Genomic DNA, 55,552 nt, shown 5'->3' with positions numbered 1-55,552 from the left:
CCCGCGGGCGGTGCCGCTGTGGCGCGACGCCGGCCGTCCGGCGGACGCCGCCGCCCTGGCCCTGCGGCTGGCCCGCCGCGATGCCGCCCGCGGCGCCCTGCGCACCGCCGACGCCCTGCTCGAGGACGCGCTGCTGCGGAGCCCGGACGTGCCCGACGTCCTGCGCGAGCGCGTGCGCATCCTCACCCTGGTCGGCCGGGCGCAGGAGGCACTCGACCTCGGCGCGGCGGCGCTCGACGGTCTCGCCGGCGACGCCCACGCCGACCTCTGCCTCGAGCTCGCCCGCACGGCGGTGGCCGCCGCGCGCTGGGGCGACGCGACGAGGTTCGTGGAGCGGGCCGGCCGCCCCGCGGACCCGCGCTCGGCCGTGCTGCTCGCCGACGCCGCCTTCGGCGAGGGCCGGGTCGACGACGCGGCTGCGCTCGCCGCCCGCGCGGTCGTCGCGGCCGAACGGGCCGGCGAACCGGCGGCGCTCTGCGAGGCGCTCGGGGTGGTGGCCCGGACGTCGTGGCGCGTCGACCTCGCCGCCACGGAGGCCGCGTTCCGCCGGGCCGCGCAGGTCGCGGCCGAGCACGGGCTCACGCCGTGGCGGGTCACCGCACTGGCGGGCGCGGGCATGATGGAGGCGCTCGACCCCGGCGACGCCCCCACCCTCGAGCTCGCCCGCACCCTGGCCCGCGACACGGGGATGCTGGGGCAGCTCGCGGCGTCGGACCTGATCGTGGCGGACGTCGTGCTGCTCCGGGACGGCCCCGAGGCCGCGACGCCGCACGCCCTGCGGGCGCTGGAGAGTGCCCGGACGCTGCGGCTGCCGGGCGTCGCCGACGCGGCGGCGGGGCAGGCCGCGACGTGCCGCGCCGGCGCCGCCGACCGCGCCGGGTGCGAGCGGCTGATCGCCGAGATGCGCGACCCGAACCTCGGCCTGCGGGCCCTGGGTGCCTTCGCGCTCGGGCTGTCGTCGCTGGTGGAACACGATCTGCGGAGCGCGGCGGCGTGCTTCGACCCGGTCGTCGACCTCGTGCTCGAGCACCGGGCGACGCCGCTCCTCGCCCCGGTCGGCGCCTGGCTGCTGGTGCGGACGGCCCTGGACGGGCAGGACGGTGCGCGGGCCCGGCTCACCGAGCACCCGAAGGGCATGACCACCCCGAACCGCGCCGCGGTCCGCTACGCCGACGCCGTCACCGCCGGCCGGGCCGGGCGGGGCGCCGAGGCCGTCGCCGCGCTCGCCGAGGCCGACGCGCTGCTCGCCGCCCGGCCCTGGTGGCGTCGCCTGCTGCGGCTCACGGTCCTCGACAGCGCGGTCCGCGACGGCTGGGGCGATCCGGTGCCCGAGCTCCGCGCCGATCTCGCCGCGCACGAGGCCGCCGGTGCCGTCCACCAGGCCCGGACCTGCCGGGACCTGCTGCGCGCCGCCGGTGCCCCCGCGCGCCGCGCCACCGGAGCACCGGTCGCGCCCCACCTGCGGGCGCTCGGCGTCACGGGCCGGGAGGCGGAGGTCCTGGCGCTCGTCGCCCGGGGCATGACGAACGCGCAGATCGCCGAACGGCTGGTGCTCTCGCGCCGCACGGTGGAGACGCACGTGGCGAACCTGCTGGCCAAGAGCGGTGCACCCGGCCGCCGCGAGCTCGGTGCGCTCGCCGCCGAACCTCCGTAGCGGATACGGATCCGCCCGGCCGCCCGCACCGGCACCGTGGCCGTCATGACACAGAACATGCGCGAGAACATGCGCGAGAACATCGTCGAGACCGACGTGCTCGTCGCCGGCGCCGGGCCCGCGGGCCTGGCCACGGCGGTCGCCGCCGCGGCGCACGGGGCCCGGGTGCTGGTGGTCGAACGCCGGCCCGGCACCTCCACCATCCCGCGCGCCACCGGCATCAGCACCCACACGATGGAGATCTTCCGCGAGTGGGGCGTGGCCGCCGCGGTCGCCGCCGGGGCCGTCGACTGCGAGCCCACGGTCGCGGTGGCCCGCTCCCTGGTCGACCCGCACCCGCAGGTCGTCCCTTCGGGTTTCCCGGGGCGCCGGGAGGCGCTGCGCGCCAGTCCGATGACCCCGCTGCTGTGCGGGCAGGACCACATCGAGCCCGTGCTGGTCGACGCCGTGCGGCGGCGCGGCGGCCGGGTCCGGTTCGACACCGCGCTCACCGGCCTGACCGTCCGTGCCGGCGGGGTGGTGGCCGAGCTGGGCGGGGGCGAGCGGGTCCGCGCCCGGTTCGTCGTGGCCGCCGACGGCCCGCGCAGCACGGTGCGCGAGGCGCTCGGTGTGGGCGTCGAGCAGCTCGGCAGGCTCGGGGACTGGGCCCAGGTGCTGTTCCGGCCCGATCTCGCCGAGCTGCTCGGCCGCCGCCCGCACGTGCTGTGGACGATCACCCATCCCGACGCCGAGGGCGTGCTCCTGCCGGTCGGCGGCGGCCGCTGGAGCTACGCGCGCCGCTGGGACTGTCGCACCGAGCGTCCGGCCGACTTCACGTTCGAGCGCTGGACCACGCTGCTGCGCGCCGCGACCGGCCTGCCCCGGTTGGAGCCCGAGATCCTCGGGATGCAGCTGTTCACCATGGCCGCGGCCGTGTCGGACACGATGCGCAGCGGGCCGGGGTTCGTCGTCGGGGACGCCGCGCACCGGATGACGCCGGTCGGCGGGGCCGGGATGAACACGGCGATCCACGACGGCCACGAGCTCGGCTGGCGCCTCGGCTGGGTGCTGCGCGGGTGGGCCGGCGACGCCCTGCTCGACTCGTTCGCCGACGAGCGGGAGCCGGTCGGCAGGGCGCGTGCGCTGCGTTCGTTGCGGATGGGCGAGCCCAGCCCGCTCGACGGCCTGGCCGGCGACCTCGGCCGCACCTACCGCTCGACCGCGGTGCTCGACGACGGGGACGCGCCCGCCGAGGGCCACCACCGCACCGCCCGCCCCGGCGAGCGCGCCCCGCACGCCGGCGTGCGCACCCGGTCGGGGAGCTGCGTCGCCGATGCCCTCGGACCCGGGTTCACCCTGGTCACCGGCCCGGAGCCCGGAGCATGGACGGCCGCGGCCGCCGCCTGCGCGTCCCCGCCGGTGCGGGTGGTGAGCCTGCGGGCCTCGCAGGCCGTCGCCCGCTACCGCCTGGGTCCGGCCTCCGCGGTGCTCCTGCGCCCCGACGGTGTGGTGGCCTGGCGCAGCGACGCCCCGGTCCCCGCGACCGCCGCCCTCCGGACCGCGGTCGACCGCCTCACCGCCCGGTCCCGTTCCGCCCGGGCGGCCTGACCCGGCCCCGTCTGGCAGTCTCGGCCCGGTGGCGGGGCACGGCAGCACGGGGAACAGCAGCGCAGGGAACAGCAGCACAGCGCACGGCAGCACGGGGAACACAGACCGGCGGGCGCGGATCGCGGTGGCCGCGGTGTTCCTCACCAACGGCGCCGTGTTCTCCAACCTGCTCCCCCGCTATCCCGAGATCAAGGCCGCGCTCGACCTGGGCAACGCCCAGTTCGGCGCGGCCGTGGCGGCCTTCCCGCTCGGTGCGCTGCTGGCAGGGCTGACCGCGTCGGCCCTGGTCAGGCGCTTCCGCAGCTCCCGGGTGGCGACGTTCGGCATGCTCGTCGTCGCCGCCGGGATCCTGCTGGCGGGCCTCGCCCCGACCTGGCTCGCGCTGGCGGGTGCGCTGTTCGTGGCGGGCGCCGCGGACGCGGTGGTCGACGTCGGGCAGAACGCCCACGGCCTGCGCGTCCAGCGCCGCTACGGCCGCTCGATCCTCAACTCGTTCCACGCCACCTGGAGTGCGGGCTCGGTGCTGGGCGGTCTGATGGGCTCGGCCGCGGCCGGGCTCGGGATCCCGCTCGGCGTGCACCTGGGCTTCTCGGCGGTGCTGTTCGGCGTGGTCGCGCTCATCGCGTTCCGGTTCCTGCTGCCGGGCCCCGAGGACGCCGAGCGCGGGCCCGTGTCCCCGGTCCGGCTGCGCTCCCGCGCCGCCGGCCGCGCCGTGCTGGTCCTGCTGGTCCTGGGCGTGATCGCCTCCGCGGGCGCCCTGGTCGAGGACTCCGGGGCCTCCTGGGCGGCGGTGTACCTGTCCGGCAGCCTGCAGGCCGCCGCGGCCGTCGCCGGGCTCGGCTTCGTGGCCCTGCAGGCGCTGGAGTTCCTCGGCCGGGTCGGCGGCGACCGGCTGGTCGACCGCTTCGGGTCGCGGGCCGTGGCCCGCGGCGGCGCCGCGATCGTGACCGTGGGCATGGGGTTCGCCCTCGCCTTCCCGAGCATCCCGCTGACGATCGTCGGCTTCGGCCTCGCCGGCCTGGGGGTGGCGACCCTGATCCCCGGCGCGATGCACGCCGCCGACGAGCTCCCCGGCCTCCCCAGCGGCATGGGCCTGACCGTCCTGAGCTGGCTCCTGCGCGTCGGCTTCCTGGTCGGTCCCCCGGTCGTCGGCCTCATCGCGGACGCGACGTCGTTGCGCGTCGGGCTCCTGGTCGTCCCCGTGGCCGGGCTGGTCATCCTGCTGGGGTCCCGGGTCCTCCCGGGGAGCGCCGCGCCCCCCGGCGGGGCCGCGCCGACTCAGGCCCCCGGCTGACCTGCGGTGATCTCCCACAGGGCGGCGACGACGGGCCGGCGGAGGTCGGCCCGCCGCACGCACAGCCCGATCGGGAACGGCGCCAACCCCTCCCCGACGACGGTGAGCCGGCCGGCCACCCCGCTCGCGTCGAGCACCAGCCGCGGGACGATCCCGGTGCCGTACCCCGCCGCGACGAGGGCGAGCAGCCCCTCGTGCCCGTCCGGCTCGGCCGCGATCACCGGCGTGGTCCCGCGCGACCGGAACCACCGCTGCGCCGCCTCCCGCACGAGCCCTCGACGCGGTACCACGAACGGGCCGCCCGCCGCGTCCTCGCGGCCGCGCGCGGTCACCAGCACCAGATCGGTCGTGGTGAGCGTGCGGCCGACGATCTCGTGCGGCACCCGGTGCGGCAGCCCGGCCACGGTCGCGTCGACCTCCCCCTCCTCGAGCCGGGCGAGCGCGGCCGCCGCGTCTCCGGTGCGCAGATCCACCCGGACCTGCGGGTGCGCCGTGCGAAGGGGGGCGAGCAGCGCGGGCAGCAACGCCTGGCAGGCCGTGACCGTGGCGAAGATCCGCAGGTCACCGGCCAGCTCGGCGTCCGGCGACGCCCCGTCCCGGAACTCCGACCACAGCCCGAGGGCCTGCTCGGCGTAGTGGGCGAACCGGCGCCCCTCCGCGGTCAGCGCGACCCCGCGCGGGCCCCGGTCGAGCAGCCGCGCCCCGGCCCGCGCTTCCAGCCGCTGGACGGTCCGGGTCAGCGTCGCCGGGCTGACGTGCTGGTCGGTGCTCGTCCGGCCGAAGTTCAGGGTGCGCGTGAGGTGCAGGAAGAGCTCGAGCTCACGGTGTTCCATGTTCGGCAACGCTCCGGTGCATTTCTTGCGCTTGTCGCAAGGATGCTGGTCAGCCTACAAACAGCCTCATGCGTTCGTCAGTCTTCGAGATCGAGACCCTGACCGTCCCCGGCGGCACCGAGAGCATCCTGCGCGGCGGCCGGCACCTCTTCGGGAAGCTCCCCGAGGCGTTCCACGGCGTGCGCCGGATCGGTGTGCTCGGCTGGGGACCGCAGGGCCGCGCCCAGGCCAAGAACCTGCGGGACTCGCTGCAGGGCACCGGGATCACGGTCGCGGTCGGCCTGCGTCCCGGGTCCTCGTCGGCCGACGACGCCCGCGCCCACGGCTTCACCGAGGCGGACGGGACCCTGGGCGACTGGCTGGCCGTGGCCGCGGAGTCCGACCTGGTCGTCCTGCTGATCGCGGACGCCGCGCTGGCCGCGCACCACGAGGAGATCTTCGCCGTCCTCAGGCCGGGCGCGACGATCGGTCTCTCGCACGGCTTCCTCCTCGGCCACCTGCGCGCGACCGGCGGCGACTTCCCCGCCGGTCACCCGGTGATCGCGGTGTGCCCCAAGGGCATGGGCGACTCCGTCCGCCGTCTCTACGAGCAGGGCGCCACCGTCAACGGCGCCGGCATCAACGCGTCCGTCGCCGTGCACGCCGACCCGGACGGCCACGCGGGCGACCGCGCCCTGGCCTGGTCGGTCGCCCTCGGCTCGCCCTACACCTTCGAGACGACGCTTCAGAGCGAGTACCGCAGCGACATCGTCGGCGAGCGCGGCATCCTGCTCGGCGCGGTCCACGGCCTGGTCGAGACGCTGTACCGGCAGTTCCTGCTCGACGGCGCGGATCCCGTCACCGCCTACGAGCGCTCCACCGAGGTCGTCACCGGCCCGCTCGCGCGCACCATCTCCCGCGAGGGGCTGCCCGCCGTCCGGAACGCGGTGGCCGACACGGACCTCTTCGACCGCGCCTACACCGCCGCCTACGGGCCGGCCCGGGAGATCGTCGCGGAGATCTACGACGAGGTCGCCGACGGCACCGAGCTGCGCAGCGTCATCCTCGCCGGCGCCCGCCTGGCCACCCGCCCGATGACGCCGATCGGCGGCTCGCCGATGTGGGCCCAGGGCGACGCGGTCCGGGCGCGGCGCCGTTCACCCGCCCACCCCGACCTGCCGATCGACCCGCTCACCGCCGGCCTGTTCGTGGCGACGATGGTGGCCCAGGTCGACGAGTTCGCCGACCGCGGGCACGCCTGGTCCGAGATCGTCAACGAGTCGATCATCGAGGCCGTGGACTTGCTGCTGCCGTACATGCACGCCCGCGACGTGGCCTACATGGTCGACAACTGCTCGGTCACCGCACGCCTCGGCACCCGGCGCTGGGGCCCGCGCTTCCAGGCGGCCTACGAGCAGATCGCGCTCCCGGCCGTCGCGGCGCCCGCGGACCCGAAGCTGATCGACGCCTTCGAGCAGAACCCCGTCCACGCGGCCCTCGCCGCGGCCGCGGAACTCCGCCCGAGCGTGGACATCTCCGTCTGACCCCTGTGAGTGGCAATCGTCGCTCTGGCGACGATTGCCACTCACGGGGAGGGTGGGGGCATGAGCACGACGCACCGCATCGCCCTCATCCCCGGAGACGGCATCGGGCAGGAGGTGATCCCGCCCGCCACGGCCGTGCTCGACGCCGTCGGCGCCCGGCACGGGATCACCTTCGCCTACGACTCCTTCGACTGGTCGTGTGAGCGCTACGCCGAGCAGGGCGCGATGATGCCCGCCGACGGCCTGGACCGGATCCGCGCGCACGACGCGATCCTCCTCGGCGCGGTCGGCTGGCCCGGCGTGCCCGACCACGTGTCGCTGTGGGGCCTGCTCATCCCCATCCGCCGCGAGTTCTCCCAGTACGTGAACCTGCGGCCGATCGCCGTGATGGAGGGTGTGGCCTCTCCCCTGGCGAACGCCGAGGACGTCGACTTCGTCGTGGTCCGGGAGAACTCGGAAGGCGAGTACTCCGAGGTCGGAGGTCGGGTCGGGCGCGACATCGCGATCCAGGAGGCGATCTTCACCCGCACCGGCGTGTCCCGCATCGCCGACTACGCCTTCACCCTCGCCGAGTCCCGCCGGGGTCACGTGACGAGCGCGACCAAGTCCAACGGGATCGTCCACACCATGCCGTTCTGGGACGAGATCGTGGCCGAGCGGGCGGCCCTGCACCCGGACGTCGAGTGGCGCTCCGAGCACATCGACGCCCTCGCCGCGAAGCTCGTGCTGCAGCCCGGGCGCTTCGACGTGATCGTGGCCTCGAACCTGTTCGGCGACATCCTCTCCGACCTCGCCGCGGCCGTCGCGGGCTCCATCGGCATCGCCCCGAGCGGCAACCTCAACCCGGAGCGGGAGTTCCCGTCGATGTTCGAGCCCGTCCACGGCTCCGCCCCGGACATCGCCGGCCAGGACCTCGCGAACCCCCTGGGCGCGATCTGGTCCGCCGCGATGATGCTCGACCACCTCGGCCACCCCGAGGCAGCGGAGGAGATCACGCAGGCAATGCGCACCCAACTGGCGGAAGGCAACCGCACGAGAGACCTGGGCGGCCAGGCCGGCACCCACCAGTTCACGAGCGAACTACTCCACCGCCTCTAGGGCGTTATGGAACCATAACGCGATTTTCGGGGCCCTTTTTCGACGTTATGGTTCCATAATGCGCCGGGCGTTGACCTCGACCCGAGTTGAGGTTGCAGGCTGACGGGGTGACTGTGAGCGTGCCTCCCGTGCGGGACGAGCTGTTCGGCCGGTCCCACCGGTCCGTGACGATCGGCATCCTGCTCCTCATCAGCCTCGTCGCGTTCGAGCAGCTCGGGGTCGGGGCGGCGATGCCGGCCGTCGTCGCCGACCTGGCGCGGGTCGAGGACTACGCCTGGCCCTTCGTCGCCTTCGTGGCGACGACCGTGGTCGGCACCGTCCTCGGCGGCCGCTGGTGCGATGCCCGGGGCCCCCGCCTCGTGCTGCTCCTCGCCCCGGCGGTCTTCGGCCTGGGCCTGCTGGTCGCGGGCACGGCCGCGACGTTCCCGCAGCTCCTGGCCGGCCGGCTGCTGCAGGGGCTCGGGGCCGGCGCCCAGGGCGTCTCGGTGTACGTGCTGATCGCGCAGGTCTACAGCGAGCGCGCCCGGCCCGCGGTGTTCGGGCTGGTGTCCTCGGCGTACGTGCTGCCGTCGCTGGTCGGGCCGCCGGTCGCCGGGATCGTGACGCAGTACCTGTCGTGGCACTGGGTGTTCCTCGGCCTGCTGCCGCTGGTCGCGCTGGCGGTCCTGCTCGTCCTGCCGGCCGTCCGCGACCTGAGCAGACCGCAGGAGCCGGCGCTCCCCCGCCGCGGCCTGGTCCCGGCGGCGCTGGCCGCCTCGGCGGGGATCGCGGCGCTGAGCTGGTCCGGCCAGCATCCGACGGTCGTCGGCGGGATCCTCGCCGCGGCCGCGCTGGCGCTCCTCGTCCCGGCGCTGCGGAGGCTCGCGCCGACGGGCACCTTCCGCGCCCGGCCGGGGATCCCGGCCGTCGTCGCCGGGCGCGGCCTGATCTCGGGCGCGTTCTTCGCCGTCACGGCCTACCTCCCCCTGATGCTGACGGCGACGCACGGCTGGTCGCTCACGGCCGCCGGCCTGCCGCTCATCGCCGGTTCCCTGGGCTGGTCGGCCGCCGCCGCGTGGCAGGGCCGCCGTCCCGACCTGTCCCGGCCGATGCTGCTCCGGATCGGGATGGTCGCCGTCGCCGTCGGCACCGCCGGGATGCTGGCGGTGGCACCGGGCTGGGGTGTCGCCTGGCTCGCCGTGCCGCTGTGGCTGCTCGCCGGGATCGGGATGGGCCTGGGCTACTCGGCGCTCGCCGCCCTGCTGCTCGCGGGCTCGACCAGCGAGGACACGGGCTACCACTCGTCCGCGGCGCTGCTGGCCGACCAGCTGACCCAGGCGACGTTCGTCGGCCTCGGCGGGGCCCTCCTGGCGCTCCTCACGAGCCCCGCCGTCGCCCTCCCGGTGCTGGTGGCGGTCCTCGCCGCCCTCGCGGTGATCGGCGCCCTCGTCGCGCCGCGCACCGCCGCCCGGTGAGGGGGAGCCGGGACTCCCCCTCCGCCGGTCAGCCGGCCTGGGACAGCCCCAGGACGTTGCCGTCGGCGTCACGGACCTTCGCCACCCGGCGGCCCCCGACGTCCGTCGGTTCCTGGACGATCTCCGCACCCGCCGCGGTGAGCGCCGCGAGCCGCTCGTCCAGGTCCTCGACGTGCCAGAACGCGGTCGCGACGGTCAGCCCGTTCGCCGCCCCGTTCGGGACGAGCCCGATGTGCTGGCCCGCCACCTCGTACCCGACGTAGTACTCGGCGTCCCACGCCGGCCCGGTGCCCAGCAGCGCCGTGAACACCGCCTTCGCCTTCTCCAGGTCGGTCACGGGGTGCAGGATGGTCAATGCTCCAGAGGTCATGACCACCTGTCGGATCCCGCCCGCGAGATGTGACAGCTCCCGCTACTCCGCCTCGAGGTCCCCCTCGGTCTCGAGGTACGCCTGCCGCAGCGCGGCGAGGGTGGCCGGCTCCGGGGCCTCCCAGAGCTTGCGCTCCACCGCCTCCAGCAGCCGCTCCGCCATCCCGTGCAGGGCCCACGGGTTCGACTCGGACAGGAACTTCCGGTTGTCCGGGTCGAGCACGTAGGTCTCGGTGAGCTTCTCGTACTGCCAGTCCGCGACGACGCCGGTGGTGGCGTCCCAGCCGAACAGGTAGTCCACGGTGGCCGCCATCTCGAAGGCGCCCTTGTACCCGTGCCGGCGCATGGCCTCGATCCAGCGCGGGTTCACCACGCGGGCCCGGAACACGCGGGCGGTCTCCTCGTGCAGGGTCCGGGTGCGGACGGACTCGGGCCGGGTCGAGTCGCCGATGTAGGCCTCGGGCGCGGTGCCGGTCAGCGCGCGGACGGTCGCGACCATGCCGCCGTGGTACTGGTAGTAGTCGTCGGAGTCGGCGATGTCGTGCTCGCGGGTGTCGGTGTTCTTGGCCGCCACCGTGATCCGCCGGTAGGCGGTCTCCATGTCGTCCCGGGCCGGGGCGCCGTCGAGGCCGCGGCCGTAGGCGTAGCCGCCCCAGGTCGTGTAGACCTCGGCGAGGTCGGCGTCGTCGCGCCAGTTCCGGGAGTCGACGAGCTGGAGCAGGCCCGCGCCGTAGGTCCCCGGCTTGGAGCCGAAGATCCGCGTGGTGGCCCGCCGCCGGTCCCCGGTGCGCTGCTCGTCCTGTGTCACATGGGCTCTGACGTAGTTCTGCTCGGCCGTCTCGTCGAGGTCGCTGACGAGCTGCACGGCGTCGTCGAGCAGGGCCAGGACGTGCGGGAAGGCGTCCCGGAAGAAGCCGGAGATCCGGACCGTGACGTCGATCCGGGGCCGCCCCAGCTCCTCGAGGTCGATCACCTCGAGCGTCGTGACGCGCCGGGACATCTCGTCCCACACGGGCCGGACGCCGAGCAGCGCGAAGACCTCCGCGACGTCGTCGCCGCTGGTGCGCATGGCGGACGTGCCCCACACCGAGAGCCCGACGGACCGGGGGTACTCGCCCGCATGATCGCGCCGGTAGCGCTCCACGAGGGACTCGGCCATCGCCTGCCCGGTCTCCCAGGCCAGCCTGCTCGGGACGGCCTTGGGGTCGACCGAGTAGAAGTTCCGCCCGGTGGGCAGGACGTTGATCAGCCCGCGCAACGGGCTCCCCGACGGCCCGGCCGGGATGAACCCGCCGTCGAGCGCGTGGAGGACCCGGTCGATCTCGTGCGCCGTCTCCGCCAGCCGGGGCACCACCTCGGTGGCCGCGAACCGCAGGATCCGCTCGACGTCGGCGTGTGTGTCGGCCTCCGAGATGTGCCGACTCGCGGAAGGGTCCCCGGCTTCCCCGCGAGTCGGCACTTCTGGTAGGCCGAGTCGCACGTTCACGACGCCGGGGGCGGCGTCGGGGTCCCAGCCCGCCGCCTCCATGTCCGCGACGAGCGAGTGGGCCAGGGCCTCGACGCGGTCGACCTCGCCGCGGGCCTCGCTGCCGTCCTCGACCAGGCCGAGGGCCTCGCGCAGGCCGGGGACGTTCTGCTCGCCGCCCCACATCTGCCGCGCCCGCAGCATGGCGAGCACCAGGTCGACCCGGGTGTCGCCCTCGGGCGCGGCGGCGAGGACGTGCAGCCCGTCGCGGATCTGGACGTCCTTGATCTCGCACAGCCAGCCGTCGACGTGCAGGAGGAAGTCGTCGAACTCGGCCTCGTGGGGGCGCTCCTCCAGGCCGAGGTCGTGGTCGAGCCGGGCCGCCTGCATGAGCGTCCAGATCTGCTGGCGGATGGCGGGGAGCTTGCCGGGATCGAGCGCGGAGATGTTCGCGTGCTCGTCGAGCAGCTGCTCCAGCCGCGAGATGTCGCCGTAGGTCTCGGCGCGGGCCATCGGCGGGATCAGGTGGTCGACGAGCGTGGCGTGCGCCCGGCGCTTGGCCTGCGTCCCCTCCCCCGGGTCGTTGACGAGGAAGGGGTAGATCAGCGGGAGGTCACCCAGGGCCGCATCGGTCCCGCAGCTCGCGGACATGCCGAGGGTCTTGCCCGGCAACCACTCCAGGTTCCCGTGCTTTCCGATGTGGACGATCGCGTGGGCGCCGAAGCCGCCGTCCGCCGGGTCCGCGGCGAGCCACCGGTAGGCCGCGAGGTAGTGGTGCGACGGCGGCAGGTCCGGGTCGTGGTAGATCGCGACCGGGTTCTCGCCGAACCCCCGCGGGGGCTGCACGATCAGCGTGACGTTGCCGCTGCGCAGCGCCGCGACGACGATGTCGCCGTTCTGGACGTAGTGCTCGCCCGGCGCGGCGCCCCAGTGCTCCTCGACGCCCTCCCGGAAGTCCGCCGGCAGCGTGTCGAACCAGCGTCGGTAGGTCTCGGCGGAGATGCGGATCGGGTTGCCCGCCAGCTTCTCCTCGGTGAGCCAGTCCGGGTCCTGCCCGCCGGCCTCGATGAGCGCGTGGATCAGCGCGTCGCCGTCCTCGGCATCGACACCCGGGAAGGCCCCGATGTCGTATCCCTTGTCCCGCATGGCCCGCAGCAGCGCCACCGTGGACGCCGGCGTGTCCAGGCCGACCGCGTTGCCGATCCGCGCGTGCTTGGTCGGGTACGCGCTCAGCATGAGCACGATCCTCTTGTCCGCGTCCGGGATCCGCCGCAGCTCGGCGTGCCGCACGGCGATCCCGGCCACCCGGGCCGCGCGCTCGTGGTCCGGGACGTAGACCGACAGGCCGTCGGCGTCGATCTCCTTGAAGGAGAAGGGAACCGTGATCAGCCGGCCGTCGAACTCGGGCACGGCGACCTGCGTGGCGACGTCGAGCGGGGTGAGCCCGTCGTCGTTGGAGTCCCAGGTGGCGCGGCTGGAGGTGAGGCAGAGGCCCTGCAGGATCGGGACGTCGAGCGCGGCGAGCTCCGTGACGTCCCATTCCTCGTCCTCGCCGCCGGCCTGGGCCTGGGCGGGCTTGGTGCCGCCGGCCGCGAGCACGGTGACGACCAGGGCGTCCGCCTGCTTCAGGGTCTCGAGCAGCGCGGCGGGCGCCTGGCGCAGGGAGGCGCAGAAGATCGGCAGCGCGGTGGCGCCGCGGGCCTCGACGGCCCGGCAGAGCGCCTCGACGTACGCGGTGTTCCCGGCGATCTGCTGGGCCCGGTAGTAGAGGACGGCGACGGTCGGCCCCTGCTGCGGGGTCGCCGCGCGCTCCAGGACTCCCCACTCGGGCAGCGCGGTCGGGGGCGCGAAGCCCTCCCCGGTCAGCAGGACCGTGTCGGAGAGGAAGGCGTGCAGCTGCGCGAGATTGTCGGCCCCGCCTTGCGCCAGGTACGTGTGGGCCTCGGCCGCGACGCCCGCGGGGACCGTGGAGAGCTCCATCATCTCGGCGTCCGGCGCCATCTCGCCGCCGAGGGCGACGAGCGGGGTGCCGGCGGCACGCAGGAGATCGAGGCCCTCCTCCCAGTACCGGTAGCCGCCGAGGACCCGGACCACCACGACGTCGGCCTCGGCGACCATGCCGGGCAGCTCGTCGAGCAGCACGCGGTTGGGGTTCGCCGGCCGGAAGTCCGCCCCCGAGGCCCGTGCGGAGAGCAGGTCCGTGTCGGAGGTCGAGAGCAGCAGGATGCGGCTCGAGCCCTGCGGCGCGGGCGGGGCAGGACTCATCACGGGGTCCCTTCCTCGGGATCCTCGTCCCGGGTCAGTGAGTGGGTCGGCGCGCGGGGCAGTGTCCTGGCTCCCGGATCGGCGCTCGCCCCGGCCTTCCGGGCTCGCGCCCGTGGCCTGATGCGGGGTCCGCTCCCCGGTGACAGTGGCGGGACCGCGCCGGACTCGCACCGGCTTCCTGGTTCCCGCACGCCTCTGCAGTTGTGGGGACCACTCTCCGCACCCGCCCGTCCCCGCGTCAAGCAGCCCTCCCGCCCCGGCCGAGATGAACCTCACCCCCGGTCGACCACGGCGCCGGCGTGGGTGGGTTCATCTCGACGGGCCGTGGTGGCGCATGCCTACAGTGTCGCCGTGTCCACCCCCCGCACCCGAGCCGACGCCTGCCCCGGCGTCCTCGCGACGCACGACGCCGCGGACGGCGCGCTGGCCCGCGTCCGGCTGCCGGGCGGAGTGGTGAGCGCGGCACAGCTGCGGGCGCTGGCGGGCTGCGCGCAGGAGCTGGGAGACGGTGCGGCGCACCTCACGTCGCGGGGGAACCTGCAGCTCAGGGGGCTGGACCGGGAGGACCCGCGGCTCGTGTCGCGGCTCGCGGCGGCCGGGCTGATCCCCGCTGCGGAGCACGAGCGGGTGCGCAACATCCTGGCGTCGCCGTTGTCGGGCCTGACCGGTGGGCTGGCGGACGTCCGGGGGCTCGCCCGGGCACTCGACGAGGCGCTCTGCGCGGTCCCCGGCCTCGCCGCGCTCCCCGGCCGGTTCCTGTTCGCCCTGGACGACGGGCGCGGGGACGTCGCCGCCGAGCGCCCCGACCTCTGCTGGCTCGCCGACACCCCGGACCACGGGTTCCTGCAGGTCGCAGGGGTGGCGACGGCGATCGGGTGCGCCCCGGCGGACGCCCCGGCCCTGCTGGTGTCCGCCGCTGAGGTGTTTCTCACGATTCGCGGGGACGGCGAGGGCGGTGAAGGCGGCCGGGGCGCGTGGCGCGCCGCGGAGGTGCCCGGCGCGGCGGCCCGGATCGAGGCGGCCCTGCCGCCCGGTGCCCCCGCCTCCGGCAGCGACCGGCCGCTCCCCTTCCCGGACGACGACCACGCCCCGGTCGGGCCGATCCACCGGACGGACGGCGGCACGGCGCTCGGCGTCGCCCCCGTCCTGGGCGAGCTGTCGGCCGCCCAGCTCCGGGCCCTCGCGACCGCGGCGCCGGAGGTGATCGTCACGCCCTGGCGCACCCTGGTCCTCCCCGATCCCGCGGACGACGCGTGGGAGCGCCTGCGCGCCAACGGGTTCGTCCTCACCGCCGACGATCCCGCGCTCGCGGTCTCCGCCTGCGCGGGCCGGCCGGGCTGCGCGAAGTCCCACGCCGACGTCCGCGCCGACGTCCGCGCGGTCCTGCCGCTGCTCACCGCGGCCCGCCGGGCCCACGTCGTCGGTTGCGAGCGGCGCTGCGGGGCGCCGCACGAGGAGCACCTCGACCTGATCGCCCTGCCCGACGGGACCTACCGCTACCGCGACGAGCTCACCGACGTGGTCGTGCCCGACCTGGCGTCCGCGTTGCGCGGCAGGGACTCCCGCCCCTCCGCCGTCGGCACCACCGCCACCGCCGCCGGCCCGGCCGGCCCCGACCCGTCCGGATCCGCCGACCCCGGCCCGTCCGGCCCCAGCCTGTTCGACGACACCCGCCCCAGCCCGACCGGAGCACCATGACCAGCGACTACATCCGCGACGGCGCGGAGATCTACCGGCGCAGCTTCGCCACGATCCGCGCGGAGGCGGACCTGTCCGGCTTCCCGCCGGACGTCGCGTACGTGGCGGTGCGCATGATCCACGCCTGCGGCCAGGTCGATCTCACCGGCGACATCGCGTACTCCCCCGGGGTCGTCACCGCCGCGCGGAAGGCGCTGCGCGACGGCGCCCCGATCCTGTGCGACGCGACCATGGTCGCCTCGGGCGTGACCCGGGCCCGGCTGCCGAAGGACAACGAGGTCGTCTGCACCCTGCGCGAGCCCGAGGTGGCCGGGATCGCCTCGACGATCGGCAACACCCGCTCGGCCGCCGCGATGGAGCTGTGGCGCGAGAGGCTCGACGGTGCGGTCGTCGCGATCGGCAACGCCCCCACGGCGCTGTTCCACCTCCTCGACATGATCGACGCGGGCGCCCCCCGGCCGGCCGCGATCCTCGGCATCCCGGTGGGGTTCATCGGGGCCGCCGAGTCCAAGGCCGCCCTCGCCGCGCGGACCGATCTCGAGTACCTCGTCGTCCACGGACGCCGGGGCGGCTCGGCGATCACCGCCGCCGCGCTCAACGCGCTGGCGTCCGAGCAGGAGATCGCGTGATCGAGCACGCGAGCGAGCCATCGGGCCCGCGCGGGACCCTCTACGGCGTCGGGCTGGGCCCGGGCGATCCCGAGCTCGTCACGATCAAGGCGGCCCGGCTGGTCGGCGCCGCGGACGTGATCGCCTACCACTCCGCCCGGCACGGCCGCTCCATCGCGCGCCGCATCGCCGAGCCGTACCTGCGCGGCGACCAGATCGAGGAGCAGCTGGTCTACCCCGTCACCACGGAGACGGTCGCGGACTACCAGCGCGCGATCGACGACTTCTACACCGACGCCGCCGCCCGCCTCGCCGCCCACCTGGAGGCGGGCCGGGACGTCGTGCTGCTCGCCGAGGGCGATCCGCTCTTCTACGGCTCCTACATGCACATGCACAAGCGACTGGCGGGCCGGTTCCGCGCCGAGGTCGTGCCCGGGGTGACCTCGGTGTCCGCGTCGGCCGCGGCGCTCGGCCAGCCGCTCGTCGAGCGGGACGAGATCCTCACCGTCCTGCCCGGCACGCTGCCCCGCGAGGTCCTGGCGGAACGGTTGCGCGCCACGGACTCCGCCGCCGTCATGAAGCTGGGGAGGACCTTCGGGAACGTCCGGGGGGCCTTCGAGGACGCGGGCAAGCTCGACCGGGCCCGGTTCGTGGAACGGGCCACGATGGACGGTCAGCGCACCGGCGCCCTCGCCGACGTCGACCCCGGCTCCGTCCCGTACTTCTCGATCGCCGTCCTCCCCGGCGAGGTCGCCGCGAGCATCCCCGGCGACCCCGTCGCACCCGACCCCGAGCCCCCCGCGAAGGCCACCGACCCCCTGAGTGGGGGCCGGGGGACGGCAGCCGGCGAAGCCTGCGGGGTGGGTGGGCACAGTCGTCATGGCGACCATCGCCACTCACGAGGGGGGCGGGTCACCGTGGTCGGGACGGGGCCGGCGGGCCGGGACTGGCTCACCCCCCAGACCGCGGCCGCGCTGGCGGCCGCGGACGATCTCGTCGGCTACGGGCCGTACCTGGACCGGGTGCCGCCGAACCCGCGGCAGACCCGGCACGCCAGCGACAACCGCGTCGAGGCCGAGCGGGCGGCGCACGCCCTGGAACTGGCCGGCTCGGGGCGCCAGGTCGTGGTGGTCAGTGCCGGCGACCCCGGCGTCTTCGCCATGGCGACGGCGGTGCTCGAGGTCGCCTCCCAGCCGAAGTACGCCGACGTGCCGGTGCAGGTGCTGCCCGGACTCACGGCGGCACAGGCGGTCGCGGCCGCGGTCGGTGCGCCGTTGGGCCACGACTACGCGATGATCTCGCTCTCGGACCGGCTCAAGCCGTGGGAGACGGTCGTCGACCGGCTCGTCCATGCGGCACAGGCGGATCTGGCGATCGCGATCTACAACCCGCGCTCCAAGGCCCGCCCGTGGCAGGTCGGCGCGGCCCGCGAGGCGCTCCTGGAGCACCGCGCCCCGGAGACGCCCGTGGTCCTCGGCCGCGATGTGGGCGGCAGCGGTGAGCGGATCACCGTCACCACCCTCGGCGACCTCGATCCGGAGCTCGTCGACATGCGCACCCTGGTGATCGTCGGCTCGTCCACCACCCGCGTGGTGGAGCGCGGGGGGCGCACGGTCGTCTTCACGCCCCGCACCTACACCCCCTGACACGATCGCCGGGCGGGTGCGTTGACGCAGGTCCGGGATTCGTCGGCGCACGGAGTCGTCGATCAGTGCGGCTCGGTGAGCGCGTAGCGGTGTTCCAACACCGCCACGCACTCACCGGGGGTCTCGACCACGAGGGCGCCGGGCGGGAGCGGAGGGCGGTCGACCACGATCACCGGCAGGCCCCGCTGCCGGGCCGCGGTCAGCTTCGCGGCCGTGAGGGAACCACCCGAGTCCTTGGTGACGACGACGTCGACCGCGTGCTCCCGCATCACGGCCAGCTCGCCCTCTACGGTGAACGGTCCACGATCGAGGATCGACACGAGGCGCTGCGGCACCGGGGGTTCGGGCGGGTCGACCGAGCGGAGCAGGAACCACAGGTCGAGGTCGGCGAAGGTCGCGACGTCCTGGCGCCCCGTCGTCAGGAACACCCGCCGGCCCACGGACGGGAGCAGCCCCGCGGCGGCCCGCAGCGACGGGACGCGCCGCCAGTCGTCGCCCGGCCCCTCCGTCCATCCCGGACGGCGGAGCACGACGAGCGGCACACCCGTCTCGGTCGCCGCGGCGCAGGCGTGGGCGGACATGCCCGCGGCGAAGGGATGGGTCGCGTCGACCAGCACGTCGACCCCGGACCGGAGGTAGGCGACGAGCCCGGGTACGCCGCCGAAGCCGCCGATCCGCACCTCCCCCGGGGGCAGCACGGGAGCCTTCACCCGCCCGGCCAGGGACGAGACCACGGACGCCCGGCCGTCGAGCAGCCCGGCCAACGCCCGGGCGTCCGACGTCCCACCCAGAACGAGTATCCGCAGGTCGGACCCTGTTACGGGGTGGTGCGGCATCGGCTGTCGGAGTACAGGTGCGAGTCCGGGAAGGCCTCGGCGGCCAGGGCGGGGCCGACGATGACCACCGCGGTCCGCCGGATGCCCGCGGAGTGGACCAGGTCGGCGATGTCGTCGAGGCGCCCGCGCAGGACGATCTCGTGCTCGCGGGACGCGTGGGCCACCACCGCGGCGGGGCAGTCGGCGCCGTAGGAGCCGATGAGCTCCTTGACCACCTCGTCGATCCGGTGGACCGCCAGGTGCAGCACCAGGGTGCCCCCGGCCGTCCCCAGGGCCTCCAGGGACTCCCCCTCGGGCATCGGGGTGGCCCGGGCGGCGATCCTCGTGAGGGTCACGGTCTGGGCGACCGTGGGGACGGTCAGCTCGCGCTTCAGCGCGGCCGCCGCGGCGGCGTACGCGGGGACGCCGGGGGTGACGTCGTAGGGCACGCCGGCGGCGTCGAGGCGGCGCATCTGCTCCGCCATCGCCGAGAAGACGGACGGGTCGCCGCTGGCCAGCCGGGCGACGTCGAGGCCGTGGGTGTGGGCCCGGACCATCTCGTCGACGATCTCGGCGAGGGTCATCAGGGCGGTGTCGACCGTGCGCGCGCCGGGCGGGCAGATCTCGAGCATCTCCGGCGGCACCAGCGAGCCCGCGTACAGGCACACCGGCGAGGCGGCGATCAGGTCCCTGCCCCGGATCGTCAGCAGGTCGACGGCGCCGGGTCCGGCGCCGATGAAGTGGACGGTCATCGGGTCGCGCTCCAGATCGTGACGGGCATGGCGGGCTTCCAGCCGAGGAACCCGCCGACGGGCTCGGCGCGGGAGACCTGCAGGCGCACCAGGGTTCCCCCGAACCGCTCGCGCGCCGCGGCCAGGGCGGACTCGGTCTCGACCGTGACCCCGTTCGCGACGATGCGGCCGCCCTCGGGCAGGGCCGCCCAGCACGCGTCGAGCACCCCGGGGCGGGTCAGGCCGCCGCCGACGAACACGACGTCCGGGGTGGGCAGGTCGGTGAGCGCGGCGGGCGCGCGACCGGTGACGATCTGCAGCGCCGGCACGCCGAGGCGGCCGGCGTTCACCGAGATCCGGTGCGCACGAACGGGATCCGACTCGATCGCGACCGCCCGGCAGCTGCGGTGCGCCCGCATCCACTCGATCGCGATGCTGCCGGCACCGGCGCCGACGTCCCACAGCAGCTCGCCGGGGCGCGGCGCCAGATGCGCGAGGGTGACGGCGCGGACCTCGCGCTTGGTGAGCTGGCCGTCGCTCTCGTAGGCGTCGTCGGGAAGCCCGGGGGTCTCGCCGAGGACCGCGGTACCGGGCGCGGCGACGCACTCGACGGCGACGATGTTGAGCGCGTCGCCCTCGGGCTCGGCCCAGCCCCCCGCGATGCCGGTGACCACGCGCTCCCCCGGCCCGCCGAGCTGTTCGAGCACGGTCAGCCGGCTCGGGCCGTAGCCGTCGGCGGTCAGCTGGGCGGCGATCAGGGCCGGGCTCGCCGCGCCGGCGCTGAGCACCAGGACACGACGCCCGGGGGCCACCGACCGCCGTAGCCGCTCGATCGGGCGGCCGACCACGCTGACCACGTCGACCGCCTCGGCCGGCCAGCCCAGGCGGGCGCAGGCGAAGGTGGTCGACGACGGGTGCGGGATCACCGTCAACGCCTGCGGGCCGACCGCGCGGGCGATCGTGGCGCCGAGGCCGAAGAACATCGGATCGCCCGAGGCCAGGGCGCACAGCCGCCGCCCGCCGAAGCGCTCCAGCAGCCCGGGCAGGGCCGGGACCAGCGGCGACGGCCAGGCCACCAGCTCCGCCGACACCTTCCCGGCGACCAGGTCGAGCTGGCGCGGACCGCCGAGGACCACGTCGGCGGCGGCCAGCGTCTCCTGGGCGGTGCCGGCCAGTCCCGCCCAGCCGTCCGCACCGATCCCGACCACGGTCACGTGCACGTCAGGCACCCTACGTGCTGTGATGCGGCCCGTGAGGTCAGCGGGGCGACCGTCACGCTGCGACGATCTCCGGTGTGACCCGCACGCTCGTCTTCGACGTCAACGAGACCCTCTCCGACCTGCGGCCGCTCGCGGTGCGGTTCGAAGCCCTCGGTGCCCCCGGGGAGCTCGCCCGCCTGTGGTTCGCCTCGACCCTGCGCGAGGGCATCGCGCTCGCCGCGGCGGGCGACGCGCGCTCGTTCGCCCTCGTCGGCGGGGAGACCGCGCACGTGCTGCTGGCCCCCTACGTGGACGATCCGGCGGTGGCGGCGGACGCCGTGCTCGACTCCTTCCTCGAGCTGCCGCTGCATCCGGACGTCGTCCCGGGCGTCCGGGCGCTCGCCGAGGCGGGGGTCCGGCTCGTCACCCTCTCCAACGGGGCCGCCGCGGTCGCCGAGCGGCTGCTCGGGGACGCCGGGATCCGGGACGCGTTCACCCATGTCCTGTCGGTGGAGGACGCCGGGATCTGGAAGCCCGCGCAGGGCGCGTACGCCTACGCCGCCTCGGTGTGCGGGGCCCTGCCCGCCGAGCTGACGATGGTCGCGGTGCACCCGTGGGACCTGCACGGCGCCGCCAAGGCCGGGCTGCGCACGATCTGGATCGACCGGGAGCGGCGGCGCTGGCCGGCGCACTGCACGCCGCCGGGTCAGCGGGTGGAGTCCGTGGGCGAGCTCGTGAGGTACGCGTAGTTCTTGGGCCGCAACCGCATCGCGTGGATGACCGAGCGCCCCTCGACCACGATCTCGAGCAGGTTCCGGTCCTCGCCCAGCCCGATGTAGAGCACCCGCTCCCCCTGCGGCACCTGCCGCAGTGGCTCCGCCAGCACCCCGCGGATCGCCTCCGCGGGGATGCCGTGCTTCAGGGCGCCGGCCGAGATCTCCACGCCCCCGGCACGGTCTGCGCAGCTCACCCCAGGACCTCCGGACGTCGGCCCCTCGTCGCTACTCACGGAGGGCGGTGAGCAGGGAGGACTCCGTCTCGGCGAAGACCGGGTCCGTGAGCTGGGCGACGTCGCGGGGGCGCGGGAGGTCGACGGGGATCTCGCGGTGGATGCGGGCGGGGCGCGGGGAGAGGACCAGCACGCGGTCGGAGAGGAACACGGCCTCGCGGATGTCGTGCGTGATCAGCAGGACCGTCCAGCCGTAGCGGGCCCGGACCTCCTCCAGCCACTCCTGCATGGTGGTGCGGGTCAGGGAGTCCAGGGCGCCGAAGGGCTCGTCGAGCAGGAGCACCTCGCGGTCCTGGACGACCGTGCGCAGCAGGGCCGCGCGCTGGCGCATGCCGCCCGACAGCTCGGCCGGGCGGGCGTCCTCGAAGCCCTCCAGGCCGAAGGGGGCGAACAGCTCCCGGGCACGGGCGCGGGCCTGTCTGCGGGGCCGGCCGGCCACCTCGAGGCCGAGCGCGGTGTTGTCCAGGACGCTGCGCCACGGGAACAGGAGGTCCTTCTGCGGCATGTAGCCGAAGGTCTCGCGGGTGGCCGGGGCGCCGTCGACCAGCACCTCGCCGGCGTCCGGGGTGATCAGGCCGGCGAGGACGTTGAACAGCGTGCTCTTGCCCGCACCGCTCGGGCCGATGATCGAGACGAACTCACCGGCCTCGACGTCGAAGGTCACGTCGTCGAGGACGGGGAGCTCCCCGAGGGCGACGCGCAGGCCGTCCACCCGGATCTTCATCTCGGCCCTCGGATCCACGGAGCCACCGCGCGTTCGACCAGGTAGGTCAGCGCGAACAGGGCGACGCTGACCAGTGCGGTGATCGCGACGGCCGCCAGCACCAGGTCGGTGCGGAAGGAGTTGCGCTGCTGGTTCATGAAGATCCCCAGCCCCGCCTGGGCGCCGACGTACTCGGCGAAGATCGCGCCCGTCACCGCGTAGGTCACGGCGATCCGCAGCGACGTGAAGAACGACGGCAGCGCCCCGGGCAGGCGGACGTAGCGGAACTCCGTCCAGCGGTTGCCGCCCATGCTGCGCAACAGGTTCGTGGCCTCGGGATCGGTGCGGGAGAAACCCTCGATGAGCCCGATGGCGACCGGGAAGAAGGTCACCAGGGAGATCACGAGGATCTTCGGGAGCAGCCCGAACCCGAACCAGATGATCATCAACGGCGCGATGGCGACGACCGGGACGGTCTGCGACGCGACGAGGAGCGGCACGAGGGCGGTGCGCAGCCAGGGCGAGAAGTCGACGGCGACCGCCACCAGCCACGCCACCGCGAGCGAGACGGCGAACCCGACCGCAGTGACCTCCAGCGTGGGGAGGGTGTTGTCCCACAACGCTCCGCGGAAGGTCCAGCCCTGCTCGACCACCCGCAGCGGCGACGGGAGGACCTGGGGGCGCACGTCGAGCAGGGTGACGGCGAGCTGCCACACCACGAGCAGGGCGAGGACCAGCGCGGCGGCGGGCCAGAGGCGCAACACGGACGTCCGCTCGCGCGCCGGGCGGAGCGTCACGGCCGTCATGACGTCGATCCGGCCGGGGTGAGGTAGTCGTTGGTGAACCACGTGCCGAAGTCGGGCCTGGTCGTCAGCGGCTTGCCGTCGGCGTCGACCACGCTGCCGGAGTCCACGAGGAACCCGGAAAAGCCCTGCCAGCGGGCGAGGGTCTGGGTGCCGACCTTCCCCTGGTCGTCCTTCAGGTAGCTCTTCGCGAGCATGTCCTGGCTGCGACTGACGAGCTCGGGCTCGGTGAAGACGCCCGGGTTCGCCGCCTCGAGGTCCCGGGCGCCCTTGGCCGGGTCGTCGGCGGCGAGCTGGTAGCCGCGCTGGGCGGCCTGGACGAAAGCGCGTGCCTGGTCCGGGTGCTGCCTCAGCCAGGTGGAGTTGCCCATGAGCAGGACGTTGTAGGAGTCCGGGAAGCCGTAGTCGGTGTACTTGAAGGTCTTGAGCGGCTCGTTGCGCAGCTGCGCCTCGATGCCCTCCCAGGCGACGAAGGGCTCGGTGAAGTCGACCTGCCCGGAGTAGAGCGCCTCGTAGGCGGACGTGCCGAGCGTGACGTTCTGGAAGTCGCCCCGGCCGCCCGCGTCCTGGATGATCGTGCGCATCTTGGGGACCTCGCCGGGGCTGCCGAAGCCGCCGTAGGTCTTGCCGTCGAGGTCCTTGGGGCTGGTGATGTCCGCGCGATCGGCCTTCACGGCGACCTCGCTGGCCCAGTGCTGCAGGATCGCCATCACGCTGGTGATGTCCGCGCCGGAGCCCTTGGCGTAGGTGAAGAGGTCCTGGAAGGAGATGCCGAAGTCCGCGGCGCCGGTGCCGACGAGGGTCTCCGGGGCGGTCTGGTTGTACGGCAGGAACTCGACGTCGAGGCCGGCCTGGCGGAACCAGCCCTCCTGCTGCGCCACGAACAGGCCCGTGTGGTTGGTGTTCGGGGTCCAGTCCAGGGCCACGCGGATCTTCTGGGGGCTGCTGCCCCCCTGGGCGGCGGAGCCGCAGGCCGCCAGCAGGAGCAGGGCCCCCAGGACGGCGACGATCTTGGGTACGGACGTACGCAACGCGTTCCTCCCTACGCCGGTGCTAACCGGGTCAGGTGCGAACGGTCGACGGCCGGTCCTGCCGCCCTCTCAGCCTCGGATCGTGAGTGCTCCCGCGGTGACGGTGGGACCCTACGTCGCGGCGGGGGCGGCGGCCACCACGGGGTGACGGGGGTCGCCCGGATCCGGCGGTGTCAGGGGCGGCGGTGGCGGGGCGGGCCGTCCGGGCCGGGACCGTTCGGGCCGCGGGGTGGGGCCTGGCGGGCGGCGCGGTCCGAGGGGTCGAACTGCTCGAACTGGTCGAGCTCCCAGGGGTCGCGGCCGACGACCATGGGGTCCTGGGCGGGCGCGCGGCGGCGGTCGCCGGAGGTGCTGCCGAGGCTGCGGTCGGCCCGGGCGGCGTGGCCCGGCCTCGCGCGGCTCCCGCTCCCGGCGCTCCGGTCCATGGGGCCGGCGGCCGAGCCCGGGGACCGGTGCTGGGAGCCACGGCCCTGTGGGGCGGACCGGTGGGAGCCGCTCGCCGGTGAGGACGGACGGGGGGAACCGGGGAGATCCGGCGTCGCGTTCCACCGGTCGTCCGCGGACGGCGCGGGCCCGCCGGTCTGGGACGGGTGGTCCTCGCGGAGCCTGCGGCGGCCGCCCTGGCGGGGAGCCGGGATCTCCGGGGCGCCGACGGCGCGGCCGCTGCCGCGGTCGGCGCCGCTGACAGGTCCGCGATCGGACGCTGCGGCCGCGCTGCGACCGTGGCCGCCGGCGGGCAGGTCGGGGCCGGCGAGACCGCGATCGGAGCCGCTGCCGGGCAGGACCGAACCGGCGGCGAGGCTGCCGTTCAGGCTCCGATCACGGCCGGCAGCCGGACCGCTGTCAGGATCGTGGTCCGAGGCGGCAGAGTTGCCGGTGGAGGTGCCGGTGGAGGTGCCGTGGGGGCGGCGCTCGCCGGCCTGCTCCGCCGCGCGGCGGCGGCCGGGGCGGGCGGACGCGGAGTGGTCGGCGAGCAGCTCGCGCGCCGGGGTGCCACCCCGGCTGCGGCGATGACCACCCGGGATGGAGCCCGTGGTGGAGCGCTGGGTCACGGCGGCGGTGGCGCTCACGCCGTCGACCTCACCGCCGACCGCGCCCTCCACCGCGCCGCCGACGGACCGGGCGGCTCGGCCGGTCGGGGCAGGAGAGGCGGGCCCGCCGTGTGCCGCGCGCGGGGTGGCGGCGCTGTCCCGGCTGTGTGCGGCGCTCGAGGGTGCCCCCACGTTCGACCCGGGTGTGCGCGCGACGGCTCGACCGTCGACGGCCGGGGGTGTCGCGGGGCCACGGCCGTTCGGGAGGCTCGGGCCGCCGAACGGCGCGCGGCCGGGATGGCCGCCCCCGGAGTCAGGGCCGGAGCCGTTCCGGGCCGCCGGGGCGGGACCGCGGCGTTGCTGCGGGACGGCACCGAAGGCCTCGGTCGGCGGATCGATCGCCGACGGGTGCGCGGGATCGGGCGCCGCGGCCTCGTCGTCGCGGCGGTCGAGGATCTCGGCCGCGGCCTCCGCCAGGGACCGGCCCGCCGTGGCGGCCCGGCTGTGCAGGTAGCGGCCGGCCTCCTCGACGTCCGTGCGGTAGCGCTCGGCCAGCATCCCGGTGGCCTGCTCGACCGGGACCGCGGCCTCGTGCTCGGCGGTGAGCCGGGCGACCGTGGCGGTGAGCCGGCGCAGGGCGCAGATGTCACCGAGCCGCGCCGACAGCGCCTCGGCCAGCCCGGCGACGGCGTCGACGTGGCCCTCGCCCACGGGGCGGCCGGGGTGGCCGAACAGCTGCAGCCCGCCGGCCGGCTCGCCGTCCACGAACAGCGGGACGACGACCGAGCAGGTCAGACCCGTGTCGGCCGCCGCGGCGGCGAGCTCGGGCGGACCGATGCGCGTGAGGTCCGGGGTGACCATCGGCCGCCCGGACCGGACGGCGCCCTGGACGGGCCCGGTGCCGGCGCGCAGCTCCATCTCACCGAGCCGGATCGCCGCGGTGTCCGACGCGGAGACGCCCGCGATGGCCCGGTCCGGCGGCTCGACGAGCACGATCGCCGCCCCGGAGACACCGAGGGTCGTGGGCAGGGCGGCACAGATCGACGAGAGCAACGTCCGGGGATCGGCGCCGGCGACCGCGGTCCGCCCGACCTGGAGGGTCAACCCCATGATCCCGGGATCGTCAGGATGCACGCCGCCCCCTCGCTCGTCCGCTACTACGGCCGGTAGTCAATCATCGGCCGAACGAGCGACGCCGCGGACGATCAAGAATTAGGCCGAACAGCCCAACAGACTCTCAGGTTCGGAGCGCCCGGACCTGCTCCCACGTGGTGCGGTCCACCGGGACCCCCACGGCCAGGTTGCGGGCCCGCACGGCCCGGGCGCGGTCGCCGGGTACCTGCACCCCGTGGTGGCCGGGGGCCGGTTCGAGCGCGCGCAGCTCGTCGAGGAACGGGTCGAGCGGGGTGCCGGTGCCGAACGCGGTCGGGGCGAACGCGATCAGCAGGTCGCCCTTGGTGACCGGTTCGGTGGTGTCGAGGGTCCCGCGGACGTCCCGGCCGAGCGCGGTGCCCGTGAGCGACGCGACGAGCAGCTCGAGGACGAGTGCCAGCGCGTAGCCCTTGGGGCCGCCGAAGGGGCTGATCGCGCCGTCGAGGGCGGCGGTGGCGTCCGTGGTCGGGGAGCCCGTGGCATCGACGGCGGCGCCCGCGGGCAGCGGCTCACCCCGCGCGGCGTGGTCGAGGACCTTGCCGCGGGAGATGCTGCCCGTGGCCATGTCGAGGACGACGGGCTCGCCGGCGGTCGGGATCGCGACGGCGATCGGGTTGGTGCCGATCATCGCGGGCGCCGCGCCCCAGGGATGGACGAGGGCCTCGCTCGTGGTCGTCGCAATGCCGGCGACTCCCGCCGCGGCCATCCGCTCGACGTAGGGCGCCAGCATGCCGAGGTGCCCGGCCCGGCGGATCGCCGCCACCGCCACCCCGGTCCCCGGAACGCGCGCGAGCAGCGCCTCGACGGCGCGGTGGGCCACTGGTGGGCCCAGCCCGGTGCCGCCGTCGACCGTGAGGACGGAGTCCGTGCGCCACACCGGCTCCGGCTCGGCGGCCGGGTCGAGCACGCCGTGGGCGATGCGCTCGGCGAGCACGGGCAGCCGCCGGATGCCGTGGGACGCGTGGCCGCGCAGGTCGCCCTCGAGCAGCATCTCCGCCTGCTCGCGGGCGGGCCCCGGCGGCGCGCCGAGGTCGGTGAGCACCGCGGAGGTGAGGGCCAGGTGCTCGGCCGCGGGGACGCGATGCACCCCGCCCCCGTGCTCCTCGACGATCACGCCCCGCACCCTACCGAGGCGCCGGCCCGAGATCGCCGTGTCGCTGTTGCCCGGCCAGGATGCGCCAGAACCCCGAAATGGCGATCATGGGTCGCGGGGTCGGCGCCGTGATCGCTGTCTCCGTGCGCCGACGGTCGGCCGAGGAAGCCTGGGAGCACCCTGACGGCGATCGTCGCGACCGGGGTCGCCTCGGATGATCGCTGATCGGCGACCGAGTGCAGCGAGGGCCCTGCCGGCACCGCAACGGTGATCTTCCCGCTCCCGGCGGCGCGGCCAGCGGCAGCGGATGCTGTCGACAGGCCGCGCCGAGCTCCCGGAGGCGGGGTCGGTAGGCACAGCCACCCGTGGCTTCGTCATGATCGCTGTCTGGGTGCCCGGGGCGCTGGACGAGCAACCGTGCTGGCACCGAGCGGCGATCTTCACGGCGCAGGTGCGTGTGCCGCCCTCAGGCTGCGCTCGGACCCGTCTGGACGACTCGGGTGCGACCCCGACGCGGGTCGTCCCCAAGATCGCTGTCCCGGTGCCGTCAGGGCTGCACGAGCAACCCTGACGGCACCGCGGCGGTGATCTTCACGGCGCGGGTCTGAGGGCCGGCGCCATCGTGAAGGCCGGCGGCGCGGCGCCGGAGCCGCGGCGGCGCACGCCGTCGTCATGTCTGCTGTCTCGGTGATCGCCGACTCGGTGCTCGGAGGGCTGCGCGGGCGGGCGTGTCGGCACCGGAACGGCGATCGTCGGACTCGGGCGGGCGGTCGGCTGCCGCGGGTGGGGGCTACGGGCGGCTCGTGGAGAGGGTCTCGTCGGACATGAGGCGTTCGCAGGTGCGGATCAGGGTGGCGGCGGCGGCGCGCTGATCGCGGGTGGCGACCGGGTGGGCGGCGTGTCGCTGCCAGCGGTTGAGCTGGGCCGCGGCGGCGAGGCGGATCTCGTCCGGTCCGGCGTCGGGGGCGAGGCCGAGGCGCTGGTGGGCGGCCGGGCCCGAGGCGCCGAGGAGCAGCTCGGCGGCGGCCCGGTCGTCGGCGTTGAGAGCGGGGCTGCCGGCGCGCAGGCCGTCGACGAGGTCGAGCTCGGCGAACTCGTGGGCGCTGCTGCGGAGGCGTTCGAGGTGGTAGCGGAGCCGGCCGTCGCGGCGCGGGGGCAGGGTCGCGGCGAGGCCGTCGAGAGCACGCAGGGCGGCCCGGGCGCGATGGGCGTCCGCGTGCTCGGCGACACCCGACACCAGGAGCTCGGCCAGGCGGGGCACCCCGCTGCGGCGCCGGAGCTCCGCGGCGAGCTGCTCGGGCGGCAGCTCGGCGGCGAGCCGGGCGCCGATCGCGGTGACGTGCACGGGATCCCCGGGCGCGGCCGCGCTCAGAGCCAGGCGCGCCGACACGGGATGGACGGCGTGGCAGCGGCGGCGGACGGCCGGTTCCGCGACGAGGCGGTGGACGAGCTCCCAGGGGTCGCCGGGGATCTCGTCCGCGCGGCCGAGGACGCCGATCGCGGGTGGCCCCGGAGTCGGCGGACCGGCCGGGGTCAGCAGGAGCAGGACGGCCGCGGGCTCGGCGCCCGGCCTGGTGGCTCCTGCGCCAGCAGCGGGGCGGGGCGTCCCGGCCGGACCCGCACCGGACCCGTGAGCGGCAGTGCCACCGCCTGCTCCGGGACCGTGGCCCGTCGCGAGGGCGGGTCCGTTGTCGTGGGCGGGAGGGCCGGACGGGCTTCCCCGCTCCGGCGCGGATCCCTCGACCAGCACCAGCTCCGCCGGCAGCCCCTCGGCCGTCAGGGCGGCCACCAGCGTCGACACCCCGGAGCCGCGCGGGCCGTCGACCAGCACCCGCAGGGGCTCGTCGAGCCCGCGGGCGACGTCGACGACGGCAGGGCGGGCGGGCTCCTCCACCCCGGCCGCGATCTCGGCGAGGGCGGCGCGGACGGCGGCGACGAGCGGACCGTCGGCCGGGTCCGGGGCGGTCGGGTCGACCGCGATCTCCGGCTCGACAGGCGCACCGGCCTCCGGGCGCTCACCCTGCGGCCCACCGGCATCCGGTCCCGCCGCGGAGCCGGACACACCGGCCCCCCCTTCGGCTGCCGGCGCCCCCGCGGCGGCGGGTCCAGCGGCGGTGGGTCCAGCGGCGGCGGGTCCAGCACCCGACCCCACCGCACCGGGTCCGGCCGCACCAGGCCCACCCAGGTCCGGTCCAGCCGGACCGGAACCGGCCGCGGCCGACCCGGGACCAGCCGCTCCCCCACCACCGGACCCCGCACCACCGGATCCTGCTCCACCGGCTCCTGCTCCGGCGGGACCGACGCCGGCGCGCCCGGGGAGGGCGATGAGTGCCGTCGGTGCCGAGTCCGACCTCACCGGCAACGCCGCGGTGTCGACGACCAGGCCCGTCTCCGCGCCCGGCCTCGGCTCCACCACCGCGAGCCGGACCGTGGCCTCCACCGGTGCGGGCGTCCAGCCCTCCGGCGGGGGCGGGACCGGGACCGAGCCCTCGACCGTCGTCCCCTCCCCCGGCGCCGAGCGCAGGTCGACCCGCCCGCCGGCGTTGACGATCCGGGCGGCCACGTTGCGCAGGCCGCGGCCCGCCGTGGCCGCACCCGGCCCGACCACCGCGGGCTTGGGCACGACGAAGCCGGGGCCGTTGTCCCGCACGGTGAAGTGCAGCCGCCCGTCCGCCTCCGAGAACCGGACGGTGATGTCCGCGCCCGGGGCGTGCTTGTGGGCGTTGTTCACCGACTCCAGGCAGCAGAAGTAGACGGCGGCCTCGAGCTCGAGCGGGAACCTGCGGCCCGGGAGCAGCAGGGACTCCACCGGCACCGCGGGCGGCCCGGCCAGCTCGGCCTCGAGGGCCCCGACGAGCCCGCGTTCGGCGAGCGCGATCGAGCGGACGCCGCTGGCGGTCTCGGCGAGGACGGACTCCGCGGTGTCGAGCTGACCCGCGAGCACGCCGAGGCGCTCCCGGGCCTGCTCCACGCGCCCGTTGTCCACCTCGTGCTCCACCAGCCCGAGCACGAGCCGCAGGGACACGAGCTGGTGCTGGGCCCCGTCGTGCAGGTCCCGCTCGATGCGGCGCCGCTCACCGTCCATCTCGGACACGGCCTCGCGGCGCGAGACGGCGATCTCCGCGGCGTGGGCGAGCGCCGCCCGCAGCTGGCGCTCGAGCTCGACACCGAGGCGGCTGGCCGCGACGACCACGCCGAGGCTGTCCGCGATGTCCTCCAGCAGGTGCCGGCGCTCGGCGTGCAGGCCGGCGACGGCGGCCCGGTCGACCTCGAGGGTCCCGAGCCGCTCCACCCCGCTGCGCACGGGGACCGCGACGAGGCCCGCGCCGTCGTCGACACCTCCGTCCGGGGCCGACCAGGCGTAGGTGCGGTCCCGAAGCCCGGGCCGGACGACCGTGAGCCGGCACCGGGTGGCGCCCAACGCCTTCCCGACGGCCTCGGCGACCCGCGCGAGGTCCGGCGCGTCCGACGACGTGGTGCGGGACAGGGCCGCGACCTCGGCGAGCGCGGCGTACGGGGTGGGGCGGCGGCCGTAGAGCAGCCGGTCCGTGAGCCCCTCGACGTACCGGTAGACCGGCAGGAACGTGACCGCGGCCAACAGCGACGCGATGAGCGTGGCCCCGAACGGCCCGATCCCCGACACCCACCCGATCGCCTCGACGACGATCACGCCGCCACCCACGACGGCCACGGCGAGGACGGCGGCGAGGACCCGGGAGAACAGCCGCTCGGCGGCCCACAGCCGCTCGGCCCGCATGGCGACGAAGATCGCCACCGCGATCGCCGCCGAGCCGAGCCGCGACGCCCAGAACAGCAGCGCCACCGGGAGCCCGGGGGCGCCGTGGGCCGTGGGGTCGTACAGGTTCAGGCCCGGGACCCCGAGCAGCCACAGGACGAGCGTGACGAGGCCGAGCACGAGGATGGCCGCGAAGGCCGCCGCGAGCAGCGAGAACACCAGCCGGGCCTGGGTGCGCACGGCGGCGGTGGGCCCGCGGCGGATCCGGTCCGGCAGCACGGCGATGCCGACCAGCGGCACCAGCAGCCCGAAGAACAGCACGCAGCTCGTGGTGTGCTGCAGCAGCGCCGTCCCGAACCCGACCAGGCCGAGGACGACGACGCCGAGCACGCCCAGCACGACCCGTCCGGACCTGCCGGCGCGGGCCAGGAGCCGGCTGTCGACCGTCGGGAACACGAGCAGCGCGAGGATGTACGCCGCGCAGGCGGCGCCGTGCAGGACGTACTGGTGGATCGGCCCGGCGGCGATGCCGGTCGCGGAGTCCACGGCGGCCGCGGCCGCGTGGGCCTGCAGGTTGAAGGCGCCGGCCGAGCCGACCATGGCCAGCGTGAGCAGCCGGGTGGTCCAGCTCCTCCCGCCGCGGACCAGCAGCGTCACGGCGATGCCGAGGGCCACCAGGGTGAGCGCGTAGTCGACGAAGAGCTGGTCGAGCGGCTCGCTCGCGGGTGCCGCGGCGGCCACCGCGCGGGCCCAGGTGCCGTCGCCCGCGCCGAAACCGGGGAGGTACCGGGCCGCGGCGACGTAGGCGCCGACGGAGAGCCAGCTCAGCGCGACGATCGAGCAGAGGACCAGCACGACCCAGTACAAGGCCCCGACGACCCGCAGGCCGACGCTCGGCGCGGGAGCCCCCGCCGCAGGAGATGCACCGGGCCCGACCACCCCGGACCCGATCCCGCCCGACCCCACCGCTGCGGGCCTCACAGCCGTACCTCCCGGGTGACCTCCACGGCCGGTTCCAGCCGCTCGGGCAGGCTCGCCTCCAGCACGAGCCGCCCGCCGTCGTCCTCCAGGACCAGCTCGCCGCCGAGCGCGACGAGCCGCTCGAGGTCTCCCGCGAGCATCCCGCGCAGCTCGTCGGTGGAGATGCCGGGATCGGGGTCCACCAGGCGCACCGACAGCCGCCCGCCGGCGTGGGTCAGCTCGAGCTCCAGGTCGGGGCCGGGCCGCTCCGCCAGCCACTGCATGGCCGACGCGGCCACGTAGTAGACGCCGGACTCGACCTCCCAGGCCAGCCGGGCCTCGGGTGCCCCGCCGATCCGCACCCGGCGGTCCAGGTCCGCGGCGACCTCCTCCAGCGCGCCGACGGGCCCCTGGTCGCGCAGCACCGCCGGGTAGACGCCGCGGGCGATCACGCGGAAGCGGTCGAGCAGCTCGTCGAGCTGGGTGCGGGCACGGACGAGCCCCTCACCGGCGGACCGGCAGTCCGGCACGTCCCCGGTCAGGTCCTGACGGGCGCCGTCGAGCACCAGCCGGAGCGTGGCCAGCCGGTCCGTGGTCGCCTGCGAGAGCTCGCCGACCAGCCGGCGCCGCTCGACGTCCCGGGCGTTGGTGAGCCGCTGCCGCGAGCGGTCCAGCTCCGTGGCCAGCTCGTCCGCCCGCCGCACGCGGTCGCGCAGCTCGGTGTTCATGGCGACGCCCCGCAGCAGCAGGCCCGCACCGCCGGCGACGTCCCGCATCAGCTGCTGGTCGGCCGGGGTGATCGGGCCGTCCTTGCGGATCGCGAGCACGGCGCGCAGCGTGGTGCCCTCGACGATCGGGACGACGTGGTCCGTGCCCGGGGTGTCCAGCAGCACGGCGAGGTTGGGGATCGACTCGGCCGGCTCACCGGGCCCGGCGGCGGGGTGCACCGCGGCGGGGACGAGCCTCTCCGAGACCGCCAGCCAGACCCGCGCCTCCTGCGCGCCCGTCCCCTCGGCCAGCACCTGGGCGAGCCCGGGCAGCGCGGACTCCGACGTGCCGGTGCGGATCCGGGCGGCGGCCTCGGCCAGCGCCGAGTACGGCGTGCTCCCGCGGTGGTGGGTCAGCCGCTCGACCAGCCGGTCCACGGCGGGCAGCCCCGGCGCCGCCCCCGCCGCGCACACCACGGCGGCGACGAACGGGAGCAGCACGCCGATCGGCCCGAGCCCGGTCCCCAGCAGCGTGGAGGGCAGGACGACGAGCACCACGAACACGACGAGGACCGCGCCGCCGACGAGCGCGGCGCGCAGTCCGAGCGCGGTCCACCGGTTCACCGGCCTCTAGTCGTCCTTCTGCGAGCGCAGGTAGGTCAGCACCGCGAGCACCCGCCGGTGGCTCTCGGACTGGTCCATGTGCAGGTCGAGCTTGGAGAAGATCGACGCGATGTGCTTCTCCACGGCCTTGGGCGTGACGAACAGCTGCGCCGCGATGCCGCCGTTGGAACGGCCCTCGGCCATCAGCTTGAGCACGTCGAGCTCGCGCTCGGACAGCGCCGCGACCTCGTCCTTCTTCTCCCCGCGGGGCCGCTCGACCAGCCGCTTGGCCAGCACGGGCTCGATGACGATCTCGCCCGCGGCGATCCGGTCGAGGGTGTCGGTGAGGACCTCGACGCTGCCGACCTTCTCCTTGAGCCGGTAGCCGATGGCGTCCGTGCCGATGTCGAGGATCCGCATGAGGTAGTGCGACTCGGCGTAGTGCGACAGGAACAGCAGGCCCATCTCGGGCCACTTCTCGCGGATCCGCTCGGCCGTGACCAGCCCGCCGTCGGGCTCCGGGGGCATCCGGATGTCCAGCACGGCGGCGTCGGCCGGCGTGGTCGCCAGCAGGGTCAGCAGCTCGTCACCGCCGGCGGCCACCGCCACCACCTCGTGACCGGACGCCTCCAGCAACATCTGCAGCCCCTGGCGGAAGAGGGCGCCGTCCTCGGCCAGTGCTACTCGCATGGGGCTACTCGCATGGGATCCTCACAACGATCGTTCCGGTACCGACGGTCTCGTCCGGGGAGGCCGAAACGTCACACCGCACCGTCCCCCCGAGCGGGCGGGCACGGTCCAGCAGCAGCTCACCGAGCTCGCGGACCGCTCCCGTGATCGTCACCACGAGCTCCTCCGCGCCCCCCGCGACGGACACCTCACGGGGCACCGACCCCCCGGCGAGCGCGTCCGCCAGCGCGAAGTACACCGCACCTTCGGCCGCGGCCCCGAAGCGGTCTCCGGAGTCCCGCACCCGTACCGGGGCGTCCAGCCGCTCGGCCAGCTCGCGCAGCGCCGGGCCGAGGCCCGCCTCGTCCAGCAACGGCGGGTAGATCTGCGCCGCGACGTCGCGGAGCTCCTGCAGGACGGTGTGCAGCTCGTCCTGCAGGGTGACGACGGCGTCCCGCAGCTCCTGCTCCCCCTCCGGTACCCGGTGGCGGAACAGGCCCAGCTGCAGGACGAGCGCCGACGCGCGCAGCGCCGCCCCGTCGTGCAGCTGACGTTCCAGCCGGCGTCTGCCCTGCCACTGTTCGCGCTCACGACGACGTCGCGCCTCGGGAGCAGCCGTGGTCACGGGTGCTCGCGCTGCGTCGCCGGGGAGGGCGGGCTCCAGCCTCATCGGGGCATGATCCCGCCCCGCACGTTCCTCCGGAAGGGGGAGCGCCCCACACACAGGTAGGGTTTTCCCCCCTTGCGGTAATGCTTCCGTGACCTGCGGCGAGTATCAACTTGACCGGTCGTGCGCTCGTACGGTCGGTAGAGCTCATCTGCGGGACCGATCGTCCCGCCTCGCGGAAGGCACCCCAGTGTCCTACAGCCTCGGTGTCGATCTCGGTACGACCTTCGTGGCCGCGGCCGTCTCGCACGCGTCGCGGGTGGAGATGTTCACCCTCGGCGACCGGAGCGTGGTCACGCCGGCGGTCGTCTACCTCCGCGAGGACGGCACCGTCGTGACCGGCGACGCGGCCGGTCGCCGCGCCGTCAGCAACCCCGACCGGGTCGGCCGGGAGTTCAAGCGCCGCCTCGGGGACCCCACGCCGGTGATGCTCGGCGGGGCGCCGCACGCGGTCACCTCGCTGCTCGCCAGCCTCCTGTCGGACGTCGTGGCGCGGGTCTCGGCGACCCAGGGCGGCGCACCGGACTCGATGGTCCTCACCCACCCCGCCAACTGGGGCCCGTTCCGCCGCGAGCTGTTCGACGAGGTGCCGCAGCTCGCGGGCCTCGCCGGCGGCCCGACGCCGCGCATGGTCACCGAGCCGGAGGCCGCCGCGGCCCACTACGCCGCCTCCCGGCAGCTGGACAACGGCGAGATCGTCGCCGTGTACGACCTGGGCGGCGGCACGTTCGACGCCACCGTGCTGCGCAAGCGGCCGGACGGCATCGAGATCCTCGGCTCGCCGGAGGGCATCGAGCGGCTCGGCGGCGTGGACTTCGACGAGGCGATCCTGTCCTACGTCAACTACACCGCGGGCGGCGCGCTCTCCGAGCTGGACATGAGCGACCCGCAGACCATGATCGCCCTGGCCCGGCTGCGGCAGGACTGCGTGCTGGCCAAGGAGGCGCTCTCGGTCGACACCGAGACGACCATCCCCGTCTTCCTGCCCAACCGGCACTTCGACGTCACGATCACGCGAGGCGCGTTCGAGGACATGATCCGCGCCCCCATCGAGTCGACGATCGGTGCGCTGTCCCGGACGCTGCGCTCGGCCGAGGTCACCCCCGAGCAGCTCAGCGCGGTGCTCCTGGTCGGCGGCTCCTCGCGGATCCCGCTGGTGGGCGAGATGGTGTCGGCCGAGCTGGGCCGCCCGACCGTCGTCGACACGCACCCGAAGTACGCGGTCGCGCTCGGCGCGGCCACCCTCGCCGGCACCCGGTCGTTCGCCTCCGGCGGCACCACGGGCAACAGCAACGGCACCGCGAACGGCAGCTCGAACGGCGCCGCGAACGGCAACGGGGCGGTCGTGGCACCGCCCGCCCGCCGCGAGATCGACGCGACCACGGCCATCCCGGCCGCCGCCGCGGCCACCGCGGGTGGCGCCGCCGCCTTCGCCGCGGCCGCCGCGAACGCGGCCCCGAGCGCGCCCCCTGCGCCCTCCGGGCCCGGCTTCGGCTCGCACCCCAGCAACCCGGGCTTCCCGCTGGCCGAGCCGGGCGCCTACGTGCCCAACTACGGCCCGCCGCCCGGCCCGCAGCCGGGGTGGTCGCCGCCGCCCGGTGGGCCCGGTGGCCCGGGCGGGCCCGGCGGGTCCGGCCCCGGTGGCTCCGGCCGCGGTGGCCCGGGTGGTCCCGGCGGGCCGGGCGGGCCGAACGGCGGCGCTCCGGCGCCCGAGTCCGGTGGCCGCCGCAAGGGCGTGGTCATCACCGCGATCGTCGCCGTCCTGGTGCTGGTGATCGCGGGCGTGGGCTACTTCGCCTACACCAAGCTCAGCGGCGGCACGGACACCGGCAGCGCCAGCACGGCGCAGCCGCAGGCCCCCACCGGGGGCGGCGGCGCGGAGACGGTGCCGGCGGCGCCGCCGGTCAAGCCGGCGGTCGCCACCAGCGTGCCGATCCCCTCGCTCGGCGCGACCATCCCCGTCGGGCAGACCCCGGGCTCGGTGCAGATCTCGCCGAACGGCCGGCTCGCCTACGTGGCCAACCGCAACGCCGGCGTCATCACGGTGCTGGACACCTCGGTGGACAAGGTCATCGCGACCATCCCGGTGCAGGCGGGTCCGCCGCAGTACCTGGCGTTCTCGCCGGACGGCCGCAAGGTCTACGTGTCGATCTACAACGACGCCAAGACGGTCAACGTCGTCGGCATCCTCGACACCACCACGAACTCGATCACCTCGACCATCCCGGTGGGCACCCGGCCGTTCGCGCTGGCCGTCACGCCGGACGGGTCGAAGCTGTACGTGCCCAACCACGACTCGGGCACCGTCAGCGTGATCGACACGGCCAGCAGCAAGCTCGTGCACGACATCAAGGTCGCGCCGAACCCGCACTGGGTCGCGTTCTCCCCGGACGGCAAGCGCGCCTACACCGCCAACCACGAGTCCGGCGTCATCTCGATCATCGACACCTCGAACGACTCCGTGATCGGTGAGGTGAAGGTGCAGGTCAGCCCGCACAGCATCGAGGTCTCGCCGAACAAGCCGCTGGTCGCGAACGTCAACTACGACAGCGACTCGCTCACCGTGACCGACACGAACTCCGAGAAGGTCATCGCGACCGTGCCGGTGGGCAAGAAGCCCCAGGACGTGACGTGGGCGCCGGACGGCCGGTTCCTCTACGTCACCGCGGTCGAGGGCGACACCGTCACGGTGATCAACACCGAGACCTGGCAGGTCACCGCCACGCTGCCCACGGGCGACGCGCCGACGAGCATCGCGGTCACCCCGGACGGCAAGAAGGGCTACATCACCAACCTCAACAGCGGCACGCTCACCGAGCTGAGCCTGGCCGGCTGACGTCCTCGCAGTTCCCGCGTGGGGTTCTCCCCACCTCCGCCGGCGGGTCCACCCCGGCAGAGGTGGGGAGTACGTCATTCTGGCGGGGACCCCTTGCGCGCCATGCTTCTCCTGCCCCGGAAACGCCCGGGACGACGAGGCCGGAAGGAGCCCGCCATGAACGCCACGATCCTCTCCCTCTCCAGCCGCGACCGGGCCGTCCTGCGGGCCGTCGACGCGGGCCGCGTGCGGCTGTCGGGCCGCTCCGCCCTCGTCGTCGACGGGCTGTTCCTCGCCGACCCGTTCGCCGGGCCCCGCCTCGCCGACGCCGGCCTGATCGACGGTGCCGCCGACGCCGCGGTGTCGCTCACCGCCTCCGGCCGCGCCCTGCTGGCCGCGTGATGGCGGCCTTCCCGGTCAGCGATGCAGCTTCGAGAACCGCTCGCGCTGCCAGCGCCCCAGGGCCCACACGACCCAGGCGACCAGGCCGGCGAGGAGGAGGGCGGCCACCACCGTCGCCGTGATCCCGGCCGCTCCCGCGGGGGCCATGAGGGTGACGTTCCGGGCGCCGCTGTCGTGGTCGTGTCCGGCCACGGGCGGCGCGGCGGCCACCGGGGCACCGAAGGGCAGCAACAGGTCCCCGTGGGCCGGCGGCGCCTGACCGGCCGGCTCGATGTCCGTCCAGGCCGTCGTCGCCCCGGAACGGGTGGTCTGCAGGAGCCGGAACCGGACCGGACCGGCGCCGTCGGGCATCCGGCCGACCTGCAGCACGAGGTCGACCGGGTCGGCCCCGGCCGCGCTGCCCTCGGAGGCCGTCCATTCGACCGTCCCGAGCTCACCGGAGGGCCCGGGGGTCGTGGCCACCTGCCAGCCGGCCGGGGCCGGGACCCGGACCTGTTGCAACGGCCGGGCGCTCGGCAGCTCCGCCCGCAGCGACACGACCGGATCACCCGGGTCGTCCGCCTTCAGCCGGAAGGTGACCGTGACGTCCGTGGCCCCGGCCTCGGTGTGGTCCGGGGAGAGCACGACATCGGCGGCCGCCGCACCGGCGAGCCCCACCAGCAGAACAGTGACGACGGAGAGGAGGGACAGGCCGGTGACCAGCGTCCTGCACAGCCGCACCTCTGCCTCCCCCGGTCGCTCCCCCGTAGTCTTGCCGAGCAGGGCGTCCGGGAGAAGCCCGGGGAGCCCACATTCGGCCCCGGGAGCTTCGCGCGAGGCCGACGGCGACGATCCCGCCCGACCGGCGGCCCAGGAGGTGGCGGTGCGTTACGGCCTCGCGGTCGATCTCGGGACGACGACGGTGGCGGCCGCGGTCGGCCTCCCCTCGGGCCCCGAGACCGTCATGCTCGGGGACCGCTCCCCGGGCGTGCCCGCCGTGGTGCACCTGACCTCGGACGGCACGCTGCTCACCGGCGACGCCGCCGCGCGCCGGGCCGCCACCGCCCCCGAGCGCACCGTGCGCGCGCTGCGCCGGCGGCTCGGCGAGCCCACCCCGGTGATGCTCGACGGCAAGCCCTACGGCGTCGCGGACCTGATGGCGCGGATCCTGTCCGACGTCGTCGCGCGCGTGACCGGTGAGCAGGGCGGCGCCGCGGAGCGGATCGCCCTCACCCGCCCCGCCAACTGGGGCCCGACCAAGGTCCGGCTGCTGGCGGACGTCGCCGAGCGGGCCGGGGTGCCGTCGCCGCTGCTGGTCACCGAGCCCGAGGCCGTCGCGACCCGGTTCGCGCTGGCCCGCGAGCTGCCCGAGGGTGCCGTCCTGGCGGTGCACGATCTCGGGGGCGGCACCTTCGACTCGGCGGTGCTGCGCCGCGGACCGGCCGGGATGACGGCGATCGGTCCCGGTGAGGGCGTCGAGCGGCTCGGCGGGATGGACCTCGACGAGGCGATCCTGCGGCACGTGGACTACAAGACGGACGGGGCGATCTCCGCCCTGGACGCGAAGGACCCGCAGTCGGTGACCGCGCTGGCCCGGCTGCGCGAGGAGGTCACGCTCGCGAAGGAGACGCTCAGCGTCGACGCCGAGGTGGACCTGCCCGTGTACCTCCCGGGCAAGCACCTGGAGATCACGCTCACCCGCGTGGAGCTCGAGGCGATGCTGCGCGCCCCGGTCGAGTCGACGGTCGGGGCGCTGGTCCGTGCCCTGCGCGCGGCCCGGGTGGCGCCCGGGGAGCTCGCCGGGGTGCTGCTCGTCGGCGGATCGGCGCGGATCCCGCTGGTGGCGCAGATGGTCACGGAGGCGCTGGCCGCGGAGAGCAGCGACGGGCGCGGGGCCCCCGTCGAGATCGTGACGGAACCCGCCGCGGCCCTCGGGGCGGCGGCGCTCGCCCTCGCGGCGGGCCCGGCCCCGGCGCAGGCGACGGCGATGATCCGGCCCACGCCCGCCCAGCCCCCGGTGGCGATGCCACCCGCCCCCACCCCGCAACCCGTGCCGCCGCCGGTCCAACCCGCGGCCCAGCCGGCTGCTCCGGCTGCTCCGGCTGCTCCGGCTGCTCCGGCTGCGGGGAACGGTGCCACGCCGCCCTGGGCCGGGGCCGGGCTCACCCCGCCGCGCGGCTTCCCGGCCGCCGCGGAGGCCTACACCCGCCAGGAGGCCCCCCAGGCTCCGGCCGCCTCGCCGGCACCGAGCGCGCCCCCGCCCTCGGCGGCGGGCGGGCAGGGCGGCTCGCCCTCGCTGCCGCAGGGCGGGAACCCGGGGCAGGGCGGCGGGCACAACTCCCCGTCCTACGGCGGTTCCGCGGGCTACGGCGGCTCCTCCGGCGGCTCCGGCGGCTCCACGGACTACGACAGCTCGTCCTCCGGCTACGGCGGGTACGGCGGCTCTCCGTCCGGCTACGGCGGCTCCGCGGCCGGGTACGGCGCGGCCACACCCCCGCCGCCGACACCCCAGCCGCCGGCATCCCCGCCGTCCGCGGCCCAGGCCCCTGCACCACCCGCCCCCCAGTACCCGGCGGCGCAGTACCCGGCGACGCAGTACCCGGCGGCGCCGCAGTACCCGACACCCCAGTACCCCGCGCCCCAGCCATCCGCGCCCCAGCCGCCGGTGGCCCTCCCCCCGGCGCAGCCCCCCGCCTCCTACAGCCCGCCGGCGCCCCCCGCCCCGTCCTACGGCGCGCAGGCGCCCGCACCGAGCCGCCCCGCACCCCCGCGCGCCGCCGCACCCCCGCCCCGTCCCGCCGTCGGCCCACCGCCCCGCGGCGCGGCCCAGGCACCCCCTCCGGCACAGAAGGCCGCGAGCAGCCGGGACACGGGCGGCAGGGGCACGAGCAGCAGGAGCACGGGCAGCGGCGACGCCGACGACCGGACCGAGTGGCCCGAGCAGTCCTCCCTGGGCCGCACCCTGGCGATCGCGGTGGCGGTGCTCGCCGTCGTCGTGGCGCTCGTGGTGATCGGGTTCGTGGTGTTCAACCGGGTCAAGCCCACCACGAACGGCCTGCCCGCCCCCGGCTCACCGGCCGTCACGACCCTCGCCGCGTCCCTCCCGGAGTCCTCGTGCGCCTGCCCGACTCGCCTCGTCTGACGGCCGCCGTCGACGCCGGCGCCCCCCTGCTGTTCCTCTCCGCCCACCTCGACGACGGGGTCCTGTCCTGCGGCTCGCTGATGACCGCGGTGGCGGGCCGCTGTCCGCTCACCGTCGCCACCCTCTTCACCGAGGGCGACGACCCGCCCTACACGCTGGCCGCGCGGAACTTCGTGCGGCAGTGCGGGGCCGCGGGCATCCCCAGCCTGTTCGCCGACCGCCAGGCCGAGGACCTCGCCGTCCTCGAGCAGATCGGGGCGCGCGGGCTGCACCTGGGCGGGGTGGATGCCTTGTTCCGCAAGCGGACCCGCCTCGCCGGCACCCCGCTCGCGCGGATCCCCGAGCTGGTGCACCGCTACCCGACGTACCGCTTCGACATCTCGCTCGGCCGGGTCTCCCGCGGGGACCGCGACGTCGCCGGGCCCCTCGCCCAGGCACTCGCCGGCCCCGCCGCCGAGGCCGCGCTGATCTTCGTGCCGATCGGCGTCGGGAAGCACGTGGACCACCTGCTCACCCGCCGGATCGGCGAGCAGTGGGCCGAGAAGATCGTCTACTTCTCGGACTTCCCGTACGACTTCCGCGGCGGCAGCCCGGACCCGCGGTTCCGGGCCCGCCGCGACCTCACCCGCTGGACCGTCGACCCGGCGCCCGAGAAGATCGGCCTCGTCGAGGGCTACGCCACCCAGGTGGCAGCCCTGTTCGAGGGCGGCGTGGTGCCGGAGCGGCCCGAGACCTACTTCGAGCCGATCGCGGCCGCGTAGGCGGAGAAGGGCAGCGTCCCGTCCCACAGCTGCTCGTCGTGGGCCCAGTAGAAGGTCCGCAGCCCGCACGCCCGGACCTGGCGCACCGCGGTGGCGAGCATGCCGCCGTCGGAGGTGTCCTGGTAGCTCGACTCCGAGGAGCCCGGCTGCTGCCAGCCCGGGTTCTCCCCCGAGATCGGCAGGCCGTGCTCCGTGGCGAGCCGGGTGAGCCACCGGACGGCCGACCAGTCCTGGACGTCGTCCGAGGTCAGGGAGACGCGGGCATCCGCGGGGGTGCACGCGCCGTCGTCCCCGGAGCCGTCGGCCACGGACGGCGTGTACGCCACCAGGTCCGCGCGCTGCGGCAGCCCGGCGTAGAAGGTCGCCCAGGCCGCCCCGCTGCCCAGCAGGCCCGGCGGCAGGCCGCCGCGCACTGCGTCGTCGTACTGCGCGGGCAGCACCCCGACGCCCGGGGTGAGCAGCTGGTACTCGCCGCGGAAGCCCCGTGAGGAGAGCACGTTCGCCTGCCAGGCCACGACGTCGTCGAGCGCGGTGACGTACCAGTCCGCGAAGGCCCGCACCTGCGCCTGGGGCGCGGGATCGCCCGGCCGCCAGCCCGGCATCGGGTTCGGCCGCAGCGACGCCGGCTTCTCCGGCCCGTTCTGCGCGCCCTCGCCGTAGGCCCAGTAGGAGTTGCCGCCCGGGTAGAGGATCTCGGCGTTGCCGCCCGACGTGAGCCGGATCGCGCTCACCCCGGCGAGGTCGATCGCGTCCCCGACCGCGCCCAGGTACTCCTCGGCCTTCGTCCGGTTGACCTGGTCGAACACCAGGTCGGGCTGGTCGGCCTCCTTGCCGGACTGGTCGACGAACCGCGCCCCGGGCCGCGCGAGCAGCCACTGCGGCGCGTAGTGCAGGCCGAGCGCGAGCGTCACCGTGCGCCCGGCGGTCCTCGCCGCGCGGACCTCCGAGGCGACCGAGCGCAGGTAGTCCCGGTCGAAGGTGCCGTCGGCGGGTTCGGCCCGGTCCCAGAACATCTCGATCATCGCCGCCGGGACGCCCGCCCGGACCTCCTCGGCGGCGTGCTCCTGCTGCGCGCCGAGCACGCCGAAGACCGGGCCGGAGCCCGCCGCCGGCGCGGGGACCGGAGTCCCGGTGACCGAGCAGGCGCCGCTCAGCAACGCCAGCACCACCAGCGCCAGCACGGTCCTCATCGGACGAGCGTGTCGGCCGGACGGAGCAGTGTCCACGTCCACTAGGACCTACCACCCGCGTGGGCCGCTGACATCACCCGACGAGCCCGGATAGCCTTCGCCCCAGCTGACGTCAGCACGTGCCCGACCGCCGGGCCCGGGGGGACCGGAGAGGCCACACCGTGGGTACGCGACCGTTCGCGGGCAAGGAACTGCAGGGGCTCGATCCCGAGCTCGACAAGCGTTGGGACGCACTGGCCCTGGCCTCGGGCGCCCCGGTCTTCCTGCGCCCCGGCTGGGTGCGTGCCTGGGCCACGGCCTTCGGGAAGACCGACGCCGTGCGCCTGCTCACCGTGGAGCGCGGCGGCGAGCTGGTGGCCGTCATGCCGCTGCTGGCGGGCGCCCTGACACTGCGCTCGGCCACCAACGCCGAGACCGCCGTGTACGCGCCCGTGGTCGCGGACGCCGAGGCGGCCGCCGAGCTGGCGGACACCCTCCTGGGCCTGGGGGCCCCGTCGATCGATCTCGCGGCCCTGTCCGCGGCCGATGCCGGCACCGATGCCCTGGTCAAGGGCGCCGAGCGGGCCGGGTCGGCACTGCTGCGGCGTACCCTGCGCAGCTCGCCCTACATCGACACGAGCGTCGGCGACGCCGCGTCCTTCCGGGCCGGGCTGTCGAAGAACAAGCGGCACGGCCTGCGCCGCCTGGAGAAGCGCCTCGCCGAGGTGGGCGAGCTGGTGCTCGACGTCCAGGACGGCCGGGAGAACCGGGCCGCCCTGCTGGCCGAGGGCTACCGGCTCGAGGCGCGCGAGTGGAAGCTCGCGGCGGGCTCGGCGATCCTGTCCAACCCGGCCACCACCCGCTTCTACGACCTCGCCGCGGAGTGGGCGGCCTCCGAGGGCCTGCTGCGGCTGGCCTTCCTGCGCGTGGGCGGCCGGGCCGTGGGCTTCGGCTACCTCGTGGAGCAGGCCGGGACCCTGAGCTTCCTCAAGCTCGGCATGGACGACGCGAGCGCGAAGCTCGGGCCGGGCATCGTGATCATGCACCATCTGATCGACTACGCCTTCGCCGACCCGGCGGTGACCGAGCTGGACCTGCTCGGCGAGAACGACGCGTACAAGAAGGACCTCGCGAGCGGCACGCGGGAGCAGCTGCGGATGCAGCTGTTCCCGAACCGCCGCACCGGATCCGCCCAGCGCGCCGCGGTGGTGACGGCGGGCGAGCTGCGCACCCGGATCGTGGAGAAGCTGTCCGACGACACCCGCGACCGCCTCTCCGCGATCCGGAACCGCATCCTGCGCTGAGGGGCCGCGGGCGCGCCCGGACCGCCGCCGACCAGGCCGGCGACGAGGTCGCGGTAGCGCTGCCCCACCGTCGTCCAGTCGAACTCCCGGCTGCGCTCCAGGGCGCCCGCGCCCAGCGTCGCGCGCAGCGCGGGATCGCCGTGCAGGCGCAGGAGCGCCTCCCGCAGCGCCGGGACCTCGAAGGGCGGCACCGGGATCCCGGCACCGTCGCCGATCCAGGAGTTGCGCTCGATTCCGAAGTGGACGACCGGTCGCCCGTACGCCATGGCCTCCAGCGCGGTGAGGCAGAAGGTCTCGTAGCGCGAGGGGACGACGAGGAAGGCGCAGTCCCGCAGCAGGTCCTCCTTCACCTGCCCCTCGACCCGGCCCACCAGGTGCACCCCGTCCGGGAGCAGGGCGCGCAGCTTCTCCTCCTCGGCCGGCGTGCCGGAGCCGGCGAGATCGAGCTCCACACCGGACCCCTGCAGCGCCTCGAAGAGCAGGTCGAGACCCTTCTGGCGGACGTCGATCCGGCCCAGGAACAGGGCCCGTCCCGTGCCCGGCGCGGTGGGCACCTCGGCGGGCGGGTCGATCGCGTTGGGGATCACCGTGACCGCGGTGCGCGGGCTCGCGGCGCGCACGATCGCGGCGTCGACGTCGTTGAGGGTCACGATGTACCGGTACAACCGCAGCCCGACCTTCTCGACGGCCTCGAACGGCAGCCCGTAGCGCCGCTGCATGTCCGAACCGGAGAGCATCTGGACCAGCCCCGCGACGGGGGTGCCGACGAGCCGGCCCAGGACCGGCAGCAGGCTGGCGGACGCGGGCGGGGTGAGGCTCTCGATCCAGGCCGCCGGGCGGCGCCCCCGAAGCCCGAGCAGCAGCACCACCAGCGGCAGGAACAGCACGAACAGCAGCTGCCCGGCGCGGGGGCCCGCCCAGCCGACGGGGACGAACGTGTAGCGGATGCCGTCGCGCTCGGCGTGCCGGCCGCTGCCGGTGTACGACCCGACGTAGACGCGGACCTCGTGCTCGGCCGCCAGCTCCTGCGCGATCCGGTGGACGATCCGGGGCCCGCCGCCGCCGTAGTGGGGGTTGCCGACGTCGTCGTAGATGGACAGGACGACGCGGCTCACGAGCCCGAGCCCGGCTTCTCGGCCGCGGGTGCCGCCGGCTCGACCACGGAGGGCCTCGCCGCAGCCGGCTTCGCCGCAGCCGGCTTCACTGCGGCCGGCTTCTCCGCTCCGGACTTGACCGAGGCCGGCTTCTCCGCCGCGGGCTCGGCCCGGTCCGGCTTCCCGGCCGCGGGTTCGTCCGCTACCTCCGGGGTCGCCGCGGGTCCGCCCGCCCTGCGCGCCCGGAGCTCCGCGACCTTGGCCTTGGCGGCGGACGTCGCCTCGCCCGCCTTGCCGTAGGCCACCCGCAGGCCCTTCTCCGTCCTCGACAGCGGGAGCCGCTCGAAGCGCAGCACCTCGTAGTCGACCGGGAAGGCGCCGAAGTAGGCCTTGAAGTGCTCCGGGCCCGAGCCGCTGTCCGACTCGCCCATGTGGAACCAGCGCACGCCGTGCTCGCAGGCGTCCTTGATCGCGACGGAGTGCAGCAGGTAGGTCGCGAGGGTCGTGCGGGCCAGCTCGGTGTCCATCGCGCACATCCAGCCGAGCGCGTGCCGGCCCCGCTGCAGCACCACGTTCACCGCGACCGGCCGCCCCTCCTGCAGCACCGACCACACCACGCAGTTCTCCCCCAGCGCCTTCGCCACCGCGGCGACCTGACCCGCCCGGTCCCGGTGCGCGGCCAGCCGGCGGGCGATCACCAGCGGCTGCCCGCGGTGCTCGGCCCAGCGGTCCACGGACTGCGCGTAGAGGTCCGCGAAGATCGAGATGCCACGGCCCGGGAGGCTCGCCGCGGCGCCGTCCTCGCGGCGGACCTCGAGCTCGAACTTCTCGGCCTTGCGCACCGAGTTGCGGGCCTGGCGCTTGTAGCGCTTCTCCCAGATCTCGTCGAAACCGGGCTCGAGGTCCACGACCTGGCTGCGGTACCGCACGCGCTGCAGGGGCAGCCCGAGCGAGTCGGCGGCGGCCGACCAGACCTTGCCCTGCAAGGGGTTGGGAACCACCGAGCGCAGCACGGCGGGGCGCTGCGCGAGATCCGACAGCACGATCCGGCAGTCGGCCTCGGTGAGCTCACCGCCCTCGACGAGCAGGCCGCCGTAGGCCCAGCCGTAGGGCCAGGACTCCTCGCTCACCGGGACTCCGAGGCGCCGTCGCGCCACCAGCGGCAGGACGCCGCGGCGGCCGCCGGGGAGCGCGTAGAGCCGGGTGGCGTCGGTGTAGCCGCGGGGGGCCAGCGCGTCGACCCACTCGGGGGCCTGGCTGGCGACCGCCTCGGGATCGGCCGCCAGCACCTCGCGCCAGGTGGCCCGGGACACCGGGGTGGCCCCCGAGGTCGGGGCGGGACGGGTCGCCGGGTTCATGCCGCACTCATCTCGTCACTTCCGAAGGGTCGCATAGGGATTGCCGGGAGCGGCCGCGCCGGAGAGGGCGGCGGCGGCGTCGGTCAGGGCCTGGGTCTGGGCGGGGCTGAGCCCGCGGGTGTCGGTCGGTGAGAGGCCCGCCCTGACCTGGGCGAGCGGCTGCCCCCGGAGGAGCTGGAGCAGGGCACCCGTGACGACGACGGGGCCGGTGCCCGTGTCGTCGTGCAGCAGGACCGTGCCCCCGGCGGACTTCACGAAGTCCGAGATCTGGGTGAGCTGCTCGGCGGTCGGGGCCTCGCCGTCCGGGACCCGGACGGCGACGAAGTCGAGCCCGAGCGCCTGGGTCACGGCCTGTTCCTCGACCCCGGGGATCCCGATCATCACGATCCCCTTGACGCCGAACTGGTCGCGCAGCTGCCCGTACTGCGGCTCGAGCGGGGTGTCGGCGCGGATGACGTCCGGGAGCACCCGGGCGACCGCCTCGAGCGGCGGCAGGGCGTCGGGGGGCGGGGCGGGATGGAGCACCCCGGTGGCCCGCACGGCGAGCCCGATCGCGAGCAGCAGCACGAGCACCCCGAGCCGGACCGCGATGGACCGGGCCCTCAGGCGCTCGGTCCTCCCGAGCGCCGGGGTCCCCCGCTCCCGCGGGGGCTTCGTCGCCGTCGCGGCCGGCCGGCCCGCCCACGGCTGCGCGTACTGGGGCGAGTACTGGCCGGCCCACTGCGGCTGCCCGTTCTGCGGGGACGACCCGGCCTGCGGGTACGCCGGGTGGCCCTGCGGCCCGGCGCCCGGGTACGGCGCGTACTGCGGATCGGAGGGATGTCCCGGGTACTGGCCCGGGTACTGCCCCGCACCGGACCCCGCCTGCGGGTACTGCTGGCCGGCCGGGGCCTGCTGGCCGGGGTACTGCTGGCCGGAGTACTGCTGGCCGGAGTACTGCGGCGCCGCTCCGACCTGCCCCGATCCCTGCTGCTCCGATCCCTGCTGGCCCGATCCCTGCTGGCCGGCCCCGTTCCCGGGCGTCGGCCACGCCTGCACCCCCGGCGGCGGCCACTGGTCCGGACGCTCCGGCCCGCTCACGGCCTCCGTCCCTTCGGGACCGGGCGCCGCACCAGCCGGGAGATCTCGAACGCCACGACCGGGATCGCGATGTAGAGCGCCAGGCCCGCGAGCAGCGCGGTGACGAAGGGCTGCACCGACGTCGGCTGCGGCGGCCCCAGGTTCGAGGGCAGCGGCGGCGCGGCGAGCGGGGTCCGCGCCTGCAGCGAGGGCTTCACGATCCCGCTGTCCAGCGCGAGCTGCCCGATCGGCGCGAGCCGGACGGTCTTCGCGTCGGGCCCGTGCTCCACGACCCCGCCGGCGAACGCCTGCCGCACCCAGCCGTCCTCCATCGTGGACACCGGGCCGATCGGGGCGCCGAGCGCGGCGCCGACCTTCTGGGCGTACGCCGTGATCAGCGGGTCGCTCGGCCGCGTGTTCCCGCCTACCGGGGGCAGGTTCGCCTTCCGGTACTCCGGCGTCACGGACAGGGCGGTGACCACGGGCTTCGCCGTGACGACCCCGCCCGGGTCCGCGCTCAGCACCGCGCCGGTGAACACCTGCGTGCCCGCCCAGACCGACGTCATCGGCGCGCCGACCACGGCGCGGCCGCCCAGGGCCTCGACACCGTCGGTGAAGTTCCCGCCCGGCCCGTTCGTGACGGGGAAGCCGCCGCAGCGGTTGTCGTCCGTGATCACGAAGGTGCCGTTCGGGTAGGGCTCGGTGTCGGCGAGCGGATCGTAGGAGTCGAACGGCGTGCGCCAGACCTCGAGGCCGTTGTAGGTGAAGGTGTCGTAGGAGGCGACCAGCTCGCCGTGCGAGCGCACCCAGCCGGTCAGCTCGGTCGTCGCGTCGCCGAAGCCGGAGGCCACGTCCTTGTCGCTGAGCACGAACAGGTGCACGCCGTGGGCCTGCGCGCCCTCACCGGTCGCGAACATCACCGCGGTCTGCCCGTTCATCAGGTACTGGTACTTGTCCGGGTCGCCGGTCACCGCCATGGTCGTGCACTCCGGCAGGGAGTTGCCCATCTCGGCCACGGCGAACACGCCCCGGTTGTCCAGGGAGTAGTGCCGCACCCACCCCACCAGCGAGGTCCCGACCGCGGCGACGGCCAGCAGGCCGAGCACCGCGGTGGCGCCCTTCGTGCCCAGCCGGGCCGCGGCCGCGTCCCCCATCATGACGGTGCCCACGAGCGCCGCGGGCAGGATGTAGACGAAGAACTGCTCGTTGAGGCTGCCGATCAGCACGATGTACGCGGCGAACGCGTAGCTCGTGACCAGCCACGACAGCATCCAGCGCGAGGCGCCGGTCACCGCCCGGGTGAGCAGCCACAGCAGCGCGACCGCGCCGGTCAGCAGGAACACGTACGAGGTGGCGTAGGCGGAGAGCTGCCCGGCGATCGAGTCCACGAGGGACACCCCGGGCCGGTTCAGCCCGGTGATCTGCACGGCGCCCGCGAGCCGCTGGAAGGTCGCGAACTTCATGTCGACGAAGTCCGTGGTCAGCCCCAGCGCGACCGCCCAGAGCGGGAACAGCAGCCAGAGCCCGAGACCCCAGACGAACCCGCCGAGGGTCTTCGCGACCGCCCGCTTGTCCTTGGCGAGCAGCGCGTGGATCACCGGGGTGAAGATGATGAACGCCGTGACCTCCTTGGTCAGCAGCGTCAGCCCCGTGGCCAGCCCGACGACCGGGACGTAGATCAACGGGCGGGAGTCCCGCAGCCGGATCGCCAGGCAGAGCGTGAGCATGCCGGCGAGCAGCGCGATCGGCTCGATCAGCGCGAGGCGGCCGTAGCGCAGCAGCACCGGGTCCGTCGCGGCCAGCACGAGCACCAGCCCGACGAGGACCAGCCCGCGCCGCCGCGACGCCGCCGGCATCAGGTACGCGGCGAGCAGCCCGAGCAGCAGGACCGCGAAGACCATCATCAGGGCGGTGAAGAACCGGGCCGCGATGATCGCGTCCGCCAACGGGGCGTGGGCCATGCCGGTCAGCCGCAGCCAGAACGCCTGGGCCAGGAACGAGATCGGCGGATGGACGAACATCGGGCTGTTCGTCCAGGTCAGGTGCCAGCCCTGGGCGACCTGCTGGGCGGCCTCGGTGTAGACGACCTCGTCGTACTGGGTGTCCGGGGAGTTCCAGAGGTTCCAGAGCATCGTGACGCCGGCGAGCACCGCGCCACCGAGGATGATCAGCAGCTCGGCCCGGGCGATCCGCCCCGACCGCGGCGGCCCGGACGGCCCGGCCGGGGCCGGCGGCGGCGGGGTCGGCGGGGTGGTCGGGTACCAGGTCTGCGTCACTCCGACACCCCCTGTGAGTGGTGGTGGCCCCCAGGGGGGACATCCTCACCCACGATCCCTGCCGCGCCGGGCATCTCCAGGCCCACGGCCGTGGCTTCCGCGACGGGGCCGGCGGCGGCGGTGCGCGCGACCAGGCTCGGGACGACGTGGTCGCGCCCCGCGTGATCCGGCGCGAGGCGCTCGGCCCCGGGGGCGGCGACCGTCGCCGCACCGGGCGCCAGGTCCGCGGGCGCGGGATCGGTCGCCTCGGCGGTCGGGGCGGCGGGACGGCCGCCCGGCAGCCTCGAGCGCAGGACCGCCATCTCGCCGTCGGTCAGCAGGCCCAGCCTCAGGATCCCGATCCCGTAGACCAGCAGCCCCCCGATCGCGACGAGCAGGTCGAACGGCGCCGGCACCCGCTCCGCGAGCAGCAGCACCCCCACCAGCACGGCGACCGGGACGAGCCACCGCACGACCGTCCCGATCCGGACCACCGACGGCCGGAACCGCCGCAGGTACTCGACGCCCAGCAGCGCGACCGTCGCCCAGGTGCCGGCGGCGAAGGCCCAGGCCGCACCGATCGCGCCGAGCCGCGGGACGAGCAGGAGCAGCGCGGCCAGCTGCACCGCCACGGACACCGGCACCCGCAGCGCCACCGAGGCGGCGAAACCGCGGGCGAACAGCGCCTTGAGCAGCATGTCCGCGAAGATCAGGCCCGTGGTGCCGATGGTGATCACGCGGGCGAGGTGCGCGGCGTCCTCGTAGCCGGCGGGCAGCACGAGATCGAGCACGGAGGCGGGGGTCACCAGCAGGACCAGCTGCATCGGGATCAGGGCGAGCGGGACCCAGCGCAGGACCGTCATCAGCTTGGCGTGGGCCTCCCGCAGCGTGGGGGCACCCGCGATGAAGGGGAACACGGCGTCGGACAACGCGGAGCCGACGAAGAACGGGGCGCGGGCGAGGATCGCCGCCGCCTGGTAGACGCCGACGGTCGCCACGGTCACCCCGTGGCCGGCGCCGACGGTGCCGAGCAGCAGCACGTCGAGGGTGCCCATCAGGCCGAAGCCGGTGGTGGCCACCGCCATCGGCACCGCGGTCGCGAAGGCCCGCAGGCCCGCGATCCGGCCGCGGCCCGGGCGGCGCCCGCGCAGCGACCACCAGGCCCAGGCGGCGGACACCGCGGCGCTGACGAACAGCGCGATCGCGACCCCGGAGACCCCGAGCCCGAAGAGCGTGACCAGACCGAGCGCCACCACCACCTTGACGACGATCTCCAGCACCCGGGTGGCGCCCACGGCGTCGAACCGGCGGTTGCCCTGCAGCGCACCGAGGAGCACGGCGCCGAGCGCGAGCAGCACGATGGTCCCGGCCGCCAGGACGGTCGGGACGGTGCCGATGCCCGGGAGCACGGCCCCGGTCGTCAGCTGGATGGCGCCGAAGACGACGGCCAGGACGAACCCGAGGCCGACGTTGCCCGCGAGCGCGGCGCGGAAGGTCTCGTCCGCCGCCTCCTTCTCCGCGGGCCCGTGGTCGCGGCGGGCGACGGCCCGGGCGAGGCTCCAGGGGAACCCGGCGGCGAGCACCGAGGTGGCGAGCAGCAGCAGGTTGAGCAGCATCCCGACGCCGCCGAAGGCGGAGGGGGTGAGCAGCCAGGCGAGCGCGACGCCCAGGCCGTAGTTCAGGGCGGCGGTGACCACGATCCCCACGAGGAGCACCGCGCTCCCGCCGGCCGCGCCCCGTTCCGTCGACATCCGGGAAGACATCGGTTCAGCCCACCGACCCGGGCCGGTCGGCCACCGTCATGCCATGCAGGGTCACGGTTCCGACCGCCTCCGCCTTCGTCCGAGCTCGACGTGCGGGAACCATGACACACGGCCCCGTCACGACGTACTCGTCCGAAAGGGTCGAGACGTGACGCCGGTGGGTGGTCGAGTTCGCCCGGTGCTCGTCGAGGGAGACGACACCGGGCCGGGGATACGCGACCGGGGCGAGCCGGGAGGCCGTGCGCGGCGAGCGCCGCGAGCGGCGGGTGCGCAGGGTGCTGGTGCGCAGGACCGCCAGGTGCTTGAAGAAGCGCAGGCCCTCGCGGACCGTGGACTTGGACTCGCCGGCGTGGCGCTGGCCGAAGGTGAAGCCGACCTCGGCGACCTCGGTGAGGCCGGAGCGGACCACCAGCTCCAGGAGGATCTTGTAGCCGATCGGGTCGACGGCGTCGAGGTCCAGGGCGGCGGGGCGGACGGCGAAGAAGCCCGAGAGCGGGTCGCTCATCCGGCTCACCGGGCCGCCCAGCAGCGCCGCCGCGACGACCTTCGAGGCGCGGGAGACGAAGTGGCGGTACGTCGAGCCCAGCCCGCTGCCGTCGCCACCCTCGGCGTACCGGGTGGCCACGACGACCTGGGTGCCGGTGCCGGCCGCGGCGACGAGCTCGGGGACCAGGGCCGGCGGGTGCTGCAGGTCGCCGTCCATGACCACGGCCCAGGGGGCGCGGGCGGCCCGCAGGCCCTCGACGACCGCGCCGCCGAGCCCGCCGGAGGGGGTCTCGCGGTGGATCAGGGTGACCGGGAAGGGGCGGCCGGCGGACTCGGCGCGGACCACCGCGGGGGTGTCGTCCGTGGAGTCGTCGACCACGATGACCTCGGCGGCACGGCCGGCCAGCGCCGCACCGAGCCGGGTGAAGAGCTCCGCGATGTTGCCCGACTCGTTGAAGGTCGGGACGATCACCGAGATCTCGGGGGTGATCTCGGGGGTGGTCGTGGCGGGCCGGACGAGCCGGAGGGCGGTGGTGGTCGCGGTGCTGGTCATGTCCGGCTCCTTCAGGTCGGGTCGTGCTCTGGTGAGGAGAACTCTGCCGCGGCGGGCCGTCCGGAACGATGGAGTGCGCCCCCGGCCGTCCGGAGAGCACCCCCGAGCTCCGGTAGGGCTGTCCCCCGAGGCCTCGGGGGGCGCCGGTCCGGGCCGGGACGGCGCACGGTAGACACGGTGCTGACCTGGGGTGATACATCCGGTTGGACACTGTGCGACCACGCAGAAGACACTGGGTGAGGATCAGCGGCGAGGGAGGTGACGGGTGCACGTCTGCGTGCCGCCGGAGCCGTGCTCCCCGGGGGACGAGTTCACCTGCGTCTGCCGCACCCGCTGGGTCGCCGTCCGCCGGCGCTGGTGGTCTCGCCGGCTGCGCTGGGAACGCGTGCTGTTCTCCGTACCCACCTGACCGGGTTCGGCTGGTGGGGCCAGCCCCCTCGCGGAACGGCCGGGCGCCGTGCCACGCTTCCCGCGCTTCCGCCGACCGCGAGAGAGGTTCCGATGCCCACCACCCGTCCCCGCCGCACCGGGACGCTGTTCGTGCTGGCCGGAGCCGCCGCCGCGCTGGTCTTCGCCGGTGCCGCGGCCTGGGCGGGCCTGTCGTCGAGCCCGCTGACCCCGCCCGTCCGGCTCGAGGGGACGTCGGTACCGGGCGTCTCGCCCTACACCCGCCCGATGGGCACGGACCAGGCCGGGCTGATCCCGCCCGCGGGCCTGAGCGGGGACCAGGCCGGCGACGCCGAGAACCTCTACGCGCGCCCCGGCGCCGCCCCCGCGTGCGACGCGGCCGGGCTGAGCGCGGCCCTGAAGACCGACGCGGCGCGGGCCCAGGCCTGGAGCGGCGTGCTCGGGAGGCCCGACGCCACCGGCCTCGTCCCCGTCCTGCTGCGCTCGGACCTCGCCGTGGTGGAGCACACCTTCGCCCGGGGCGCGGACGTCGCGAACCCGGTGGTGCTGCAGGCCGGCACCGCGATCCTCGTCGACGCCCACGGGGAACCGACGGTCAAGTGCCAGAACGGGAATCCCCTGCGCCGTGGCACGGTCCCGGACCGGGCGGGGGGCTTCCTCGGTGATCCCTGGTCCTTCTTCGCCCCGACGAACGTGGTCACGGTGAGCCCGGCGGAGGCGGCCCGGCCGACCCTCACGGTCCTGGACCTGACCACCGGGAACCCGGCCACGGTCCCGACCGCCGGCTGACCCACCCCGTCAGACCGCGCCGAGGACGGGTTCGAAGGCGAGTTCCGCGGCGCCGACGAGCTTGCCGTCCCGGCCCAGGGGCGACACCGCGATCCGGGTGCCGCCCGCCGCGCGGCTGACCAGGCTGCGGCGGCGGAGGTCGTCGCGCACCCGGTCGACGAGCGTCGGGGGCAGGGCGGCGAAGAGGTCGCCGAGCACCACGAGCTCCGGGGCGAGCATGTTCACCGCCGTCACCAGGCCCGTGACCAGCCACTCCCCCACCTCGGCCAGCAGGTCGAGGCGTCCGGGATGGGCCTCCAGGTCGCGCAGCTCGGCCACGAGCACCCCGCGCGGGGTGTCCTCGGGCAGCCCGAGCGCCCGGCACAGCGCGGGCTCGCCGACCTCGGTCTCCCAGCACCCCTGCTCGCCGCAGAAGCACGCCCGCCCACCCGGCCGGACGATCATGTGCCCGATCTCGCCGACGTACCCGCCGTTGCCGCGCACCGGCATCCCGTCGAGGATCACGCCGCCGCCCACCCCGACGTCCGCCGACAGGTAGATCAGGTCGGACGCGTCGCGCGCGGCACCGCGGACGTGCTCGGCGAGCGCGCCGAGGTCCCCGTCGTTGCCGACGGCGGTCGGCGAGCCGAGGACGGCGGCGAGCCGGGTGGCGAGGGAGACGTCCCGCCAGCCGAGGTTCGGGGCCTCGACCACCATCCCGTCCGAGCGCCGGATCACGCCCGGCACCGAGACGCCGACGCCCTGCTCCCGCACCCCCAGCTCGTCGCGGAGCAGCTGCGCGGACTCGGCGACGTGGGTGATCACCTCGCCCGGCAGCCGCGTGGTGCGGTGCAGGTTCCAGCTGTGCCGGCCGAGGATCTGCCCGCCGATGCCGACCATGGCCATCGAGACCTGGTCGACGCGGACGTCCACGGCCAGCACCACCGCCGAGTGCGCCTCCGGCAGCACCAGCAGCGACGGCCGGCCGGCCCCGTTGCGCTGGGCCGGCACGGCCTCCGTCACCACCCCGGCCTCGGCCAGACCGTCGACGACCGCCTTGATCGTGCTGCGGTTGAGCCCCAGCTCGGTGGCCAGGGTCGCCCGCGTGCACGGCCCGTCCACGTGCAGCCGGCGCAGCAGCGCGGTGCGGTTGTGGCGGCGGGCGTCGTCGGGACGCGTACCCGAAAGCGGCGTGGTCACCTTCCGGCGGCCGCCGACTTCCGCCTGGACAGCACGTCGACGCTCGCGGCGAGCAGCAGGACCAGGCCGGTGATCACGAAGACCACCGCGGCCGGCTGCTTGAGCAGGCCCAGCCCGTTCTCGACCATCGCGAGCACCGCCCCGCCGATCACGGCGTTGGACACCCGGCCGCGGCCGCCGAACAGCGACGTCCCGCCGATGACCGCCGCCCCGACCGCGAAGAGCAGGGTGTTGCCGCCACCTGCCGCCGGCGACACCGAGCCCACCTTGGACGAGTAGACGATCGCGCCGATCGCCGCGAAGGCCGAGCTGATCACGAACACCGCCGCCCGGATCTGGACGACGTCGATGCCCGCCCGCCGGGCCGCCTCCCGGTTCCCGCCGACCGCGTAGACGTGCCGCCCGAACCGCGTCCGGTCGAGCACGTAGGTCCCCAGGATCAGGAGGACCAGCACAATCGGCACGACATAAGGAATACCCGAGATGCTGATGATGCCCGGCGACCGGTCCTGCGTCAGCGCGTACGTCGCCGCCGCGCCGAGGAGCAGGACCACCCCGACCTTGATCAGGACGAGCCCGGTCGGCTTCGCGACGAGCCCCTTGCTCAGCCGGGACCGCTGCTGCAGCAGCAGG

42 protein-coding genes, 1 pseudogene and 1 riboswitch (1 of these 44 only partly in view) are annotated in these 55,552 nt (G+C 75.4%); of the genes and pseudogenes, 17 read left to right on the top strand and 26 right to left on the bottom strand.

Annotated features, from left to right (window positions below; genetic code table 11):
* From ABD324_RS20455 to ABD324_RS20445, 3 genes are all read left to right on the top strand, one after another.
* The coding region (locus tag ABD324_RS20455) for a LuxR C-terminal-related transcriptional regulator (RefSeq protein ID WP_344419311.1) at positions 1-1,654 on the top strand (1,654 nt) is incomplete at its 5' end.
* A gap of 45 nt (positions 1,655-1,699) precedes the next feature.
* Entirely contained in the window at positions 1,700-3,241 is a 1,542-nt protein-coding gene (locus tag ABD324_RS20450) for an FAD-dependent monooxygenase (protein WP_344419309.1), read from the top strand.
* Positions 3,242-3,365: 124 nt separating this feature from the next.
* On the top strand, positions 3,366-4,535 hold the full coding sequence (locus ABD324_RS20445; RefSeq protein WP_344419307.1) for an MFS transporter: 1,170 nt from the start codon (positions 3,366-3,368) through the stop codon (positions 4,533-4,535).
* Here ABD324_RS20445 and ilvY read toward each other — a convergent pair.
* Positions 4,520-5,368 carry an HTH-type transcriptional activator IlvY gene (gene ilvY, locus ABD324_RS20440; protein ID WP_344419304.1) on the bottom strand — a complete coding sequence of 283 codons (849 nt, stop codon included), beginning with the start codon at positions 5,366-5,368 and terminating at the stop codon, positions 4,520-4,522. The genes ABD324_RS20445 and ilvY overlap by 16 nt on opposite strands.
* Before the next feature lie 68 nt (positions 5,369-5,436).
* Between ilvY and ABD324_RS20435 the strand changes: the two genes are divergently transcribed.
* The 3 genes from ABD324_RS20435 (at position 5,437) to ABD324_RS20425 (ending at position 9,443) form a co-directional block, all read left to right on the top strand.
* The gene (locus tag ABD324_RS20435) at positions 5,437-6,891 is read left to right on the top strand and encodes a ketol-acid reductoisomerase (protein ID WP_344419301.1); all 1,455 of its coding nucleotides are present in this window, start codon (positions 5,437-5,439) and stop codon (positions 6,889-6,891) included.
* Between the two features lie 60 nt (positions 6,892-6,951).
* On the top strand, positions 6,952-7,989 hold the full coding sequence (locus ABD324_RS20430) for a tartrate dehydrogenase (protein ID WP_344419298.1): 1,038 nt from the start codon (positions 6,952-6,954) through the stop codon (positions 7,987-7,989).
* A 113-nt stretch (positions 7,990-8,102) separates the two neighbouring features.
* Positions 8,103-9,443 carry an MFS transporter gene (locus tag ABD324_RS20425; protein ID WP_344419296.1) on the top strand — a complete coding sequence of 447 codons (1,341 nt, stop codon included), beginning with the start codon at positions 8,103-8,105 and terminating at the stop codon, positions 9,441-9,443.
* A 28-nt stretch (positions 9,444-9,471) separates the two neighbouring features.
* Here the strand turns inward: ABD324_RS20425 and ABD324_RS20420 are convergent, their stop codons facing one another.
* Together ABD324_RS20420 and cobN are read right to left on the bottom strand one after the other, a co-directional pair.
* Positions 9,472-9,780, bottom strand: a complete 309-nt coding sequence (locus tag ABD324_RS20420; protein WP_344419293.1) for a VOC family protein — start codon at positions 9,778-9,780, stop codon at positions 9,472-9,474.
* 75 nt (positions 9,781-9,855) lie between these two features.
* Positions 9,856-13,542 carry a cobaltochelatase subunit CobN gene (gene cobN / locus ABD324_RS20415; protein WP_344419290.1) on the bottom strand — a complete coding sequence of 1,229 codons (3,687 nt, stop codon included), beginning with the start codon at positions 13,540-13,542 and terminating at the stop codon, positions 9,856-9,858.
* Positions 13,543-13,601: 59 nt separating this feature from the next.
* A riboswitch (cobalamin riboswitch) is annotated at positions 13,602-13,723 on the bottom strand.
* Positions 13,724-13,893: 170 nt separating this feature from the next.
* On the opposite strand from cobN, the gene ABD324_RS20410 reads away from it, so the two are divergent.
* Genes ABD324_RS20410 through ABD324_RS20400 form a run of 3 tightly spaced genes read left to right on the top strand, consistent with a single transcriptional unit; the run spans position 13,894 to position 17,494 of the window.
* Positions 13,894-15,240, top strand: coding sequence for a precorrin-3B synthase (locus tag ABD324_RS20410; RefSeq protein ID WP_344419288.1), 1,347 nt, complete (start codon positions 13,894-13,896; stop codon positions 15,238-15,240).
* Positions 15,237-15,869, top strand: coding sequence for a precorrin-8X methylmutase (locus ABD324_RS20405; protein ID WP_344419283.1), 633 nt, complete (start codon positions 15,237-15,239; stop codon positions 15,867-15,869). Before ABD324_RS20410 ends, ABD324_RS20405 begins: the two co-directional genes overlap by 4 nt.
* Positions 15,866-17,494, top strand: a complete 1,629-nt coding sequence (locus ABD324_RS20400) for a precorrin-2 C(20)-methyltransferase (RefSeq protein WP_344419280.1) — start codon at positions 15,866-15,868, stop codon at positions 17,492-17,494. Before ABD324_RS20405 ends, ABD324_RS20400 begins: the two co-directional genes overlap by 4 nt.
* A 62-nt stretch (positions 17,495-17,556) precedes the next feature.
* Here ABD324_RS20400 and ABD324_RS20395 read toward each other — a convergent pair whose 3' ends face one another.
* Genes ABD324_RS20395 through cbiE form a run of 3 tightly spaced genes read right to left on the bottom strand, consistent with a single transcriptional unit; the run spans position 17,557 to position 20,260 of the window.
* A complete protein-coding gene (locus ABD324_RS20395; RefSeq protein ID WP_344419277.1) occupies positions 17,557-18,330 on the bottom strand; it encodes a cobalt-precorrin-6A reductase in 774 nt (257 codons plus the stop codon).
* Complete coding sequence (gene cobM / locus ABD324_RS20390) at positions 18,312-19,061, bottom strand: precorrin-4 C(11)-methyltransferase (RefSeq protein WP_344419274.1); 750 nt, start codon at positions 19,059-19,061, stop codon at positions 18,312-18,314. Before cobM ends, ABD324_RS20395 begins: the two co-directional genes overlap by 19 nt.
* Complete coding sequence (gene cbiE, locus ABD324_RS20385; protein WP_344419270.1) at positions 19,058-20,260, bottom strand: precorrin-6y C5,15-methyltransferase (decarboxylating) subunit CbiE; 1,203 nt, start codon at positions 20,258-20,260, stop codon at positions 19,058-19,060. The genes cobM and cbiE overlap by 4 nt, the downstream gene beginning before the upstream one ends.
* 74 nt (positions 20,261-20,334) lie before the next feature.
* Here cbiE and ABD324_RS20380 point away from each other — a divergent pair, with 74 nt between their 5' ends.
* On the top strand, positions 20,335-20,988 hold the full coding sequence (locus tag ABD324_RS20380) for a haloacid dehalogenase type II (RefSeq protein ID WP_344419267.1): 654 nt from the start codon (positions 20,335-20,337) through the stop codon (positions 20,986-20,988).
* Here the strand turns inward: ABD324_RS20380 and ABD324_RS20375 are convergent.
* From ABD324_RS20375 to ABD324_RS20330, 10 genes are all read right to left on the bottom strand, one after another.
* Positions 20,946-21,209 (bottom strand): hypothetical protein, encoded by a 264-nt coding sequence (locus ABD324_RS20375; RefSeq protein ID WP_344419264.1) that lies wholly within the window; start codon positions 21,207-21,209, stop codon positions 20,946-20,948. The genes ABD324_RS20380 and ABD324_RS20375 overlap by 43 nt on opposite strands.
* A gap of 31 nt (positions 21,210-21,240) precedes the next feature.
* Positions 21,241-21,990 carry an ABC transporter ATP-binding protein gene (locus ABD324_RS20370; RefSeq protein ID WP_344419261.1) on the bottom strand — a complete coding sequence of 250 codons (750 nt, stop codon included), beginning with the start codon at positions 21,988-21,990 and terminating at the stop codon, positions 21,241-21,243.
* On the bottom strand, positions 21,969-22,757 hold the full coding sequence (locus tag ABD324_RS20365) for an ABC transporter permease (RefSeq protein ID WP_344419258.1): 789 nt from the start codon (positions 22,755-22,757) through the stop codon (positions 21,969-21,971). Before ABD324_RS20365 ends, ABD324_RS20370 begins: the two co-directional genes overlap by 22 nt.
* A complete protein-coding gene (locus ABD324_RS20360) occupies positions 22,754-23,785 on the bottom strand; it encodes an ABC transporter substrate-binding protein (RefSeq protein ID WP_344419255.1) in 1,032 nt (343 codons plus the stop codon). Before ABD324_RS20360 ends, ABD324_RS20365 begins: the two co-directional genes overlap by 4 nt.
* Positions 23,786-23,958: 173 nt before the next feature.
* Positions 23,959-25,926, bottom strand: coding sequence for a GAF domain-containing protein (locus tag ABD324_RS20355; RefSeq protein WP_344419253.1), 1,968 nt, complete (start codon positions 25,924-25,926; stop codon positions 23,959-23,961).
* A 127-nt stretch (positions 25,927-26,053) separates the two neighbouring features.
* Positions 26,054-27,082, bottom strand: a complete 1,029-nt coding sequence (locus tag ABD324_RS20350) for an Ldh family oxidoreductase (protein ID WP_344419250.1) — start codon at positions 27,080-27,082, stop codon at positions 26,054-26,056.
* A 769-nt stretch (positions 27,083-27,851) separates the two neighbouring features.
* On the bottom strand, positions 27,852-31,778 hold the full coding sequence (locus tag ABD324_RS20345) for a sensor histidine kinase (RefSeq protein WP_344419247.1): 3,927 nt from the start codon (positions 31,776-31,778) through the stop codon (positions 27,852-27,854).
* Entirely contained in the window at positions 31,775-33,088 is a 1,314-nt protein-coding gene (locus tag ABD324_RS20340) for a sensor histidine kinase (RefSeq protein ID WP_344419244.1), read from the bottom strand. Before ABD324_RS20340 ends, ABD324_RS20345 begins: the two co-directional genes overlap by 4 nt.
* A gap of 6 nt (positions 33,089-33,094) precedes the next feature.
* The gene (locus ABD324_RS20335; protein WP_344419242.1) at positions 33,095-33,757 is read right to left on the bottom strand and encodes a LuxR C-terminal-related transcriptional regulator; all 663 of its coding nucleotides are present in this window, start codon (positions 33,755-33,757) and stop codon (positions 33,095-33,097) included.
* 4 nt (positions 33,758-33,761) lie between these two features.
* Positions 33,762-34,406: a sensor histidine kinase gene (locus ABD324_RS20330; RefSeq protein WP_344419239.1), complete on the bottom strand. Its 645-nt coding sequence runs from the start codon at positions 34,404-34,406 to the stop codon at positions 33,762-33,764.
* A gap of 187 nt (positions 34,407-34,593) precedes the next feature.
* Between ABD324_RS20330 and ABD324_RS20325 the strand changes: the two genes are divergently transcribed.
* Positions 34,594-37,239: an Hsp70 family protein gene (locus tag ABD324_RS20325; protein WP_344419237.1), complete on the top strand. Its 2,646-nt coding sequence runs from the start codon at positions 34,594-34,596 to the stop codon at positions 37,237-37,239.
* 156 nt (positions 37,240-37,395) lie between these two features.
* Positions 37,396-37,620 carry a hypothetical protein gene (locus ABD324_RS20320; protein WP_344419236.1) on the top strand — a complete coding sequence of 75 codons (225 nt, stop codon included), beginning with the start codon at positions 37,396-37,398 and terminating at the stop codon, positions 37,618-37,620.
* Between the two features lie 15 nt (positions 37,621-37,635).
* Here ABD324_RS20320 and ABD324_RS20315 read toward each other — a convergent pair whose 3' ends face one another.
* Positions 37,636-38,340, bottom strand: coding sequence for a DUF1775 domain-containing protein (locus tag ABD324_RS20315; RefSeq protein ID WP_344419234.1), 705 nt, complete (start codon positions 38,338-38,340; stop codon positions 37,636-37,638).
* A 142-nt stretch (positions 38,341-38,482) separates the two neighbouring features.
* Here ABD324_RS20315 and ABD324_RS20310 point away from each other — a divergent pair, with 142 nt between their 5' ends.
* On the top strand, positions 38,483-40,741 hold the full coding sequence (locus ABD324_RS20310) for an Hsp70 family protein (protein WP_344419231.1): 2,259 nt from the start codon (positions 38,483-38,485) through the stop codon (positions 40,739-40,741).
* A complete protein-coding gene (locus ABD324_RS20305; RefSeq protein ID WP_344419228.1) occupies positions 40,714-41,502 on the top strand; it encodes a hypothetical protein in 789 nt (262 codons plus the stop codon). Before ABD324_RS20310 ends, ABD324_RS20305 begins: the two co-directional genes overlap by 28 nt.
* Here ABD324_RS20305 and ABD324_RS20300 read toward each other — a convergent pair.
* The gene (locus tag ABD324_RS20300) at positions 41,475-42,692 is read right to left on the bottom strand and encodes a hypothetical protein (RefSeq protein WP_344419225.1); all 1,218 of its coding nucleotides are present in this window, start codon (positions 42,690-42,692) and stop codon (positions 41,475-41,477) included. The two genes, ABD324_RS20305 and ABD324_RS20300, sit on opposite strands and share 28 nt — an antisense overlap.
* Positions 42,693-42,853: 161 nt before the next feature.
* On the opposite strand from ABD324_RS20300, the gene ABD324_RS20295 reads away from it, so the two are divergent.
* Positions 42,854-43,975, top strand: a complete 1,122-nt coding sequence (locus ABD324_RS20295) for a GNAT family N-acetyltransferase (protein ID WP_344419223.1) — start codon at positions 42,854-42,856, stop codon at positions 43,973-43,975.
* A gap of 116 nt (positions 43,976-44,091) precedes the next feature.
* On the opposite strand, the pseudogene ABD324_RS20290 reads toward ABD324_RS20295, so the two are convergent.
* The 6 genes and pseudogenes from ABD324_RS20290 to ABD324_RS20265 form a co-directional block, all read right to left on the bottom strand.
* Positions 44,092-44,694, bottom strand: a pseudogene (locus ABD324_RS20290) (glycosyltransferase); the annotation flags it as partial.
* Positions 44,695-45,086: 392 nt separating this feature from the next.
* A complete protein-coding gene (locus tag ABD324_RS20285; RefSeq protein WP_344419220.1) occupies positions 45,087-46,427 on the bottom strand; it encodes a GNAT family N-acetyltransferase in 1,341 nt (446 codons plus the stop codon).
* A gap of 15 nt (positions 46,428-46,442) precedes the next feature.
* Entirely contained in the window at positions 46,443-47,507 is a 1,065-nt protein-coding gene (locus tag ABD324_RS20280; protein ID WP_344419217.1) for a protein-tyrosine phosphatase family protein, read from the bottom strand.
* Positions 47,504-49,762 carry an ArnT family glycosyltransferase gene (locus ABD324_RS20275; RefSeq protein ID WP_344419214.1) on the bottom strand — a complete coding sequence of 753 codons (2,259 nt, stop codon included), beginning with the start codon at positions 49,760-49,762 and terminating at the stop codon, positions 47,504-47,506. The genes ABD324_RS20280 and ABD324_RS20275 overlap by 4 nt, the downstream gene beginning before the upstream one ends.
* Positions 49,759-51,504, bottom strand: coding sequence for an oligosaccharide flippase family protein (locus ABD324_RS20270; RefSeq protein ID WP_344419212.1), 1,746 nt, complete (start codon positions 51,502-51,504; stop codon positions 49,759-49,761). Before ABD324_RS20270 ends, ABD324_RS20275 begins: the two co-directional genes overlap by 4 nt.
* Positions 51,505-51,508: 4 nt before the next feature.
* Positions 51,509-52,543: a polyprenol monophosphomannose synthase gene (locus ABD324_RS20265; protein WP_344419210.1), complete on the bottom strand. Its 1,035-nt coding sequence runs from the start codon at positions 52,541-52,543 to the stop codon at positions 51,509-51,511.
* Between the two features lie 265 nt (positions 52,544-52,808).
* On the opposite strand from ABD324_RS20265, the gene ABD324_RS20260 reads away from it, so the two are divergent.
* Both ABD324_RS20260 and ABD324_RS20255 read left to right on the top strand, forming a co-directional pair.
* Positions 52,809-52,952 (top strand): hypothetical protein, encoded by a 144-nt coding sequence (locus ABD324_RS20260; RefSeq protein ID WP_344419207.1) that lies wholly within the window; start codon positions 52,809-52,811, stop codon positions 52,950-52,952.
* 92 nt (positions 52,953-53,044) lie between these two features.
* Positions 53,045-53,740: a DUF6777 domain-containing protein gene (locus tag ABD324_RS20255; protein ID WP_344419204.1), complete on the top strand. Its 696-nt coding sequence runs from the start codon at positions 53,045-53,047 to the stop codon at positions 53,738-53,740.
* A 9-nt stretch (positions 53,741-53,749) separates the two neighbouring features.
* Here ABD324_RS20255 and ABD324_RS20250 read toward each other — a convergent pair whose 3' ends face one another.
* Complete coding sequence (locus ABD324_RS20250) at positions 53,750-54,919, bottom strand: ROK family protein (RefSeq protein ID WP_344419202.1); 1,170 nt, start codon at positions 54,917-54,919, stop codon at positions 53,750-53,752.
* On the bottom strand, positions 54,916-55,552 hold the final stretch of the coding sequence (locus ABD324_RS20245) for a sugar ABC transporter permease (protein WP_344419200.1). Its footprint extends 797 nt past the window's final position; the window shows 637 of its 1,434 coding nt (coding positions 798-1,434); its start codon lies off the right edge, out of view; its stop codon occupies positions 54,916-54,918. The genes ABD324_RS20250 and ABD324_RS20245 overlap by 4 nt, the downstream gene beginning before the upstream one ends.

Origin of the sequence: Pseudonocardia ailaonensis (assembly GCF_039531635.1) — a bacterium.
GTDB lineage: Bacteria > Actinomycetota > Actinomycetes > Mycobacteriales > Pseudonocardiaceae > Pseudonocardia > Pseudonocardia ailaonensis.
This window is presented reverse-complemented; position numbering and strand designations above follow the sequence as displayed.

Coding starts and splice junctions, on each gene's coding strand:
- ABD324_RS20450 (WP_344419309.1), top strand. CDS start 1,700: ATGACACAGAACATGCGCGAGAACATGCGCGAGAACATCGTCGAGACC.
- ilvY (WP_344419304.1), bottom strand. CDS start 5,368: ATGGAACACCGTGAGCTCGAGCTCTTCCTGCACCTCACGCGCACCCTG.
- ABD324_RS20435 (WP_344419301.1), top strand. CDS start 5,437: ATGCGTTCGTCAGTCTTCGAGATCGAGACCCTGACCGTCCCCGGCGGC.
- ABD324_RS20430 (WP_344419298.1), top strand. CDS start 6,952: ATGAGCACGACGCACCGCATCGCCCTCATCCCCGGAGACGGCATCGGG.
- cobN (WP_344419290.1), bottom strand. CDS start 13,542: ATGAGTCCTGCCCCGCCCGCGCCGCAGGGCTCGAGCCGCATCCTGCTG.
- ABD324_RS20405 (WP_344419283.1), top strand. CDS start 15,237: ATGACCAGCGACTACATCCGCGACGGCGCGGAGATCTACCGGCGCAGC.
- ABD324_RS20395 (WP_344419277.1), bottom strand. CDS start 18,330: ATGCCGCACCACCCCGTAACAGGGTCCGACCTGCGGATACTCGTTCTG.
- cobM (WP_344419274.1), bottom strand. CDS start 19,061: ATGACCGTCCACTTCATCGGCGCCGGACCCGGCGCCGTCGACCTGCTG.
- ABD324_RS20365 (WP_344419258.1), bottom strand. CDS start 22,757: ATGACGGCCGTGACGCTCCGCCCGGCGCGCGAGCGGACGTCCGTGTTG.
- ABD324_RS20355 (WP_344419253.1), bottom strand. CDS start 25,926: ATGGGGTTGACCCTCCAGGTCGGGCGGACCGCGGTCGCCGGCGCCGAT.
- ABD324_RS20335 (WP_344419242.1), bottom strand. CDS start 33,757: ATGCGAGTAGCACTGGCCGAGGACGGCGCCCTCTTCCGCCAGGGGCTG.
- ABD324_RS20330 (WP_344419239.1), bottom strand. CDS start 34,406: ATGAGGCTGGAGCCCGCCCTCCCCGGCGACGCAGCGCGAGCACCCGTG.
- ABD324_RS20320 (WP_344419236.1), top strand. CDS start 37,396: ATGAACGCCACGATCCTCTCCCTCTCCAGCCGCGACCGGGCCGTCCTG.
- ABD324_RS20300 (WP_344419225.1), bottom strand. CDS start 42,692: ATGAGGACCGTGCTGGCGCTGGTGGTGCTGGCGTTGCTGAGCGGCGCC.
- ABD324_RS20285 (WP_344419220.1), bottom strand. CDS start 46,427: ATGAACCCGGCGACCCGTCCCGCCCCGACCTCGGGGGCCACCCCGGTG.
- ABD324_RS20270 (WP_344419212.1), bottom strand. CDS start 51,504: ATGTCTTCCCGGATGTCGACGGAACGGGGCGCGGCCGGCGGGAGCGCG.
- ABD324_RS20265 (WP_344419210.1), bottom strand. CDS start 52,543: ATGACCAGCACCGCGACCACCACCGCCCTCCGGCTCGTCCGGCCCGCC.
- ABD324_RS20255 (WP_344419204.1), top strand. CDS start 53,045: ATGCCCACCACCCGTCCCCGCCGCACCGGGACGCTGTTCGTGCTGGCC.